Below are 55602 nucleotides of genomic sequence, written 5' to 3' on the forward strand. Positions count from 1 at the left end.
TGATGAGGATGTGCCCAGGGCCAGTGGGCGCCAAGAGCGGATGTACCGCCGCCATGTCGGGAGCATCGTCGAAGATCAACAGCCAGGGTTCGTTGCGGGCGGCGAGGATCGCATGAACCTGGTCGACAGGATTGGCCTTGTCACCCACGTCCCGTACGCCGAGCAGGGCGGCCAGCTCTGTCAGCGCCGCCGAGGCGACGGTGGGGTCTTCTGCGGGGATCTGCCACACCAGGTCGTACTCGTGCAGGTATCGGTGGGCGTACTCCAGGACCAGGCTGGTCTTACCCACCCCACCCAGGCCGTGCACGGTCACCACGCTCGGCAGGCGGTCGGATGTCACAAGCCGCTGACGGAGACCGGCCAGGATCTCGTCGCGTCCGGACAGCTGCGGCGGGCGCGGCGCCAGCCTTATCGGACGAGAGGCCACCTCAGCCCGCGGCGGCAGATGCACGCCTCCGAGAACACCGACCTGCCCGGTAACCGCGATCGCCCCATCACCGGTCATCACCGGGCCCCAGCTGTCGCCGCCGACCGCGAGCGCGCGAGCGCCTTCGGCCGTCGTGCTGCCGGGACCACTCACCCGCGCCGAACCCACGGCCTGCCCGACCACCATGCCCCCCGACAAGGTGCCCACCGCGGGCGAAGCCGGCCCCGAACTGGAGGCGCCACCGGGTGCGGACGCAGCCGACGAGCGCAGCTGCGCCAACAACGCCGCCCCTGCCACCAGCAGTCCGGCGACGCCGACGAACATACTCACCACGCTGGCCCGCTTGTCCAGCACGTCCTCCACTACGGTGGGACCCTGCTGTGGGTCGGCGAAGAAGACGGCCGCACCCGCCACCAGCAGCGCCAACGACACCACCGCGCCTGCCGTCCAGGCCAGCACGCGCGGCCGCCTGCGCCTCGCCGGCTTGGATGCCCGCTGTGCAGATCTCGTCACTCTCCCAGAGTGAAGCGCGGCCACGAAAAGGCCCGCGTCCGTCACAAATCCGTTATCTCCGTCGCCCTGCGTCCCGAGCCGGTGGGCCGGGCAGGTGGGAGCCGCCTCCGGGCGGGGGCGCGGTCGGTCCGTCGGCGTCGGTCCTGCTCTCTTCGCTGACGTCGTCCTCTGTCGGGTCGCCGAGGGCTCCACGAGCTTGTCGCTGCTGGGCCTGCACCCCTCGCGATACATCCCCACCGCGACCGAGAGCTGCAGGTCGTAACCGACGAACCAGGCTTCCTTGTTGCCGTTGTTGGTGCCGGTCTTCCTCAGTCAATGGGATTCCGTTCCAGGCCTTTCAGGAAGCGGGCCGCGATGGGCGCCGCCGTGGCTGAGTCCGCGCCGCCGCCCTCGACGACGACCGAGAAGGCGAGGTCGTCCCTGTAGCCGATGAACCAGGAAAGTCGCCTGCCCGAGCCGTGCTCCGCGGAGCCGGCCTTCCCAGCGGTCCCGGGAGGGAAGCGAACGGCGTGGGCAGGGTCCTCGGAGACCACCGCGGGCAGCAGGGATCGCAACGCCTTGGTCACCGAGGGCTCCAGCGGACGCCGGGCCTCGCCGTCGGTGGGCACGTTCTCTGCGGGCACCAGCCTGGGCGGCTGCCACATGCCGTGGGCGGTGGCGGCGGCGACCGCCGCCATGTTCAGCGGGCTCGCCCGCACCCGCCCCTGCCCGATCGAGGCGGACGCCAGGGCGGCGTCGTCCTTGGGGACGGGGAAGTCGGCGCGTACGGCGGGCACCCCCGGATCGAACGGCGCGCCGAACCCGACGTCGCCCGCCACCTTCGCCAGCCGTTCGGCCTCGAGCGAGCTCACCGCCAGCGCGCCGACGGTGGTGTCGCACGCGTGGGCGAAGGCGGCGCGGAACGGCAGGCCGCCGTACCCACGAGAGGACGGGTTGCGCAGCCGAACGCCGCCGACGTTCCGCCTGGCCGGGCAGCTCACCACCTGCTCGGCGGAGAGCCCGTTGGCGAGCAGGGCCGAGGCCGTCACCACCGTGAACGTGGAGCCTGGCGGGTACCTGCCCATGAGCGCCCGGTCGAAGCCGCCCCTGCTGTTGACCGAGGCCAGGATCTCACCCGTGGAGGCTTTCAACGCCACCAGCGCCGCCGGCTTCCCGGTCAGCGTGAGCGCGTCCGCACCGGCCCGCTGGACGCGCGGGTCGAGGGTGGTGGTGAGCGGCATGCGCTGGCGGGCGCTGTTCTCGGCGAGCGTCCTGACCGGCCTGCCGTCCTCGACCAGCTCGATCCGGGTGGGACGTCCCACGCTGAGCCAGTCGCGGAACCTCGTCTTGAGGCTGCCGGCCAGCTGCCGCACCGACCTGGGCGCGTCGGGGGTGTCGATGCGGCTGCCGTCCGCCGCCAGGATCGGCACCGTTTCGGGCCCTCCTGTGACCAGCCGCAGCGTGCGGCCAGGCTTGAGCTCGGGGTGGACGGTGGCCGGGCTCCAGGAGACCTTCCAGCGGTGCTCGTGCTCGACGAGGTTCAGCCGGCTCTCGTAGGCGAAGTCGGGTCCAGGGCCGGTGAGCGTGGCGGTGAAGGTCGCATGACCGAGCTCCTCTGTGGAGGCGGCGAAGACCCCGCTGGGGGTATGGATCCTGAAGGCCATCGCGTCGAGCTGGAGGGCGCTGAACACGCCCCGGTGCACCTGCTCGAAGTCGGCAGGCGGATCGAGCACGAGCTCGCGCATCACCGCATATTCCTGCGCCGACCACGCGTTCAGGTATCTCCTGGCCGTCTCGTCGGCCGTTCCCCGCGTGCGCGGCTGCGCCCAGATCACCCCAGCGACCGCGACCGTGAGCACCAGCCCCGCCGCGATCGCCCATGTCCGCCCGCGCCCAGGACGCCGTGGCGGAGTCTCCGGCCGCGGCTGCGCGCACACCTCCCCCTGTCCTGCCATGCCACTCACCCGCGCTCCGCACGCCGCGGGCGCCTCCCGTCACTCGCCACGGCGCATCGGGACATCTCCGGCAGGCGGCGCGGCGGATCCCGCACCGAAGCCGGGACCGCCGTTCCCGATGGCGCCCTCCTCGTCTTCGGGACGAGGCTCCCTGGCGTCATCGCCGTCGGTCGGCCGCGACGCGGGTCGGCAGTCCTGGGAGCACCCCTCGAACCTGTCCTTGTCGATGGGGGTGAACGACGTCGGCGGCACGCCCTTCAGCGCGCCGATCATCGTGTCCTTCCAGATCGGCCCGGGAAGGGTGGCCCCTGCCACCGCCCCGTAGTACCGCCCGCCGATCGTCACCCCTGTCAGCTTGTGGTCGCTGGAGCCGCGCGGGTCCCCGATGCTCACCGCCGCCGCCAGGTCCGGGGTGAAACCGGCGAACCACGCGGTCGCGTAGGCGTCGGTGGTGCCCGTCTTGCCCGCCGCGTCGCGCCCGATGCCGCCGACGCCTCGCATCGTGCCCTCGGTGAACACGCCGGACAGCACCTCCGCCGTGGCGTCCGCGATCCCCGGATCGAGCGCCTGGCGGCACTTCGGCCGGTACGTGGTGGCCCTGCCGTCGCGATCGGTGATCCGGGAGATCGCCATCGGCGCGCAGTACCTGCCGCGCGCCGCGATCGCCGCGTACGCATTGGCCACCGTCACCGGGTCCATCTCGTTGATGCCGAGGGCGAACGTCTCGTACTCCTGCAGCTTGCGCCCGTCCGAGCGGCGGATTCCCAGCGACTTGGCCGTGGTGACCGTCCCGCAGAGCCCCACCCGCTGCTCCAGCTCCATGAAGAAGGTGTTCACCGAGGTCCTGGTGCCGGTCCGGAGGGTCTTCCAGCCCGGGGAGCCCTCGTCGTTGGTGACCGTGTGCGTCGGGTCGCCGATGCTCTCGCCCTTGCAGTTCTTGAACGCCGAGTAGCCCGGCGCGCGGTACCCGGCGCCCGCGCTCAGGCCGTCGTCGAGCTTCATGCCCTTCTTCAGCGCGTTGATCAGGGTGAAGACCTTGAACGTGGAACCTGCCTGGAAGCCGACGCCTCCGCCGTGCTCGGCGTCCGCGACGACGTTGTAGGAGATCTCGTTCCTGGCCTTGCTCCGGCCGTACGGCCTGCTGGCCGCCATGGCCCTGATCGCTCCTGTGCCCGGCTGGACCAGGGCCTCGGAGGCGACGGCGCGGTCGGAGGCGTGCACGTACTTCCTGATCGCCCGATTCGCGGCCGCCTGCGTCGCCGGGTCGAGCGTGGTCCTGATCGTCAGGCCACCGCGGTTGAGCATCTCCAGGCGCGCGCGGGCCGTCCTGCCGAAGTCGGGATTGCTCAGGATCTCGTGCCGGACGTACAGGCAGAAGTACGGATGCGCACTGGACTCGCAGCCGCCGGGAATCTTCGTCCCCTTGTAACCGAGCTTGGCGGCCTTCGCCGCCGCGGCCTCCTGCGGGGTGATCCTGCCCAGCTCGGCCATCCGGTCCAGCACGACGTCACGACGCTTCAGCAGCCGCTCGCGGTGCTTCCTGCCGAGGTTCGGATCGGTGGCGTTCGGGTCCTGGACGGCGCCCGCCAGCGTCGCCGCCTGCGGCAACGTGAGCTTGCCGGCCCTGACGCCGAAGAAGCGCTTGGCCGCCGCCTCGACGCCGTAGGCTCCGGCGCCGAAGTAGGCGATGTTCAGGTACTTCTCGAGGATCTGCTCCTTGGTGTACTTCTTCTCGACCCCCATGGCGTACCGCAGCTCGTTCAGCTTGCGCGCGTAGCTGGCCTCCAGAGCGGCGTTGCGCTGCGCGTCGGTGGTGGCGGAGTTGAGCAGCACCTGCTTCACGTACTGCTGGGTGATGCTCGACCCGCCCTGGCTGACCCTGCCCGACTGCAGGTTCTTGGCCAGCGCCCGTATCGTGCCCTCGACGTCGATGGCGCCGTGCTCGTAGAAGCGGTCGTCCTCGATCGCGACGATCGCCGTCTTCATGACCTCGGCGATCGCGTCGAGGGAGACGACCTCCCTGTACTCCTCGTAGAAGCGAGCGATCTCGCGCCCCTTGGCGTCCTGCACGATCGTGACCTCGGCCGGCGGCGGCTCGACGAGGTCGACCGGCCCCAGGCCGACCGCTCCCTCCGCCGACACGAAGCCGAGACCCGCGCCCCCCACGGCCGGAAAGGCGATCCCCGCCACCAGCACGCCCGCCGCCGCGCCCGCGACGACGAGCCGTACGATCTTCGTCCCCCGACGTGACATCAGATTCTCCCGAGCCCACGAGCCAGGATGGTGGCGGTGTCCGCGATGACCTTCTCGTCGGCGGGGGCGTTCGCCGCCTTCCGATTGGTGTAGACGGACATGATGATCGGGGTGCCCGACTTGCCCGGCCAGACGACCGCGATGTCGTTGGCGGCGCCGTACGCCGAGCTGGTGCCGGTCTTGTCGCCGATGGCCCAGCTCTTCGGCAGGCCGGCGCGGATGCGGGCGTCGCCGGTCTTGTTGCCGATCAGCCAGGCGTTGAGCCGCTCCCTGTCCTTGACGTGGAGCGCGTTCCCGGTGGTGAGGGCGCGCAGGTCACGGACCATGACCGCAGGGGTGGTGGTGTCGCGCCGCTCCTTGGGGTTCCAGTCGTTGAGCTCGGTCTCCCAGCGGTCAAGGCGCGAGGTCGGGTCCTTCAGCGTCCTGAAGTACCTCGTCAGGCCCGCGGGACCGCCGATCTGCTTGAGCAACACGTTCGCCGCGGTGTTGTCGCTCAGGGTGATGGCCGCCTCGCAGAGCCGGGCGACGGTCAGGCCCTCCGCGACGTGCTTCGCGGTGACAGGTGAGTTGGGCTTCAGGTCGGCGGCCGTCCACTTGACGACCTTGTCCATGAGACCCGGCTCGGAGGTGCGCGCCTTGTGCAGGACGGCCGCGGCGAGGACCGCCTTGAAGGTGGACAGCAACGGGAAGCGCTCGCCTGACCGGTACGCGATCGTCCTGCCGGTGGCCGTGTCCACGGCATACGCGCCGATGCGGCCCTTGAAGGACACCTCCAGCGCGCGCAGCTCCTTCCGGGCGGCGGCCTCGGCCGCCCCGGCGGACGGCTGCGGCTGTACGGCGGTCGCGGGCGTCGCCGCAGCCGAGGCCGTGCCCGCGCCGAGGGAGCCACCCGCCAGGAGGGAGACTGTCAACGCGACGGCTTCCAGCGCTCCCGGTAGACGCCGGGCGCGGAGGTTTCGCATGGCATGTCCTTTAGCTGTCGTTCGCCAGAAGGCAGGAGCAAAGCAGATCCGACGAGACGATGTCTAATAGCGATATTGGGGCGTGCTTCATATCCGATCACGTATGAAGCCTGGTCAGAGGCTTGGCGGACCGCACGGTGGCACCGGCCACGTACGCGAGGATCTCGTACGGCCCGATCGCGTCGAGCTCCTCGACCACTTCGAGCCGCAGCCTGGCGGTGAACTCGGCGGGCCGGGGGAATGCGGCGCTCGCCGTCGACCATGCGGTGTCGCGTCAGCGGGCGTGTCAGGACGGCGACGGCCCGGTATCAGAGCGGTCGGCGAAAGTTGACGCCATGAACGGTTCAGCGACTGAGCCCTCAGGGCGACCGCGCGAGATCCACTCGGGCGCCGACAGGAACCCCATTCCGCGAGCCGTCCGTTCACCTGAATTCTCGGATCCGAAGGAGCACACCACCATGTCCGTCACCCTCACCGACCAGGACAAGCTCACCCTGCGGACCGCCGCGTGGGGCGCCATCTCCCTGATGGCCGCCGCCGGCGCCGCCGGCTCACCCCACAAGGCCGCCACCCACGGCTCCATCGCCCTGACCTCCGCGACCGGCCTGGCAGGGCACGTGCTTACCAAGGCGCCCAAGGGCGTGAAGTACGGCAAGTCCGTGGCCGAACTCGCCGACCAGGTGCTGCCGGCCCTGACGGAAGCCATGAGCCTGCTCAAGCAGCAGGCCCCGTCCGAGGCCGACAACTTCCGCCGCACCGTCATCGTCGCCATCGAAGCCGCCGCCCAGACCCACAAGGGCCAGCCCAGCCCCACCATGGCCGAGATGATCCGCAAGATCACCGAAGCCCTCGACGCCGCTTGATCATGCCGACCCGAGCTCCTCGACGACCCGGAGGTGCGGACGGTTCATCTCGCCGACGTCGCCTTCGACCTCGGCGAGATCGGATAGCGGCCTTCGGTGGGCGCCCAGCGGCGCGGACGCACGCTCCGGCGACCGGCCCGTGTTCGGGGATACCCGTTCGGCGGCGCCAGGCGATCCGCAGGGTGGCGGGGCCCTGCGTGGCGACACAGCCGGCCAGACCGGTCAGGAATCGAGAAGCGCCGGCTCTCGAGCCGCACCTAGCGTGACTGCCATGGACATCCCCCTTATCCGGGCTGGGCGCGGGTGAACGAGCCGCTCGACCTCTGCCCTCTCGGCGGGCACGCCGCGTGGGCGGACCCGGAGGCGCCGCGGACCGAAGCGGAGGAGCAGCAGACGTACTGCTCAAAGCTGGTTAGATCGAGCCAGGCGACGCCGACGGAGACCGCGAAAGCGGCCCCCGTGTAACAGATGTAACAGATGGAGACACGATGAGCATGGCCCCGAGGCCGGACCCGCATTCGCCTGCGCTGCACGCTGCCGACAGCCACGATCTGATCCGCGTGCACGGCGCGCGCGTGAACAACCTCAAGGACGTCAGCATCGAGCTCCCGAAGCGCCGGCTGACGGTGTTCACCGGCGTCTCCGGCTCGGGCAAGAGCTCGCTGGTGTTCAGCACGATCGCCGCGGAGTCACAGCGGCTGATCAACGAGACCTACAGCGCGTTCCTGCAGGGCTTCATGCCGACGCTCGCGCGGCCCGAGGTCGACGTGCTCGACGGGCTGACGACCGCGATCATCGTCGACCAGCAGCGGATGGGCGCCGACCCCCGCTCCACGGTCGGCACCGCCACCGACGCCAACGCGATGCTGCGTATTCTGTTCAGCCGGCTCGGCACGCCGCACATCGGCTCGCCCCAGGCCTTCTCCTTCAACGTCGCCTCGATCAGTGGCGCGGGCGCGGTCCGCCTGGAGCGTGCGGGAAAGACCGTGAAGGAGCGTCGCGACTTCAGCATCACCGGCGGTATGTGCCCGCGTTGCGAAGGCCGCGGCAAGGTCTCCGACATCGACCTCAGCCAGCTCTACGACGACTCCAAGTCGCTCTCCGAGGGCGCGTTCACGATCCCCGGCTGGAAGTCGGACAGCTTCTGGACGGTGCGGGTCTACGCCGAGTCGGGTTTCGTCGACCCGAACAAGCCGATCCGCCAGTTCACCAAGAAGGAGATGCAGGACTTCCTCTACAAGGAGCCGACCAAGGTCAAGGTCGAGGGCGTCAACCTCACCTATGAGGGTCTGATCCCCAAGATCCAGAAGTCGTTCCTGTCCAAGGACAGGGAGGCGATGCAGCCGCACATCCGGGAGTTCGTGGACCGGGCGGTCACCTTCGCCGTCTGTCCCGAGTGCGACGGCACCCGGCTCACCGAGGCGGCCCGCTCCTCGAAGATCGCGGGCATCAGCATCGCCGACGCCTGCGCGATGGAGATCCGCGACCTGGCCGAATGGGTCCGCGGCCTCGACGAGCCTTCGGTCGCGCCGCTGCTCGGCAAGCTGCTGCACACCCTCGACTCGTTCGTGGAGATCGGGCTGGGCTACCTCTCGCTCGAGCGGCCGGCCGGCACGCTGTCGGGCGGCGAGGCGCAGCGCACCAAGATGATCCGCCACCTCGGCTCGGCGCTCACCGACGTCACCTACGTCTTCGACGAGCCCACCATCGGGCTGCACCCCCACGACATCCAGCGGATGAACGACCTGCTGCTGCGGCTGCGGGACAAGGGCAACACGGTGCTCGTCGTCGAGCACAAGCCGGAGGCGATCGCGATCGCCGACCACGTCGTCGACCTCGGACCCGGCGCCGGTACGGCAGGCGGCACCATCTGCTACGAGGGGACGCTCGAGGGCCTGCGCGCCAGCGGCACCATCACCGGCCGCCACCTCGACGACCGGGCCGTCCTCAAGGAGACGGTGCGCACCCCCAAGGGCATGCTGGAGATCCGCGGCGCCACCCGCCACAACCTCAGGGACGTCGACGTCGACATCCCGCTCGGTGTCCTCTGCGTCGTCACCGGCGTCGCGGGCTCCGGCAAGAGCTCGCTGATCCACGGATCGATCCCGGCCGGCGCGGGTGTCGTCTCGGTCGACCAGGGAGCCATCAAGGGCTCGCGACGCAGCAACCCGGCCACCTACACCGGACTGCTCGACCCCATCCGCAAGGCGTTCGCGAAGGCCAACGGCGTCAAGCCGGCGCTGTTCAGCGCCAACTCCGAGGGCGCCTGCCCCACCTGCAACGGCGCCGGCGTCATCTACGTCGACCTCGGGATGATGGCCGGCGTGGAGACCCCCTGCGAGGAGTGCGAGGGCAAGCGGTTCCAGGCAGCGGTGCTGGAATACCACCTGGGCGGCCGCGACATCAGCGAGGTTCTGGCGATGTCGGTGACCGAGGCCCAGGAGTTCTTCGGCGCCGGTGAGGCGCGCACGCCGGCCGCGCACGCCATCCTCGAGCGGCTCGCCGACGTCGGGCTCGGCTACCTCAGCCTCGGCCAGCCGCTCACCACGCTGTCCGGCGGCGAGCGGCAGCGGCTTAAGCTGGCCACCCACATGGCCGACAAGGGCGGGGTCTACGTCCTCGACGAGCCGACCACCGGCCTGCACCTCGCCGACGTCGAGCACCTGCTCGGCCTGCTCGACCGGCTCGTCGACTCCGGCAAGTCGGTCATCGTCATCGAGCACCACCAGGCGGTCATGGCGCACGCCGACTGGATCATCGACCTCGGCCCGGGCGCCGGCCACGACGGCGGCCGGATCGTCTTCGAGGGCACACCCGCCGACCTCGTCGCCGCCCGCTCCACCCTCACCGGCGAGCACCTCGCGGCCTACGTCGGCACCTGACCGAGGCCCTCGCGGACGCCAGAGGACTCCTCTCCCCTGTTTCGACTCGTCCCCGGTGAACCGGGACCGGGGCGAGTTCGACAGGGGCGAGCGGCTCCACGCGAACCTGGCGTGCGCGGGTTGGCTCGGGATCGAGGGCCACAACCACATGGGTGTCCGGCTTGCGGTGATGGGCGACACGCTGCCCGATGTCGGCGTTACTTTCATCCTGAAGTTGCAGGTCACGGGGCTGGCGTGGGACGGGGCGGGGTGCTCAGGGAAGCACCGCAGCGCCGCCCCACGCCAGCCCTCACCGCCCGCGATGTTCAGGGTGAAATCGCTCAGTGGCGTCATCCGATCTTTATGATCTCGCGGTGAGGATCTGGACGGAGCGCCCTGCCAAGACCGACGTCGAAGCAGTCGTTCGCCGCTACTTCAGCCTGCTCCGAGCTGGGAAGATCCCTGAGGCCGAACAGCTCGTCGATCACTCATCGGTCCGGCATGTGCTCAAGTCGCTATGGTCCGGCTCGGTTGGAGCGAGCGCCGATGCGGACGAGGCGAGTTGCAGCCGTGCTGCCGATGAGTGGGAGCAGGACCTGTCCTGGCTCTGCGAACTTGACCTCGGAGACTTCCACTGGGGCCACACCGGCAGCCATTTCTACGTCGAGGTCACCTACCGCGCGCAGATAGTCGAGGTGTCATTGGGCTTTTGGGTCAAGCCTACCGACGCCGGCTGGGTCGTCGCGGGACCGTCCACCCTCTGGTAGGACACACGAAGGAGCAGCGCGATCCGGGTGTCGGCTGAACCTCCCGCTGACGGACGATCACCTGCCAGATCAAAGTCCCGACCAGCCCGAGCGCCCGGCCCCGCCCCACGCGGCTGCTTGTAGGGATTCTGTGTCACGTAGCCCAGCGACTCGAACTCCGGATACTCCTCCGTGCCGTCCAGACCTCGCGCGTGGCGATCGTCCAGAAGACGTCGATGTCCACGAGATGTAATCGTGGCAGTCCACAGCAGCGCCTGCACAGCTCCGGCAGCCCCACCGGCAGCCGAAGATCGCGATTCTGTCGGTCACCACTGTTAGGACTTACGCCATAACCCCGGTATTCACACGGAAGCAGGGTGTTCGATGGCGTTGGTGACGTTTCGCGATGAGACGGCGACAGGACGGGCGTTGGCGGAGTTCTCCCTGCCAGACCTGCCCGAGCGGATCTCGGCCCGGGAACTGGTACGGCTGCGCGTGCGCGAGGAGGTGGCCAGATACAACGCCGCCCCCTCCCCCCGTTTTCGCGGCCTGGTCAAGCCCAGCGACGCCGAGGCCGAGCTGAACGGCTACCGGATGCGCACCGCCCGCAAGCTCGACTGGGAGAAGCAGGCCGACGCCGCCGAGACCGCGTTCGCCCGCAACGGCTTCCTGTTACTGGTCGGCGACCGCCAGATCGAGGACCTGGACACCGAGATCGACCTGATCGCCGACCCCGTCGTCTCCTTCGTCAGGCTCATCCCGCTGGTCGGCGGCTGACGTGGGCGTTCTCGACGGCCTTCCGGCCGAGCTTCGGCCGGTGCTCGACGAGCTCGACCCTGCCGCCCTGGAGCGGTGCCGGCAGTTCGACGCGACCCTGCAGGGCGGTCATCCCCACCGCTATCCCGACGATACCCGGCTGAAGCCTCTGGCCGTCGACGACGCCGGGTGGCGGGCCATGGCGCTGTGGACCCAGCTCACCCTGCGCACCACCGACGGCAGCATGCCCTCGTTCGCGGTGCTCGAGTCACTGACCCGGCGAAAGCTCGGCTGGAGCGCCCGCGAACGGGAGCTGCTGTGGCGGACCACCCTCGCGGCGCCGAACTCCGGCCACCTGTACCAGCTCCCCGTCTCTGCGATCAAGGACCTGCCCGCTGCTGAGCTCGGGCCGCTCCTGCCCCACATCCGCCGGGCCAAGCGCGAGCTGGACCAGGTGCCCTATGCCGACCTCTGGCCGGCGACGCGCACTCTGGACCTCCTGCTGTCCGAACACCCGACCGGCGAACCGGGCGAAGCCAGCCGCTGCCTGGTGCCGGAGTGCGACGGCTTCGCCGCCCTGGTGCGAGGGGAGTACGGCGAGCGGCTCGAGAGCCCCGAAGTTCTGCCGATGTTGAGACACTGGGTCACCGCCACCTCGTCCGATCCCGCGCCGAAGTGGACCGCGAAAGCACGCGGGCTGCTCACGCCCGGGGCCGTCGCGCTGGCCGGGGAGATCCTCGGCCGCCTACCGGCCTACCGCGAGAGTCCCTGGAACACCGGCTACCGCGACGAGGTCACCTATCTCCAGCAGCGCACCGCGGAGCTTGCACGCGGGATGGTCTGGACGTGCGAGCTCACCGACGAGCCCTGGGTGACCGGACTGCTGGGCGACGTGGCCGTGGCCACCGGCACCGGAATGGGTGGGTCCGGTCCGAACTCACGCAGCGAGCGGGTGGCCAACGCCGCCCTCGGAGCCCTGTCCCGGCGCGGCGGGCTGGAAGTGGTGCCCCAGCTTGCCAGGGTCCAGGCCAAGGTGCGCAAGAAGAGCATTCTGGCCAAGGTCGCCAGGACGCTGGACGCGGTGGCCGTACGGACGGGACTGTCTCCTGAGCAACTGCTGGAACGCACTGTCCCCACCTTCGGCCTGAGCCCCGACGGCACCCGCGCCGAGCAGGGGCTCGCCCTCTCGCTCAACGGCACGGTCACCTTCGACGGCCGCAGGACCATTCCCAAGACCGTCGACCGGGACCTGCTGGCCGAGTTCAAGGCCACGGCCAAGGAGCTGGAGAAGGCGATCCCCGCCGAACGGTTCCGCGTCGAGCGCGCCCTGGCGTCCGAGCGGCTCTGGCGCTGGGACGAGGTGTGCGAGTTCTACCTCGACCACCCGGTCACCGGCTTCTTCTCCCGCGCTCTGATCTGGGAGGTCCTCCAGGGCCCTGCGGGGCTCCCGGTCCGCGTCGACGGCGGCTGGGAGCTGACCGATCCGGCAGGACGCCGCATCCAGCCCCGCCCCGACACCCCTGTCCTGCTGTGGCACCCCATCTCACACACGGCGGACGAGGTTCGGGCCTGGCGCGACCACCTGATGGCGATCGGCCTGCGCCAGCCGTACAAACAGGCCTTTCGCGAGATCTACCTGCTCACCCCCGCCGAGGAGCGGACCCGCGACCGCTCGCTCCGTTTCTCCCGCCACCTGCTCAGGTACGGCCAGGCCAAGGCGTTGCTGACCGGCCGCGGGCTGGACCGGCATGAGCCTGGGCCACTGGGACGCCGCGGGAGGATCCGGCTGGTGCACCGCCACCAAGGAGCTGCCCGGCGGCCTGACCGCCGCCTGGGACTTCCACCTTGACGAGAACTCCTACGAACGCGACGGCTACGGCACCACCGCCTCCATCTGCGTCAGCGGCGAGCTCCGCTTCACCTTCGAGGGCGAGACAGTCCCGCTGGCCGAGGTGGCGCCGCTCATCCTGTCGGAAGCGCTGCGCGACGCCGACCTGGCCGTCGGCGTCGCCTCCACCGGGCTGGACCCCCACGGCAGCGGCGACTACTGGCAGTCCTACGGTTTCGGCGACCTGACCGAGTCCGCGCAGGTCCGCCGTGACGCCCTGGCCCGGCTGCTGCCCCGCCTGGCCGTCGCCGACCGCTACGCCCTGGAAGAGCGGTTCCTTCGTGTCCGCGGCGACCTGCGCACCTACAGGATCCATCTCGGCTCGGGCAACATCCTCATGGAGCCCAACGACGCCTATCTGTGCATCGTCCCCCGCGGAACGGGAGACCAGGTCTTCCTCCCCTTCGAAGAAGACGGCGGCATGCTGTCGATCATCATCTCCAAGGCCTTCCTGCTGGCCGCCGACACGGCGATCAACGACCCGTCCATCACCCGCCAGATCCACCCGTGACAGGAAATATCGGCATGCACCTCTCCCCCCTCGCGGCACGCCTGCTCGCGCTGCTCGACGGTTCCGCACCCGACGCCACCTTCTGGCCGGTCACCTCCCAGCTGACCACCGCGATGGCCGGCAGGCCCGGTGACAGCGCGGTCGTCGACCAGACCTGGCGGAACATGGTCGCGCCAGCGCGCGAGCTCGCCGACTACCTGCTGCGTGACAACCGCCTGTCCTTCGCCGTGCTGGTGGCCGCGGGGCTGGCGGGCATGGATCCCGAGGTGAGAGCGCGGTTCGCCGAAGCGCTCGGTCCCGTCGCGATGGCGGAGGTGGACCTGCTGCTCGGCTGGGACGTGGAGTCGCGCGCCCTGTTCGCCGAGGCCGCCCGGGCACCGGTCCTCGACGAACCGCGGCCGACCGGCTTGGCCGAATGGCTCGACGGCCTGCCCGGCTACCCCGCCTTCGCCCGTGTCGCCCTGGAGCAGGCCGAGGCCCGCGTCGCGGCGATCCAGACAGGGGAGATCCCTTACCAGGCGGACAAGGCGTTCGACTATTGGGAGACGAGAACTCTCGGGCGTGCCGTACGGCTCGCGCTCTACCGCGACGAGCCCTGGCTGCCCGCCCTGCTGGACCGGCTGCTGCGCGGCGTCGCGGTCGCGCCCACCCAGGCCAAGACGCTGCCCTCCCAGGCCCTGCTGTTCGAGATCGCCCGCGCGGTGGAGGACCACCCGACCCCCGAGGCGATCTCCTCATTGCGTGCCGCCCGCCAGACCACCCGGCACGCCGGGGTGCCCAAGCAGCTCGACCGCATGTTCAAGCGCATCGAGCCCGCGCTGGCCGAGCGGCTGGAGGTGGCGTTCCGGCTACCCGACGGGCGGGTACGGCAGGCGTTCGGCGAGCACGCGGCGGTGATCTCGATCGACGGCGCGGCCGAGCTGTCATGGTGGCACGGCGACAGGAAGCTCAGATCTGTCCCGGCGGCCGTCAAGCGGGAGCATCCCGAGGAGGTGAAGCGGCTGCGCGAGCAGGTCAAGCTGGTCCAACAACAGCAGACGACCCTGGCCAGGGCGCTGGAGGCGAGCTACACCGCCGAGGAGGCTCCGCCGTACCGGCAGTTGGAGGGTCATCCGATCGCTGAGCGGCTGATCTGGGAGTTCGAGGTCTCCCCCGGTGTGTGGCGCAACGAGCTGGGGCTGAACGTGCCGGACGTGCCGGTGCGGCCGTGGCATCCGGCCCGCGCGTCGGTGGAGGAGGTTCGGGCCTGGCGCGAGGTCGTGCAGGACAAGGAGCTGCGCCAGCCGTACAAGCAGGCTTTCCGCGAGGTCTACCTGCTCACGCCCGCCGAGGAGGAGACGCGCGACCATTCGCGCCGGTTCGCCGGGCATGTGGTGGACTACCGCAGGCTCCGCGCGCTGTTCAAGGCCCGGGGCTGGAAATCGAACTACCTGGGGCCGTGGGACGGCGGCTTCGACGGCGGCGACGGGCGGCGGCTGCTGGCCGGCGGGCAGTGGCGGGCGACGCTGGACCACGACCTCTACGACGAGGGTTACGCGCTCACCGGGCAGGTCCTCTTCCACCGGCTGGTCGAGGGCAGGTGGCGCCTGGCGCCGCTGGCCGAGGTCCCCACGCTGGTGTTCAGCGAGGCGATGCGGGATGTGGACCTCTTCGTGGGGGTCTGTTCGATCACGGCCGATCCCCAGTGGGCCGACAGCGGGCCGGACCGGCTGCAGGAGTACTGGCGGACCGGCTCGTTCGCGGCGCTGCAGCCCTCCGCCGAGGTGCGACGGGACGTGCTGGCCCGGCTGATCGGGCGTACAGCCATCGCCGACCGGTGTGCCTTGACCGACCGCTTCCTGGTGGTCAGGGGCGACCTGCGCACCTACAAGATCCATCTGGGGTCGGCCAACATCCTGATGGAGCCCAACGACGCCTACCTGTGCATCGTCTCCGCCCGCGACCCCCACGCCGGGCTGTTTCTCCCGTTCGAGGAGGACGGCCGGTTGGCGCTCATCCTCAGCAAGGCCTTCCTTCTGGCGAACGACACCGCCATCACCGACCCCTCGATCACCCGTCAGATCCGAGCCTGAACCACGTACGGAAGTGGGTGCCCTTCACCCCTGAACCGCCGGACGCGTGGCCGCAGGCGGCCCTGTCTCGGCGGTGAGCAAAGCGTCTCCCAGGGTTCGCGTGGGGCCGCTGCAGGGAATCCCGCAGGAGGTCCGGCGGGCGACGAGAAGAGGCATGGTCATGGCGGAAAAGTTGTACGCCTCCTGGGCGTCGGGATACACGGCATTCCCCGAGACCGCCAATCTGCGGACGTTCCGCCAGGGCTTCGGGGTGACCTTCACAATTCCGCCAGGCCGGAGCGAATGGATCCATCTGCCGGTCCCCACGCCGGTGATCGTGGAGAACGACCGCGCCACCCTCGAGAAGCTGATGGTCCTGTTCCACGCGCGTCAGAACAGCGCGATCGCGGAGCTGCACGTCTTCGATGGTCCCCGCCGCATCAACACCTTCAAGGAGATGCGCAAGCAGGGCGATCATTCGCAGGGGGTGGACAGCGTGAACTCCTTCACCGTCCGCCAGGCCAACATCGCCTTCGGCATCGGCGCCACCCTGCTCGTCGTCAACCTTTCCGCCTCCAGCGACAGCGAGTTCTTCATCAGCGGCTTCGGTGGAGACTTCTTCCACAACGTCTGAACCCGCGCGACACGGCCGATCACGTCGTACGCGCCGTGCAGCTGCGGCGGCGGTGACGGCGTGCACCTGCACGAGACAGTCGAACCGCGCCAGCTCCAGCACTGCTTCGCCGGCCTCACCCTGGCAGGCGGCGTGACCATCGACGGCCCGGTCCGCGCCCGGATCTTCACCTGCAGCAGGAGTTCCAGCGCGACCTCGGCATCGCCCGCCTGTTCATCTCCCGCGGCCTCGGTGTCGTCCACCACCTGAGCGGCCGGGTGGCGGTGGTGTGCCTCGGCAAGGTCGCCGGGATCGGCCCGGCTGACGGCATCTACTCCAAGCCCGCCAGCCCTGCACTTCGTCGCTGCTGTCGGCCGTGTCCGGCGTCGGCGATCGGCGGGAGACCGGCCGCCAGGGGATCGTCCTGTCGGGAGAAGTTCTCTCCCCGTTGGCGCCGCCGACAGGCTGCCTTTCCCGCACTCGGTGCCGGCTGGCCCAGGATCGGTGCTGCGAAGTGGAACCCGCACTGATCGAAAGAGGCGCCGGTCATCCGGTGACCTGCCACTTCGCCGCTTCCTAAGGAGAGATCTCCGTGACCAAGACGGTCATGTCCGTGCTGGCCGCCGCAGCGCTGGCCGTACCCCTCGCCGTGTCCGCCCCCGCGTCGGCCGCGGCAGACACCGCCTGCGCCGACGCGCCCCACGTCCGGGTCGCGACGGGCGCGGTGTTCAACAACCCCGTCGCGGACGAGGGCGCCGTCATCGTCCAGCGGCTCTGCTCCATGATCAAGCAGGCCCCGGCGGGCGCCAGGATCAGGGTGGCGCACTTCGTCATGTCGGGTGCGGCGGGCGAGGGCTTCGCGAGCGAGCTGATCAAGGCTCGCGACCGCGGCGTGGACGTGCAGGTGGTCGTGGACGGCGACACCCGCGGCGGCAAGGTCGCCGCCCAGCTCGCCGCCGCGCTGGGCACCGACATCACGGCGAACTCCTGGCTGCACGTCTGCACCGGGCCGATGTCGGGCGGCACCGCCGCGTGCATCGGCGACAAGGGCCAGCACAACAAGTTCTACCTGTTCTCCCGTACCGGCGACGCCTCCCACGTGGTGGTGCAGTCCTCGGCCAACCTCACCGACCTGAACTCCACGACGTACTGGAACAACGCTGTCATCTTCGCCGGCGACAGGAAGCTGTCGCGCGCGTACAACGGCTACTTCGAGGACCTCGCGGCGGAGCGCAAGAACCTCGACTACGACCGCACCGTGCACGCCGGCCGCGTGGTGGCCACCTTCTTCCCGCAGGCCGAAGGCGACCTCGTCGTCGACAGCCTGCGCAGGGTGTCGTGCAGGCGCGGCGAGAAGATCCGCGTGGGCATGTCCGAGTGGGACACCTTTCGCATCGCGATCGCCGACCGGCTGCGCGAGCTGGCCAGGCGCGGGTGCGACGTGCAGATCGTCGCCGGGATCCTGAGCCAGGAGGTCAGTCAGAGCCTCCTCGCCGAGCCGGGCATCGACCTGCGGCTGCTCGCCAACGGCAGCGCGCTGCCCGGGCGCATCCACTCCAAGTACCTGCTGGTGGACGGCAAGGTGTACACGGGCAGCCACAACTTCAACCAGACGTCGCTGCGCCGCAACGACGAGACCCTGCTGCGTGTGGACGACCGGCACATCTACGGCCAGTACGTCGCCAACTTCGACACCCTCCGCGCCGCCGCCCTCCCCGCCAAGGCCTGACCTCCTTCCCCGGCCCGCCTGCTCCGTTAGGTCTCAAAGGAGCGGGCGGCCCGGCGGGGATGGTGGCGGCGCCCCCTGCCGGTAGGACCGGCTTGCCGGTTCGATGACCGTTTGGGGCCAGGAGTTTGGCAAGGGGTTCACGGACCCGCAACCACCCCTTCGTAGCCTCGTGAGATGGCACAACGGACATCGACCGCTTGGCCGCGTGTACTCGCTGCCCTCACCTTGGCCGCCTACGGAACCGGCCTGAGCGTGACGGCGATGTTGCCCCGCGATGACGTGTCCCGGAGTCTGCCGATCGCCGCGTCGATCTCCGGCTCGGGTTCGAGCGCGCAGAAGGGCGCGATGGACGCCTGGCGTGCGGAGTTCCACCAGATCCACCCGGAACTGCGGGTGGACTATCGGGCCAACGGGTCGGAGGCCGGCATTCGCGACTTCATCGCGGGCGCCACCGCGTTCGCCGGCTCCGACGTCGCGATGCGACCCGGCGAACAGGCGCTGGCCGACAGGCGCTGCGGCGGCCGCGTGGCGCACCTGCCCATGGTGGTCGGCCCGATCGCGTTGGCCTACAACCTGCCGTCCGTGCCGGATCTGAAGCTGTCGCCCATCACCGTGACCGGCATCTTCAGCGGACGGATCACCAGGTGGGATGCCCAGGAGATCGCCGTCGACAACCGCGGCAGGCGTCTGCCGCACACCCGTATCCGGCTCTTTCATCGCTCCGACGACTCGGGGACGACCCATAACCTCACTGCCTATCTCAAGGCGGCGGGCCGCTGGCCGTACGAGCCAGGCAGGAAGTGGACCGGCTCGGGGCAAGGCGTCGCGGGCTCCACGGGGATCACCGAGGCCGTCCAGGACACCACGGGTTCCATCGGGTACGTGGAGTACGGATTCGCCAGCAACGCCCGCCTGCGCACCGCAAGGGTGCGCAACGCCTCAGGCCACTTCGTCGCGCTCTCGCCCCGGAGTGCCACCCAGGCTCTGAGGGGCGCCCGGGTCGTCGCCGAGAATGCCGGTCCGGTGGTGAAGCTCGACTACCTGACCGAAGCCAAGGGCGCCTACCCCATCATCCTGGTCACCTACGCGATCACCTGCTCGAACGACTCCGACCCGCTGGTGCGGACCTTCCTGCGCTACACCGCGAGCGACGCCGGCCAGTCGTACCTCTCCCTGCACGGCTACGCGCCCCTCCCGGACGACCTCCTCACCAAGGTGCGGGCCCGGCTCGGCGCCACGCGCTGAAACTCGGGGCATCGCGCCGGCCGACTCCATGTCACACGCGTCGCGGGCTAACGGGCGGTGCTTTCCCCGCGGTGGTTCTTGCTCACACCGGCGACCCGACCGGGGAGGCATCAGCGTGCCTCCCCGGTTCAGGCCTCAGCTACACGTTCCCGCGTACGCCCTTGGCGAGCTCGGCCGTGAGCGTCCGGATCGCCGCGAGCCCTGCCGCCTCGTCGGGTGCGTCGAGCAGCGCCTTGACGAAGGCGGAGCCGACGATCACACCGTCGGCGAACCCCGCGACCTCGGCGGCCTGCTCCCCGTTGGACACGCCGATGCCGACGCAGACCGGGAGTTCGGTGGCCGCCCTGGTGCGCTGTACGAGGGCGGCCGCGGCCTCTCCGACGGAGGCGCGTGTGCCGGTGACCCCCATCAGCGAGGCGGCGTACACGAATCCCGAACCGGCCGCGGTGATCTCCTTCAGCCTCTCGTCCTTGTTGCTCGGCGCGACGACGAAGACGGTGGCCAGGCCCTGCTTCTCGGCGTGCTCGCGCCAGGTCGCCGACTCCTGGACGGGCAGGTCGGGCAGGATGCAGCCCGCGCCGCCCGCCTCGGCGAGCTCGACGGCGAAGCGTTCGACGCCGTAGCGGTCGACCGGGTTCCAGTACGTCATCACCAGGATGGGCTTGCCCGTGGCGGCGTGTGCCTCGCGGACGGTGCGCATCACGTCGGCGATCTTGAGCCCGCCGCGCAGGGCGATGTCGTCGGCCGTCTGGATGACCGGTCCGTCGAACACCGGGTCGCTGTGCGGCAGCCCTACCTCGACGACGTCCGCGCCGGATTCGAGGACCGCCTTGACCGCCTCGATGCCACCGTCGACGGTCGGGAAGCCGGCCGGGACGTAGGCGATGAGCGCGGAGCGGCCCTCGGCCCTGGCCTGGGCGAGGGTGTCGTTCAACAGCTGGATGTTGCCACTCACTTCGACTCCCCCTCGGCGGCGTCGTACAGCTCGAAGTAACGCGCGGCCGTGTCCATGTCCTTGTCGCCGCGCCCGGACAGGTTGACGACGAGCAGCGAGTCCTTGCCGAGCTCCCTGCCGACTTCCAGTGCTCCGGCGAGCGCATGCGCGCTCTCGATCGCGGGAATGATGCCCTCGGTCCGCGAGAGCAGCCGAAACGCCTGCATCGCCGCGTCGTCGGTGACCGCACGGTACTCGGCGCGGCCGATGTCCCTCAGATACGCATGCTCGGGCCCGATGCCCGGATAGTCCAGACCGGCCGAGATCGAGTAGGGCTCGGTGATCTGCCCCTCCTCGTCCTGCAGGAGGTACGACCGCGAGCCGTGCAGGATGCCCGGCTCGCCCGCGGACAGCGAGGCCGCGTGCTCGCCGCTCTCCACGCCGTGCCCTGCGGCCTCGCAGCCGATGAGACGTACACCGCTGTCGGGAAGGAAGCCGTGGAAGAGTCCGAGTGCGTTCGAGCCACCGCCGACGCAGGCGATGGCCGCGTCCGGCAGCCGCCCGGCCCGCTCCAGGATCTGGCGGCGAGCCTCCACGCCGATGACGCGGTGGAAGTCGCGGACCATGGCAGGGAAGGGATGCGGCCCCGCGGCCGTGCCGAAGATGTAGTGCGTCCGGTCGACGTTCGCGACCCAGTCCCTGAACGCCTCATTGATGGCGTCCTTGAGTGTGCGGGAGCCGGACTTGACCGGGATGACCTCGGCACCGAGCATCCGCATCCGGGCGACGTTGAGGGCCTGCCGCTCGGTGTCGATCTCGCCCATGTAGACGGTGCATTCGAGACCGAACAGCGCACAGGCCGTCGCGGTGGCGACACCGTGCTGGCCGGCGCCGGTCTCCGCGATGACCCTGGGCTTGCCCATCCGCTTGGTGAGCAGGGCCTGCCCGAGCACGTTGTTGATCTTGTGTGAGCCGGTGTGGTTCAGGTCCTCCCGCTTGAGGAAGATCCGCCCGCCGCCGGCGTGCTCGGCGAACCGCGGCACCTCGGTGAGCGCGCTCGGGCGCCCGGAGTAGTTGACGAGCCGATCCTCGAACTCCGCGACGAACGCGGGATCGGCCTTGGCCTTCTCGTACTCGACGGCGACCTCGTCCACGGCGGCGACCAGGGCCTCCGGGATGAACTTGCCGCCGAACGCACCGAAGTACCCTTCGGCGCTGGGGACCTGACCCTCCGGGTCCGGGATGAAGAATTCGCTGGACATGCGACATGCTCCTATGCCGGGGCACACGCCCCGGATGTCTGGCTGTGATGGTCACGGAACGCGTATCCGCGCGGCGGGGTGGAGGAGCCTTCCCCCTTGCCCCTCCCTGAAAGGCACGAGCCCTCAGCGGCCCGGCCTGCGGGCACGCTTGAGGAGCTGGGGGACAGCGCCCCGGTGTCGGGTGAAGAGTCAGGGCAGGGAAGAAGAGATCCCCTCAGACACCCCGCGCCATGCGCGGCGCGCAAAGCCATCGCATGCCGTTGACCTGACCAGGATCGGAGCCGATCACGTACCGCACCCGGCGGCCGTGCACACGCCGCGCAGGCGCCCGGCAGCCGCGCGGGCGGCAACCAGGGGCGAGACGGGCGGCAACCGGCATGACCGGAAGCTTAGTACCTCGGGGGCTTGGGCACCATCATGCCCCGAGGCCGGGGAGCGTGGAGCTCGCCGCGGGGGCGGGGAGGGAGGCCGGCGGGCAGGCGCGATCGTGTCAGTCGGTGCCGTCGTGGTGAACCAGGGGTCCAGCAGCGCCCAGTACGGCTTTCGACGCATCACTGAGCCACGGCTTGGTGCTGCGGCCGGTAGCGAGATTCTCGTACAGAGCCAAGCTCGCGATGACGTACCGATGGCTGTTCTGGGTCCATCCCGAGTTGTAGGCCGAGGACGTCTCCGCCTGTACAGGCCGCACGAGAAGGGGTGTTGAGGTAGAACCCTCGACACCCCTTCTCGCCGGCGACACCTACCTCGAGCCTCATCACCCTACTCGGCCCGCCCGCACTGCCCTCGGGCAGCCTATCTCAACCTGGTCAGCGTGGACTCCACCACGCCGCCGGGACGATCCTCGCCCCGGCTGATGGCGGCATCGGAGGAGGCGGCCGAACGGAGAAGGGCTGCGGTCATGGGGCAAGACCACCGGGACGGTGAACTTCAGGAAGGCGTTGACGAGAGCCGGGGCGGACGGCGGCGGTTACGACCGGCGCGGATCCAGCCTTGCAGGGGTTCCCTGACCAAGATCTATCGACTATCGTCGATTATCGATGAATGCAGAGGTGAAGCCGCTGGATCGGGCCGAGGCCGAGGAGTACGCGAGCTGGTTCAAGGCGCTGGCCGACGCCACGCGCATCCAGATCGTGTCGCTGCTGGCGCGGCGCCGTGAGCCGATGACCGTGGGCGAGATCGTGAGTGTCTCCGGCGTCGGCCAGTCGACCGTGTCGCACCACTTGAAGATCCTGGCCGAGGTGCGTTTCGTGCTGGTCGAGCGGCAGGGAACCTCCAGCCTGTACCGGATCAACGAGGCCTGCGTGAGCTGCTTCCCCACCGCCGCCGACGTGGTGATGGGCAAGCCCGTACCGGCCTCACCCGCCTGCGACCGAACAGGAGATCGCGATGGCACATGACGAGGTGGTGAAGCGCTACTCGGGCCTGGCACGTGCCGCCCTCACCGGCAAGGTCGTCGTCGACTGCGACGCGGAAGAGTTCGACCAAGGCTGCTTCGGGACGGCCGGATACGACGACACCACCGGCCTTCCCGAGGGGGCGCTGCGGGCCAGTCTGGGATGCGGCGACCCGGTGGCCGTCGCCGGGTTGCACGCCGGGGAGACCGTGCTCGACCTCGGCTCGGGCGGCGGCATCGACGTGCTGCTGTCCGCGCGCAGGGTCGGCCCGCACGGCAGGGCCTACGGCCTGGACGCCAGCCCCGACATGCTGGAACTCGCCTGCGAGAACGCCGCCAGGGCGGGCGTGAGCAACGTGGAGTTCCTGCACGGCAGGATCGAGGCCGTCCCGCTGCCCGGCCACTGCGTGGACGCCGTCATCTCGAACTGCGTGATCAACCTGTCCGACGACAAGCCCGCCGTCCTGGCCGAGGCCTTCCGGGTGCTACGGCCCGGCGGGCGGTTCGGGGTGAGCGACGTGGTCACCGACGGGCCCGTGGATCCGGTACGGCGGGCCGCCGCCGAGCAACGGGTAGGTTGCGTGGCCGGATCCCTGACAGTCGAGGAGTACCGTGCCCTGCTCGGCCAGGCGGGCTTCGTCGGCATCGTCATCACCTTCACCGCCGACCACGGTGACGGGGTCCGCTCGGCCATCGTCCAGGCGCACAAGCCCGCGATCGTGCCCGGCCTGGAGATCAGGCCGATGCGAGAGGCCGACGCCGGCCAGGTGCTGTCGATCTATCAGGCGGGTCTCGATACCGCCCAGGCCGGCTTCGAGACCGTCGCACCGAGCTGGGAGGGCTTCACCGCCGGCAGGCTGCCGCACCTGCGCTACGTCGCCGTCGACACAGAGACGGACGAGGTGGTCGGCTGGGTCGCCGCGTCAGCCGTCTCGGCCAGGCCGGTCTACGCGGGCGTGGTCGAGCACAGCGTCTACGTCCACCCGGGCTGCCAGGCCCACGGCATCGGCCGCGCCCTGCTCACCGCGTTCATCGCCGCCAGCGAGGACGCCGGGATCTGGACCATTCAGTCCGGCGTCTTCCCCGAGAACACCGCCAGCCTGACGCTGCACCAGGCGCTGGGCTTCCGCGTCGTGGGCGCGCGCGAGCGGGTCGGACGCCACTACGGAGCCTGGCGCGACGTCCTGCTGCTGGAACGGCGCAGCACGGTGATCGGCCCCTGACGCCGAGGCGGCACCCCACTGCGAATGGGGCGCCGCACGCCGCATCCGAACGCTGCTTGAGGAGCGGAAGGTGCCGGCTCAGGAGTCGGCGTGGGCCAGCCGCCACACCGTGGCGGTGACCAGCCGCGCTGCGGCCATGAGGGTGCCCGCCTCGACGCGGTCCGGCGTCTCGGCTGGCGTCTGGGTGCCCGGCATGCCCATCCCGATGCCGATCGCGGCCAGTCCGGCCGCGGCGTGGCGGCGGTTGTCCGAGGTCATGGCTCCGGCCGGCGGGGGCACGCCCGTCTCGGGCCCGGCCTGGTCCAGGACGGCGAGGAGCCGTGCGCGGGCCCGCCGGCCTCAACCGAGGCGGCTTCGTGGAGCTTGGCCGCGCCGTCGAGGTTGATCCTCGGCGCTGGGGTAGCCGCCGCCGGGCGGGGCGGGCGTCATCCGGCCAGGCAGGGAGCCGTACTGGGCGGGCGAGAACAGGCGCAGGGATGGCCAGGCGTGCTGCCACGCCCCGCCGGGCTGCTCCTGGGCGTCGAGGATGACGAAGTCGGCCTTGGCCCTGCGCAGGTGATACCCGGCGGCCAGGCCCGCCTGGCCGCCGCCGATCACCAGGACGTCGACCTCGCGCGGACCTTCGCTCATGCTGGGGTGAGCTCCAGCTCCACCGACCTTGGCGCGGGCTCTGTCAGTGGCGCGAACAGGGCGCCCAGCCTGTTCACCGCCTCGGGGATGATCCGGTAGTAGACCCAGGTGCCGCGCCGCTCGCCGTCGATCAGGCCTGCCGTGCGCAGGACCTTGAGGTGGTGGGAGATGGTGGGGGCGGTCAGGTCGAAGGCGTCGGTGAGGTCGCAGACGCAGGCCTCGCCGCCCGCGTGTGAGCCGATCATCGACAGCAGGCGCAGCCTGACGGGGTCGGCGACGGCCTTGAGCATGACCGCGAGGTCAGCCGCGTCGGTCTCCGACAGCGGCTCGCGCGCGATCGGCGCGCAGCACTGGATCGTGACAGCGGTCATGCGGCACTCCCTACTTCGACATCTATCGAAACTATAGGCGATGGTAGGCGACCAGAGCCAACGCGGCGATCACACAGGCGACGGCCACCGCGCCCATCACCCAGCCGTAGCCGGCCGCCTGGGCCAGCGCGACCGCCCCCAGTGGAGCCAGGGCCTTGCCGGTGACGGAGAAGGCGGCGATGCGGCCCGACAGCGAGGCGTACGCCGTCGAGTCGTACCGCTGCAGGAGCAGGTACGGCAGGGTGATGGAGGCGATGCCGAAGCCGAGCCCGAATCCCAGCACGCAGCCGATCGCCCCCGGGACCGCGTGCCCGACCAGCGGCAGCAGCAGGACGGAGACCCCCTGGAGGGCGAAGATCGAAGCGGCGATGAGCGCGGCGGGCAGACGGCGCTGCAGGCCGGTGGTGAGCAGGCGCCCGGTCACCGACAGCACGCCCAGCAGCCCGGCCAGCGTCGCGGCCAGAACGGGCGGATGCCCGAGGTGGACGAGGTAGGTGATGAGCAGGACTGCCATCACCGCCGCCGCGCCGCCGTTGGCGGTGAAGGCGATCACCAGCAGCCAGAACGGCCGCCGCCGGGTGGCTGCCTTGACCAAGTCGGCGCGCTCTTCTGCTGTGGCGGGCTTCTGCCTGGTGCGGGGACGGCGGCGCACGACGAGCGCGTGCAGGGGGATCGCCGCCACGCCGTAGATCAGCGCCAGGATGACGAGCGCCTGGCGCCAGCCGTGCCACTCCACCAGCAGGCCGGTGAGCGGCAGGAAGATCGAGGAGGCGAACCCGGCGACGACGGTGAGCGCGAGCAGCGCGTTGGCCCGGCCGCGCGCGCGAGCGGGGCCGTCGAACCAGCTGACGATGACGGCGAAGGCGCTCTCATAGAGCACCATCGAGCAAGCGACGCCGATGGCGGCGAAGACCGCGTAGAGCTGGAGCAGGCTGTCGACTCTGGACCAGGCCAGCACGGCGAGGGTGCCCAGGACGGATCCGGCGCTCATCAACCCCCGGCCGCCGTAGGTGTCGAGCAGGCGGCCGACCAGCGGGGCGCACAGCGCGGCGACGAGGATCGCGGTGGTGAGAGCGGCGGCGATCTGGGCGGTGCCGGCCTGCAGGTCGGCCGCCATGGGGGTGAGGAAGACGGAGAAGGCGTAGGACAGCACGCCGTACCCGATGGTCTGCGTGACGGCGAGCGCGGCGACGATCCGCCACCCACGGCCGGAGCGTGGCTGACCGCCGTCCTTGGTCTCGGGGACGGCGGTCTCGGCGGTGGGGCTCACCAGGCGGTCGGGTATCCGGCCGACATGTCGATGCCTGCTTTCAGCCGCAGCAGCCGCCGCCGTTGGAGGCGCCGACGGTGGCCAAGGGCAGCGGGGTGGCCAGCAGGCCGCCGCTGATACCGGTGGCCAGGCCGACGCGCTGTTCCTGGGCCTCGGCGAGGTTGGAGGAGCAGACGCCGGTCTCGGGCAGGTCGAGCTGCACGTCACGGGCAGCCTCCCAGTCACCGGCGACCGCCGCGACGACCGAGCGGACCTGCTCGTAGCCGGTGGCCATCAGGAACGTGGGGGCGCGGCCGTAGCTCTTGACGCCGACGGCGTAGTAGCCCGGCTCGGGGTGGGACAGCTCGTCGACGCCATGGGCGGGAACCGTGCCGCAGGAGTGCTGGTTCGGGTCGATCAGCGGGGCCAGCTGCCGAGTGGAGCCGAGGATGGGGTCCAGGTCCAGGCGCAGTTCGGTGGCGATGGAGTGGTCGGGGCGGTAGCCGGTCGCGGCCACGATGCGGTCCACGGTGACCGACTGCTCGACGCCGGACGGGTCACGGCTGACCACGATCGCCTGGCCGCCGCTACGGGTGACAGAGTGGGCGAAGAAGCCGGTGACCAGGGTGATGCGGCCCGAGTCGACGTGTGCTCGAAGCCGGGTGCCGATCGCGCCGCGAGCCGGAAGGGCGTCCGCACCGCCGCCGCCGTAGGTGCGGCTGGCATCGGTGGCCCTGATCGCCCAGGTGATCTGCGAGTCCTCCAGCTCGGCCAGGGCGAGCAGGGTGGTGGCGGCCGAGTGGCCGGCGCCGACGACGAGCGTGTGCCTGCCCTCGTAGCGCTCGCGATCGGCGCCGAGGACGTCGGGCAGGGCGTGGTCGACCTCCACGGAGTTCTCGCCGTGCGAGGGCAGGCCGCTGGCGCCCAGGACGTTCGGCGTGACGTAGGTGCCGGAGGCGTCGACGATCACGCGGGCGCGCAGTTCCTCGCCGCCGTCGAGCCGGATCAGGAACGGGACGTCTTCGCGGCCGTTGGTCCGGACCCGGTCGTAGCCGAGGCGGCTGATCGCCGTCACCTTGGTGTGCAGCCGTACCTTGTCGCCGAACAGCTTGGCCAGCGGGGCGAGGTAATCAGTGATCAGCTCGGCTCCGGTGGGCAGCCACTCGGGGTCGGGCTCGCTCCAGCCGTCGGCCTTCAGCAGGCGCTTGGCGGCGGCGTCGATGTTGAACTTCCACGGGCTGAACACGCGGACGTGGCCCCACCGGGCGACCGAGGCGGCGACCTGCTCGCCGGCCTCCAGGACCAGGAAGTCCTGGCCGCGCTCGGCCAGGTGGGCGGCGGCGGCCAGTCCGACGGGTCCGGCGCCGATCACCACGACCGGCAGCGCGCCGGTGGCGCCGGAGGTGGCGATCTGCTCAAGCTCAAGGGACGCGGTGGTGCCGCAGCAGCTGTCGCTCATGAGGGCTTCTCCTGGGTCTCTGAAGGGTTAGCGGAAGAGCAGGACGGAGGTGCGCGAACGGTCCACGGCGGCGGCCGCGCGGCACGCGGCGTCGCACACCACGCCGTGTGCCTCGTCGAGCGTGACGTCCTGCACCCGGCGGATCCGGCGGAACAGAGCGCGCATCGCGCACCTCCTGTTTAGAAGTTTGTCGAAGTAGTTGGCAGCTTGCCTCACTGATTAGAGAGATGTCAAATTAGAGGGGCGCCTAAGCTGCGAGGTGCATCCCTGTCGGCCCGGCCGCGTCTACCCGAGTGACTCGCCCGAACCACCATGGAGGCACCTGATGACCACCCAGTGCTGCACGCCCGCCGCCCAGGAGACCTGCTGCGCCCTCGAATCCAAGGCCGAGTGCTGCGGCACCGTCGAAGGCGAGGCCGCCACCGAAGCGCCGAGCAGCTGCGGCTGCCGGTAACCGCCAGACAGGAAGTTCGTCTCATGACCCAGGCCGATCCCGCCGAACTCTGGCGGCAGATGCGCGAGCGCCTCGTCACCTTCGTGGCCCGGCGCGTTGACCAGCCCGGCGACGCCGAGGACATCGTTCAGGAGGTCTTCCTGAAGATGAGCCAGTCCATCGACGGCGTCCGGGAGGAGGAACGGCTGGAGGCCTGGGTCTACCAGATCACCCGCAACGCCATCATCGACCACCACCGCCGATCAGCGACGATGGCTCGAACGCGTGCACAGGTCGCCGCCGACCGCAGCCTGCTGCTCGGTGAGAGCGACGCCGAGGAGTCGGCTTTGCTGGCGCAGTGCCTGAAACCGCTGGTCGCCGGGCTGCCCGACCCCTACCGTGAGGCGATCATGCTCACCGAGTACGAGGGTCTGACCCAGGCCGAGGCCGCTCGGCGGGCCGGCGTCTCCGTCCCCGGCATGAAGTCGCGGGTGCAACGCGCACGCAGGCGAGTGGGGGACCTGCTGGGCGCGTGCTGCCGGGTCGAGCTCGACGCGCGCAAGGCCGTCCGCTCCGTCGAGAAGCACGGCCCCTGCCCCTGCTGAGGCTCAGCCGCAACCACCGCCAGGAGCACAGTCAGTCGGCGGGCAGCACGCCTGCAAACTGGCCTGCAGATCGCTCAGCGCCCTGCCGATCCTGGCAGGGTCGGCGCGGTAGTAGACCGTCTTCCACTCCCGCCGCGAGCTCAGCACACCGCCGTCGCGCAGGATCGCCAGATGGGTGGAGGTGGCCGACTGCGCCAGCGACATGCGCTCGGCGACCTCGTTGACGGTCAGCTCGACTCCGCCGGAGAACAGCATGAGGATCCGCTGACGCGTGTCGCTGGCCATGGCCTTGAGGAAGCCGCGCGCCGCGTCGGTCAGCTCGATGTCGCTCGCCATCTCCATAGGATGACTCTACTCGCTTATATTGTCATTTCCTAATATGACGATATGATGCCGCCCATGGACACGATCGTCATCGGCGGCGGCCAGTCAGGCCTGTCCGCCGCCCGAGCTCTGCGCGACGCCGGACTCACGCCCGTCATCCTGGAGGCGGGCGAGCACCCCACTGGCTCCTGGGCCCACTACTACGACAGCCTCACCCTCTTCTCACCCGCCCGCTACAGCGCGATGCCCGGCCAGCCCTTCGACGGCGACGGCGACCACTACCCGCACCGCGACGAGGTCGTCGACTACCTGCGGCGTTACGCCGACCGTCTGGACGTGGAGATCCGCACCACCACCCGCGTCAGCGCGGTGGAGGCCGACGACTCCGGCGGCTTCCTGGTGCACCTCGAAGGAGGCGAGACCCTTCGCGCTGCCGGCGTGGTGGCGGCCAGCGGCTCCTTCGGAAATCCGCATGTCCCCGAGTTGCCCGGCCGGGAGAGCTTCACCGGCCGGCTTCTCCACGTGGCCGACTACCGCGATCCGAAGCACTACGCAGGGCAGCGGGTCATCGTGGTCGGCGCGGGCAACTCCGCCGTCCAGGTCGCCTACGAACTGGCCGGCAGCGCCACCGTCACCCTGGCCACCCGCCAACCGGTCCAGTTCATGCCCCAGCTGGTCGGCGGCAAGGACATCCACTACTGGCACATCACCACCGGCTTCGACTCCCTGCCTCCGCAGTGGCTGGCCCGGATCGCCACCGGCACGCTCGTCCTGGACACCGGCGACTATGCCGCCGCCCTGGAGGAGGGCCGGATGGACCGGCGCCCGATGTTCACCGGCTTCGTCGGCGAGCACGTCATCTGGTCCGACGGCACGGCCGAGCAGGTCGACACGGTCATCTTCGCCACCGGCTACCGACCTCACCTGGACTACCTTCGGCCGCTCGGGGCCCTGGACGCCCGCGGGCTGCCGCTGCAGGCCGGCGGTCTGTCGGCCACCCACCTGGGGCTGGGTTACGTGGGCCTGGAGTTCCAGCGCTCGTTCGCCTCCAACACCCTGCGCGGCGTGCATCTCGACGCCGCCCACATCGCCACCCCGATGGCCGCCTACGCCGGTGGCGCTCTGGCCGCGTACGGCCTGTGACAGGGACCTTTCGCCTACGGGATCGCGCTCACCGCAGCCACGCTCGGTGGAGGCAGGGACGCCGCTGGCCAACCACGCTCAATGTAGGCCGTCGCCGCGCTCGCCCTCATCCCCTTGCGGAACAGCGCCCTACCGGGCACCTGGAAGACGCCCAGCGTCCTGGGCGCCAACGGGCTGCCCGCCCAGCGGGGAACCGGCGTGCGCTCGGCGACGCCGAGGGTGCGCGCGATCGCCGAACTGACGGAACGACACCGGCAGACGGGGCACACCACGATCAATGCCGCTGAGTCTTCCTCAACGGATCTGCAGGCCGGTGACCGCGCGGCCGATGATCAGGCGCTGAATCTCCGACGTGCCCTCGAAGACTGTGTAGATCTTCGGCATACAAAATCCCAACCTGCGGGTTCTCCCCGGGAAGCAGCCTCTAGCTGGGAAAACGCTGTCGTCGCTTGTAGTCCTTTGCCATCGCTAGCCGCCCTCAGGCAGAACTGAGGCAGAACCGAGCGAGGAAAATCGACCGCCGGTAACGCCCGCCCAACACCAAGGCCCCGGATCACAGAGAGTGATCCGGGGCCCGTCGCTCGGCCGTGGTCGGCCAGCAGTCTGCTCCACATACAGCGACTCTTCCCAGGCTTCCACCTCTGCGATCTTGTAGTCAATGTGGTCTTGGCCGTGTAGTCCCAGTGCTGTGCGGCTCTTGGGCGATGAGCTGCATGAGGTCGTCGAGGGACGGCGCTATGGCGGTGCTGGTCGGGACATGGCCGCGCTGCGCAAGCTACGGCCTCTGTGGGATGGACTCACCGGCCAGTACCCGGATGTGGCGCTCCCGATGGAGGCCACGCTGAAGGAACGGCTGTTGTGGCGGGTGCTGGAGATCCGTGACGGCATGTTGAACCTGACCTCGGTCGTCGCACCACCCGAAAGCGACGATCCCGACGAGGTGGCCCAGTGGGTCGCCGACGCGCTGGGAACTGCTCGCGCTGGGCGCGGGCCGGCGTCGGCGCCGACGATGATGTCGATGAACGCCTGGACGCCGCGCTTCGCGGCCGCCATGGACGGGGCGCGGGTTCGCGTGCCCCACGCCTCAGCCAGCTCTGCCTTGTTCATGCCCTACTCACCCGATGTCACGGTTTCGCTGGTATCGAGCCGTAGAGCACGCAGCAGACGCGAATGACACGCCGAGTGCGTCAGAAGCTCGCCTGCAGCCCTTCGCCTTCGAGCAGGGTGTGATGTCGGCCTTGCGCCGCCGCTCGGTGTGGGTGCTGGCGATTCGGCTCGGCTGTTCGCAAGTGCGAAACATAAGTGCCTATGGCACCGAATGGCCGGATATGACCTAATTACTATCTGGCGACAATATTTGCATTGACATCAACCGAGTAATGCGTTTCTGGTTCATCTTCCGGGTATCTGCTGTATGGCGCCGTCACGATCACTGCAGACTCAGCACAGGGAAGCTAGATGATTCCTCGCAACAAAAAAATTCAATTCAAGCGGGTATACTCCTTCGCCCTAGCAGTTATCACGGCGATGGTTGGGGTTGCCCTGACTTCGTCAACTCAGGTGTCCGCGCACGCTGTCACCGGGCAGGTGCGCGCGGTTCTCTCAAGCGACAAGGCGCTCTTGCATGCTGGCTGCTCGCGCTGTCATCGTCATCGCGGCCACTGCAAGAAGTGTCCTCCAGGCGCGCGAGGCCCTAAGGGCGACAGGGGCGACCGAGGCCCTAAGGGCGACAGGGGCGAGCAGGGTCCGCCCGGGCTCGCCGGATACGAAGTCAATGGCGTCGGGTACGTAGTTCCGCCTAACAGGATTACCTACCAGGCCATTACCAGATGCTCTCCGGGCAAGGTGGTATTGGGCGGAGGGTACTCGTCGGGAAATCCAGCAGTAGACACGTCGCAAGACACCGCCACATTGGAGAACGACGGATGGGCGGTCACATTTAACAATCCCACCGACCAATCTGTGTCGGTTAGTGTCGTCGCGATCTGTGCTAACGCTTCATGATCTTCTGAGCGCCACATCAGAAACAGGCGATTAGACCCTGGCCGACGGTAAGCCAGACCCAGCAGATGAGGGCAGGAGCCGGTTGTGGCTCCTGCCCTTTCGTATTTGTGAATGGTCTCTGCGATGACTCGGTGACCTCGACGTGCCCGCAAGGGCACCGCAGCCACCAGCTGTGCCGCTCACGGACCCGCAGGTGGGCGCCGTTCGACGACCAGGCCTCGTACCGTTCGGTGGTCTTCCGGATACTCACCCGGTGCACCGGCTGAACGCCGTCCCCCCGGTGCGGGATCATGTCCGGCCGCAGCTTGGCCAACGCCTTGTACACCTCGGTCCACTCCATACGGAGTTGGGCCAGCCGCGCGTCATCGAGCAGCGCGACGTGCTCCCACCCGAGAAGGTCCTCCTGCCAGCGGCGGGACTCCTCCAGCAGCGGCCGCGGCGGCTCGACGACATCGGTACCGGCCAGCTCGACCGGCTTGCCGTTCAGATTGACGAGGTAGCCGAAGAACGCAGGCTTGCTGCGGCGGATCACCTCCACGACGCTGCCGACCACGCCGTACGCACCGCGCAGCTGCACGCGGTCGCCTACTCCGTACGTCTTCGGCCTCGGCTTCCGGGCCGGCTTGCGGCTAGACACCGGCGGCCTCCTCGCTCGGCGCGAAGCCACGCACTCATGACCTGCTGTTCCGTTGGGCAACCGACGACTTACACGTCCGGCACCGCAACTACGACGAGACCGTTTGGAAGCCCGCGCTCGTCGCGGCCGGGGTCATCTCCGAGCCGGTCAAGAACAAACGAGGCAGGCGAAGGTACGTCACGACCCGGCAGCAGAGCGCACACCAGCTTCGCACTACTTCGCCAACGTCACCTTGGCCGGCGGCGTGACCATCAAGGACTTGTCCGAATACTCGGGGCACGTTGCCCCCGCGCTCACTCTCCGTGTCTACGCTCACATACTGCCTTCGTCACACGCCCGGGCACGCTAGGCCATCGATCGACAGCTCCGGCGGCCCGAAGGTTCTTGAGGCAGAACTGAGGCAGAACTGGACTTTGACTCCCGATGCTTTGTCGACCAGGGGAGGCGTGGTGCGAAACTGTCCGGCACTCACGCCACCCCTCTGACATGGGGAGTTCTCACCGCACCGGTAGCCCGGTGACGGCGCGGCCGATGATCAGGCGCTGGATCTCCGACGTCCCCTCGAAGATGGTGTAGATCTTGGCGTCGCGGTGGAAGCGCTCCACCGGGTGTTCTCTGGTGTATCCCGCCCCGCCCAGGATCTGGATCGCCTGTTCCGTCACCCACACCGCCGTCTCCCCCGCCACCAGCTTGCACATCGACCCCTCCGCCTGGTCGAACGCCCTTCCGTTGCGCGCCATCCACGCCGCCCTCCACGTCAGGAGCCTGGCCATGTCCACCCGCGTGGCCATGTCGGCCAGCAGGAACGCGATCGCCTGGTTCTCGCCGATCTTCCTGCCGAACTGCTCGCGCTCGCGGGCGTAGTCGCGGGCGTACTCGAAGCCGGCGCGGGCGATCCCCACCGCCATGGCGGCCACCGAAGGGCGGGTGGTCTCGAAGGTCCGCATGGCGGCCTGCTCCCCCGCCCTCTCCCCCTTCCGTACGCGTGCCAGGCGGGCGTCGAGCTTGTCCTGGCCGCCGAGCAGGCAGGAGGCGGGCAGCCGTACGTCGTCGAGGACGACCTCGGCGGTGTGCGAGGCGCGGATGCCGTGCTTGCGGAACTTCTGTCCCATGGACAGCCCTGGGGTGCCGGGTGGGACGACGAACGAGGCCTGCCCGCGGGTGCCGAGCTCCGGATCGACCGAGGCGACCACGACGTGCACGTTGGCGATGCCGCCGTTGGTGGCCCAGGTCTTCACGCCGTTGAGGATCCAGTCTCCTGAGGGGTCCCGTACGGCACGCGTGCGGATGGCGCCCACGTCCGATCCCGCGTCGGGCTCGGAGGCGCAGAAGGCGCCGAGCTTGACGTCGTCGGGGCTGCCGAACATCTGGGGCAGCCACTCCCCCATCTGCTCGGGTGTACCGCCGGAGGACAGGGCGGCGGCGGCGAGGCCGGTGCCGACGATGGACAGTCCGATGCCGGCGTCGCCCCAGAAGATCTCCTCGAACGCCACGGGCAGGGCCAGCCCGCTCTCCTCGAACCACTGGGTGGCGAAGAAGTCGAGAGAGTAGAGGCCGATCTTGGCGGCTTCCTGGATGACCGGCCAGGGGGTCGCTTCGCGTTCGTCCCATTCGGCGCCTGCTGGACGGATGACGTCGCGCGCGAACTCGTGGACCCATTTCCGCACGTCGATGACGTCGTCGCTGAGTTCTGGACAGAAGCCGGTCATCCCGCCACTCCCGCTTACGTGGTCTTTTATGCCGGTATGCCCAAAACCATGGCGTTACCGGTGGTAACAGGGCTGACTCTACCCGCCGCCGTCCCGAACCCGCCACCCGCGGCCACCCCGAGGGGGAACCTGACTCGACACCTCCGGACCCCAGCTCACACCCGGCGGCCTCCTGCCGCCAGCCGGGTCGACACGAGGACGGCCAGCGCGCCCACGATCATGACGCCCGCCAGGCCGTACATGAGCAGGTCGAAGCGGGAGAACGCGGCCGCCGCGAGCGGGCCGAGGCTGCTGCCCACGGCCAGGAAGAAGGAGAACAGCGCCAGCGCGGTGCCGCGCGAGCTCTCGGCGAGCGAGGCGATCGACTCGTTGAGCGCGGGAAGGCCCGCGGTGATCGCGGCGACGTAGAGGGCGAGCAGCAGCGCCAGGCCGACCGCGCCGGGACCCGTCGCGCCGGTGACGGCTAGGGTGAAGGCGGCAAGGAGCAGGAAGACGGTCGCGCGGACCGGCGCCGACAGGCGGGCCAGCCAGGGCGTGAGCAGCGGGATCAGCAGGATCGACGGCAGTCCGCCGGCCCTGAGGCCGAGCAGCTCGCCGGAGGAGGTCACGACGCCGGACAGCTGGAGTCCGGTGTAGACGGCGACGAAGCCGCCGAGCAGGACGAGCACGGCCAGGTAGCGCAGCGCCAGAGCGGGGTTGGCCAGCAGCGAGGGCACGACCCTGTAGGTCGCCATGAGCGAGCCGCGCTGCTCGCGCGGCCGGTCGGGCGACATGACGGCCCGCAGGCCGAGCCAGGCCAGCGCGAGCCCGATCGCGGACAGGACGAACAGCCCGCGCCAGCCGACGGAGCCGACCAGGAGCTGACCCGCGACCTGCAGCAGGACGGCCGAGGCCAGGAAGGCGCCGGTGATCGCGCTGATGGCGACGACCCTGCGGCGGGGTTCGACGGACTCTCCCAGGTAGGCCATGCCGGCGGGCGGGAAGGTCGCCACCGCCACCCCCTGGACCAGTCGCAGCGCGATGGCCACGCCAGGATCGGAGCTGATCGCCACGAGCGCGGTGGCCACGGCGGCGAGGGGCATGCCGATCATGAGGAGCCTGCGCCTGCCGAGGCGGTCGGACAGCGGGCCGAACAGCAGGAATCCGATGGCGTAGCCGATGGCGAAGGCGGTGACCAGCCAGGTGAGTGCGCCCGGATCGGTGTGCCAGCCGACCGCCATGTCGGGCAGGAGCGGGATCACGACGTACAGCTGGCCGCTGACGAGCAACGCGGTCAGGATGAAGACGGTCAAGGTGGGCGCGAATGCGGGCGCCGCGGGGGCGGGACGGCTCAAGGTCGCTGTACTCATGGATCGGACAGTAGCCAACCAACTAGTTGGACGTCAACCAACTAGTTGGTCCCGATAGAATGCCGACCATGGCTACGAAGGACTCGACCGCCGCCACCCGGGCCGCTCTACTGAAGGCCGCAGGGGAGGAGTTCGCCGCCTACGGCCTGGCCGGAGCGCGGGTGGACCGCATCGCCGAACGAGCGGGCGTCAACAAGGAGCGCATCTACGGTCACTTCGGCACCAAGGAGATGCTCTTCGACGCGGTGGTCACCGACGCGATCAACGACCTCACCGAGCAGATCGCGATGCCGAGCGACCCTGTCGAGTACGTCGCCAAGCTGACCGACTACTACCGCGAGCACCCCCAGCTGGTACGGCTGCTGATGTGGGAGGCGCTGAACTTTCGCGGCCCCGACCTGCCCGGCTTCGAGGCCCGGGCGGAGCGGTGCGGGAAGAAGGCGGAGTCACTGGCGCGAGGGCTCGGCAGAGAGGTCTCCCCCGAGATCGCCAGGCTGCTCTACACGCTCACCGGGCTCGCGCTGTGGCCGTCGATGATGCCGCAGCTCGGGCGCATCATGCTGGGCGACGACTTCGCCGACGCCGAGGCGGGACGCGACCAGGTGGCGGCCTTCGTCGCCGCGGCGATCGAGGCCGGCGCGCCGGCCGCACCCGCCGACCGCTAGAGCAGAGGAGAGCCGACCGCTAGAGCGGGGAAGAAGGGCGGCGGTGGATGCTGACCGCGTAGTCCCCGTCGTCGTACGGCCTGCCGTCCCAGGTGGCCAGGCGACGCTCCAGCACCAGCCCCGCGGTCTCGCACCAGGCGTCGTAGTCGGCGAGGGTGACGCTCGGCGGCACCGGCAGGTGCGCGGCGTCCAGCCCGAACCCGGCGACCAGCAGGCCGCCAGGCCTCAGCGTGCGCGCCAGGCGTGAGACGGTGTGCGGCTCGGCGCCCTCGGCCAGCAGCGGGATCACGTTGCCCGCCGCGACGACGAGGTCGAAGGCGTCGTCGAGGTCGAGGTCGGCCAGGTCGGACTCGATCCAGGTGAGGCCGGGGGCCTTGGCGCGGGCGACGTCGAGCATGGAAGGGTCGAGGTCGGCGCCCGTGACGTCGTAGCCCTGCTCGGCCAGCCAGATCGCGACCCTGCCTGTGCCACATCCCGCGTCCAGGACGCGCGAGCCCGGCGGGACGAGCGCGGCGCACAGGCGGGCCTCGCCGTGGACGTCCTTGCCGGTGGCGGCCAGCGCCTCGAACCTGCCGGCGTACTCCTTGCCCGAGGTGCCACCGGTGAGGTCGTTCCATCTGCTCATCTACCGGAGATTACCCGCCATGGTGATCATCGGAGGACGCTCGGCGATCGAGACGTCCCTGGTCGTCACCTTGTGGCCGCTCCCCGCGCGGCTGAACTGCGAGAGCCTGGCGGACGGCTCGTGCAGCGGGATCATCTTGCCCTGCCGTTCGAGGCGGGACCAGACGGCCAGCATGATCTGCCCCGCCATCGCGCCGAGCGCCTCTGTCGACTGCGGTGAGTGCTCGCGCGAGCCGAGGTCGACCTGGGCCAGCGCGTCGAGGCCGGCCATCTCGAGCAGGTCGATCAGCAGCCCGATCTCGACGCCGTAGCCGGTGATGAAGGGGACGCGCTCCAGGGCGGAGCGGCGGCCCGCGTACTCTCCCGCCAGCGGCTGGACGAAGCCGGCCAGCTGTGGCCAGTGCAGGTTGATCAGGGGTCTGGCCACGAGCTCGGTCACCCTGCCGCCGCCGGTGGGGGCGCCGAGGAGCGGCCGGTCGTAGCAGCCCTTCACGTACACGACGGAGGGGTCGTCGAGGAGCGGGCCGAGCAGGCCCGTCACCATGGAGGCGCGGAAGTCCCTGAGGTCGGAGTCGACGAAGACGACCAGCTCGCCCGAGGTCACGGCCAGCGACTTCCACAGCGCCTCGCCCTTGCCGTCGAGCGGCTTGAGCTCCGGCAGGATCTCGTCCTGGGCGTGGACCGCGGCCCCCGCGCGCGCGGCCACCGCGGCCGTGTCGTCGGAGGAGCGGGAGTCGATCACCACGACCTCGTCGACCAGGCCGCGCAGCTCCCGCCTGATCACGCGGATGATCGTGCCGATGGTCGCCCGCTCGTCGCGGGCCGGCAGGACGACGCTGACGGTGGTGGCGCCCTTGCGCTCGAGCAGCGCGTGAAGGGGCCAGTCGTCGGCCGAGGACGTACGGCCGCGCAACCACGCCTCCACCTCAGGCAGCACGAGCCCCTCCCCCGTCGATCTCACCATTCATCAGCTTAGAGTCGCCCGTACGGCCAGCCACCGGAGGGGTGGGGCCCGGAGGGGAAGGCCCGCTACGCCTGGGCGGCGTGACGTTCGAGAAAGGTGTAGACGTCGGCCTCGTCCACGCCGGGGAACGAGCCAGGCGGCAGCGCGGCGAGCACGTGGGAGTTGGCCCGCGCCGACGGCCAGGCGTATCCCTCCCACCGCTGGGCCAGCTCGGTCGGAGGGCGGCGGCAGCAGTCGCCCGTGGGGCAGTTGGAGCGCGTCCTGTTCGTCGTCTCCCTCCCCCTGAACCACCGCGACTCCCTGTACGGCACGCCCAGCGTGATCGCGAAGTCCCGCTCGCGCGAGGGGTCGACGTGCGCGACGCAGAAGTAGGTGCCGGTCGGCGAGTCGGAGTACTGGTAGAAGACCGAGAAGCGGTCGGGCGAGAGGAAGACCTGGCGTCCCGACCACTGCAGGCACATCCGCTGCCCCTCGATGGCGCCCTGCTCGTCGGCGGGGAAGACGATGCCGTCGTTCTCGTAGGCCTTGTAGATGGTGCCGCCGGCGTCGTTGCGGACGAAGTGGCAGACCAGGTCGAGGTGGTGGGTGGCCAGGTTGGTGAAGCGGTGGGCGGCCATCTCGTAGGAGACGGCGTAGACGTCGCGCAGGTCCTCCACCGACAGGGCGCGGTCCTGCTTGGCCTCCTGGAGGAACTGCGCGGCGGTGCGCTCGGGCACCAGGACGGCGGCGGCGAAGTAGTTGGCCTCGGTGCGCTGCTGGAGGAAGTCGGCGAAGTCGCGCGGCTTGTCGTGGCCGAGCGCGAGGTGGCCGAGGGTCTGCAGCAGGATCGTGCGGGGGGAGTGCATGCCGAGCTGTTCGTGCTTGACGTAGATGCGGCGGTTGCGCAGGTCGGTGATGGAGCGGACCGAGCGCGGCAGGTCCTGCACGGTGTGCACGGTGTAGCCGAAGTGGGTGACGAGGGCCTGGACGGTGCTCTGGGACAGCGCGCCCGCCCGGTAGCCGACGGCGGCCAGGGCCTCGGCGGCGGCCTTCTCGATGTCGGGGAAGTAGTTGCCCCGCTCGCGCTGCCTGCGGCGCAGTTCGGCGTTGGCCGCCCTCGCCTCCTCAGGGGTGGCGGTGCCGCGGGCCTGCCTCGCGCGCAGCTCGCCGTACAGGCCGAGGATGTGTTCGAGAACGTCGTTGGGCACGCGGGCGGAGACCTTCAGCCGCGGCAGGCCCAGGCTCGTGTAGATGGGGTCGCGCTGGGCCTCCTCGAGCGCGATCTCCAGCTGGGCGCGTCGGTTGGGGGGCTGGCGGCGCAGCAGCTCCTCGACCGGCACGTTGAGCGCGGTGGCCAGCGACTTCAGCAGCGACAGCTTGGGCTCGCGCTTGCCGTTCTCGAGCAGGGAGAGCTGGCTGGGCGCCCTGCTGACCCGTCCTCCCAGGTCGGAGAGGGTCAGGCCGCGCTGCTTGCGCAGGTGGCGCAGCCTCTGACCGAAGGCGATGAGATCGAGCTCCTGCGTCAAAGACAGCGGTTCTTCGCCGAGCAAGGGGGCCATGTCGGGATCCTAAACGAAAAATCCCCGCATCTTCCAGAGCGCCGCTCGATTGGTCTAGTCCATAGTGAAAACTCGCAATTTCTTCTGCATTGAATACCGGTGAGTATCATCCTGAGGAGAAATTTCACGATTCTTCTGCAAGATCAAGCCTGTTGACTCCTCGATCCCGGGCACAGACTCGGAACAAGCACCCAGGGGACGACAAAGGAGTGAAAAATGAACGATCGCCTCAAGGGAGCCGCTGAGCAGCTGCAGCGCGAGTGGGAGAGCGACGCTCGCTGGCAGGGCACCGAGCGCACCTACACCGCCGAGGACGTCATCCGCCTGCGCGGCAGCGTCCAGGAGGAGCACACCCTTGCCCGCCTCGGCGCCGAGCGCCTGTGGAAGCTGCTGCACACCGAGGACTACGTCCACGCACTCGGCGCGCTGACCGGCAACCAGGCCGTGCAACAGGTGAAGGCGGGGCTGAAGGCGATCTACCTGTCCGGCTGGCAGGTGGCCGCCGACGCCAACCTCGGCGGGCAGACCTACCCCGACCAGTCGCTGTACCCGGCCAACTCGGTTCCCGCCGTCGTGCGCCGCATCAACAACGCGCTGCTGCGCGCCGACCAGATCACCTGGTCGGAGGGGTCCGACGACACCCACTGGCTGGCCCCGATCGTGGCCGACGCCGAAGCCGGCTTCGGCGGCGTGCTGAACGCCTTCGAGCTGATGAAGGGCATGATCGCGGCCGGCGCCGCGGGCGTGCACTGGGAGGACCAGCTCGCCTCGGAGAAGAAGTGCGGCCACCTCGGCGGCAAGGTGCTGATCCCGACAGGCCAGCACATCAAGACCCTCAACGCGGCCCGCCTGGCGGCCGACGTGGCAGGCGTCCCCTCACTGATCATCGCGCGGACCGACGCCCAGGCCGCGACGCTTCTGACCAGCGACGTCGACCCCCGCGACCAGCGCTTCACCACCGGTGACCGTACCGCCGAGGGCTTCTACAGGGTGCGCAACGGCGTCGAGGCCTGCATCGACCGCGGCCTGTCCTACGCCCCCTACTCCGACCTGCTGTGGATGGAGACCTCCACGCCCGACCTGGACGTGGCCCGCGAGTTCGCCGAGGCCGTCAAGGCGAAGTACCCCGACCAGATGCTGGCCTACAACTGCTCGCCCTCCTTCAACTGGAAGCAGCACCTGGACGACTCCACGATCGCCAAGTTCCAGCGCGAGCTCGGGCACATGGGTTACAAGTTCCAGTTCATCACGCTGGCCGGCTTCCACTCGCTGAACTACTCGATGTTCAACCTCGCCCAGGGCTACGCCTCCGACGGCATGACGGCCTACGTGGAGCTGCAGGAGGCCGAGTTCGCCGCCGAGCAGCGCGGCTACACCGCCACCAGGCACCAGCGCGAGGTCGGCACCGGCTACTTCGACCTGGTCAGCACCGCGATCGCGCCCGACTCCTCGACCACCGCGCTCAAGGGCTCCACCGAGGAGGAGCAGTTCGCCCACTGAGACTCGCCGATTCCTCCTAGGGCATGGGAGGGTTCCCCGGCGACAGCCCCGGTTCCGCGCGCCCGCGGAACCGGGGCTTTTCCGCTCTGGGTGATTTCTGGCAGTATCCGCCCTTCAGCGGCCTAGGCTCCCACGAGTGCTCGAACTGCTGAGGGATCGCGTCTATCTCCGGTACTGGCTGGCCGTCGTCGTGTCGTTCCTGGGCGACGCGATCACCAGGGTCACCCTCATCTACGTCGCCGCGACGCTGACCGACGCCCCCGTCGTGCTGATCGCGCTGGTGATCGTCGCCCAGCTGCTGCCTTCGGGCGTGCTCGGCGCCTTCGTGGGACCGGTGACCGACCGGCTGCCCAAGCGGGTGCTGCTGATCGGCTCCGACCTGGCCAGGGTGCTCATCGTGCTGGCGATGATCCCCGCGCTGGGCTCGGCGTGGCTGCTGCTCGTCCTGATCTTCCTCGAGGGCGTCGGCAAGGCCTTCTTCGAGACCGCCCGCATCGCCGCCATCCCCAAGATCGTCGGACGGCACAGCATCCCGTCGGCGGTCGCGCTGTTCCAGAGCACCAGCCACACGATCAACCTGCTCGGACCCGCGCTCGGCGGTCTGCTGGTCGCGGTCGGCAGCGTGCCGGTGGTGCTGATGATCGACGCGGCGACCTTCCTGCTCTCCGCCGCGCTGCTGGGCAGCATGGCCGTGCTGCGCGAGCTGCCGGCAGGGGCGCGCGAGCCGTACTGGGGGGCGCTTCGGGCGGGGGTGCGCGGCGTGCTCGGGGTGGCGTCGCTGCGCAGGCTGGCGGTCTTCCTGGTTCCCGCCATGCTCGTGCTCGGGCTGTTCACCACGAACTTCAACGCCCAGCTGCTGACCGTCTTCGAGCTGCCCGCGCTCTCCTACGGCCTGGCCCAGGCGCTGTTCGGCGGCGGCTCCATCGTCGGCGCCCTGATCGGCCCCGCGCTGCTGCGGCGCTATCCCGACCGCCTGCTGACGGCCTCGATCGTGGTGTTCGGGCTGTCGCTGCTCGCGCTCGCCCCCGTCCAGTGGAGCGGCCACCTGGCGGTGATCGGGCTGTGGTGCCTGCTGACCGGGCTCGGCTCGGGACTGTTCCAGGTGCCCGTCGCCAACACGCTGCTGCGCGACCTGCCCGAGGAGCTGCGCGGGCGCGGCGTGGCCCTGCTCAACGCCGTCATGGTGAACTTCACGATCGCGGGGGTCGTCGCGGGCAGCCTGGTCGCCGAGGTGACCGGCGTCGCCGCCTCCATCGTCTGGTCGGGGGCGCTGCTGGTCTGCGCGGCGGGCGCGCTGTCCCTCCGGTACGGCAAGCACCCCGAAGCCCACCCCGGTCACCGCTGACCGTCCGTCCATCACGCCGCTCCGGCGGCGACGCCCGCCCTCTCAGACGCCGTACAGGTGCGCGCTCACCGTCGGGTCGTTCTCGAGGATGTGGTCGACGGTGTCCCAGTAGGCCACCAGCCAGGGGTGGTCGAGAGCCTCGCCCCTGGAGAGCTTGCGCCCGTACAGCGGGATGTCGGCGGCGAGCCGCGCGGCGCCGACCAGGGAGCAGGCGACGCCGTCATGCCCCTCCACCGGCCCCACCCTGCAGCCGAACGTGACGCGCCCCGCCCCCGGACGGGTGGCGGGCGCGTCCGCGTCCCAGTGGTCGTCCATGATGACGTCGATCCACGCGTCGTGGACGCCGTCATGGTGGTAGCAGGAGGCGAAGTAGATCGCGTAGGCGCCGTTCTCGTTGTTGATGAACCCCGTCACCCGGTCGAACGGGGTCTCGCAGCAGTCGCAGGCGAGAGACTTCACCTGACGATCCGGGTCGATGGCAAGTTCCACGAGCGGCATTATGCCGCCGATCGCGGCGTTCGCCCCATGCTGATCGCGTTCAGGAGGAGCCGGCAGCGACGGCGCCTCCGACCGTGACCGTGGCGCTGTCCTTACCGGACAGGCCGCTGGAGTCGGTCACCGTGACGGTCACGGTGAAGGTGCCCTCGCCGCCGTAGGTGTGGGATGGCGTGGCGCCCGTGCCGACCGCGCCGTCACCGAAGTCCCACGCGAAGGTGAGTTCGGACGAGTCGGGGTCCCTGGCCGAGCCCTGGAAGGTGACGGCCGCCCTCCCCTGCGTGACGTAGGGTCCCCCGGCCTCCGCCCTGGGCGCGAGCGCGGCCGCGATCTGCTCCTCGATCCTGCTGGCGCTCTCCCCCGTCAGCTCGGAGAGGGCCGGCGCGTGCGGGCCCCTGCCGGAGTCGGCGTCGTCGCGGAAGTTGAGGTCGAGGCGCTGCCAGTCGTCGTAGCCCGTGAGCGTCTGGCCCGCGCTGGGGCCACAGCCGGAGATGCCCAGGTTGTTGACGTCCACGGACACCGGATCGGGATCCTGCGCGCCGTCCTCGTCCCAGTCGAGCCCAGCGTTGGCCTGGCCACTGCTCCAGCCACCCGCCCCGCCGTCGGAGCTCCAGTAGGTGATGTTCCGCCCCGCGTCGCCGACGCCGTCCCTCTCCAGCAGGCGCGGCTCCTCGAGCGGCCTGAGCTCCTGGGTGGAGTAGTCGAGCTTGCGTCCTCCGCCGGCCTGCGGGATGTAGCCCGTCTGGAAGGCGTAGCTCATGACGCTGATGTAGTTCGGCTTGCAGTTGACGTCGTTGTCGCCGCCGTGCAGGAGGCCGAGGTTGTGGCCGAGTTCGTGCATGAGCGTGCCCGCCTGCTGCCTCGTGCTGCCCACGTGGTGGGTTCCCTCGTCGTTCAACCCCCACGTGTCCGCGCCCAGCGTCACCAGGATGTCGTCGCCGTGGATCTCGGCCCGCCCTGACGAGGTGCTGCTGTCATGCCGGTGGGCGAAGAGCGCGTAGTGGTAGGCCAGCCGCTTGGCGGCCAGCGCCTTGGGGTTCTGGCGCTGGGCGGCCGTGCCGAACGAGGCGGACTTGACGGCGTCGAAGCCGGCCCAGGTGGTCAGGTCGTCCTGATGGGCGATCTCCTCGTCCTCGTCGATGTGCAGGGTGATGCCGTTGCTGCCGTCCGGGTTGGCCAGCGGGGCGTTCGCGAAGGCGGCGACGACGTCCTGACGGGCCTCGGGCCGCAGCGCGTGCGCGGTCATGTGGTCGAGCTCGAGGTAGATGTCCCTGCGCCGGGGGTCGGCACCCGTGAGCACGAGGTCGGCGACGCCGTCGCCGTCGCCGTCGATCCCCTGGGTCTCCCACGCGTCGAGCAGGCCGTCGCCGTCGGTGTCGGGGCTGATCGTGAGCCTGGTCGTGCAGGAGCCCAGCACGGTGGCGCCCGTGGCCGACGAGGTGATGTCCACGGTGACCTCGGCGGTGCCGAAGGAGGCCGCGGTGGTGGCCAGGTGGGCGTTCGGCTCGGCGCCCTGTCCCGCGCCGACCGTGCGGGTGAGGACGGTGTGCGCGGCGCCGAACAGGTCGTTGGCGCGCATCGCCGCGGTGAAGGTGGCGTCGGCCGCGCCGGTGTTGGCGACACTCACCTCCAGCGCCAGGACCGCGCCCCGGTCGAGCGTCAGGTGTCTGGCGGGAAAGGCGCAGGTCGCCGTGGGCGCCGCGACCGCTGCGGCGGCTTGCGGGAGCTGGGCGCAGGCGAGGGCGAGAGAGAACACCATGGCCAGCCGTACGGCACGGCTGCGATCTGCACGTTTCACACAAAGAGGCTGACCAGCGAAGAAACCCCGGAAACCCACCTGCATCTATGGACACAGAAAACTCGACAGTCCACCTGCGTCACATCAACCGCCTTTGCTGCGGTTCGTTCACTTTCCTGAGCTCGACGGCTGCTCCGTGGCGGACGGTGTGCCCTGGTCGGTCGGTGTGACGCTCACCGAGGGCGACGGTCCCGGCTCCTCGCCGGGCCCCTCCTGCGGAATCGTGGTGATGCCGGAGGAGGGCTGAGGGCAGTCGCGGTTGCCGCGCTTCTTGCCCGCCGGGTTCACGCAGTCGCCTGGGTCGCCGTCGCCGGGCACGTCCGGCGGCCTGCCGTGGTGCTCGGGCCAGGTGACCCTCCGCGTCTCGGTCCTGGCGGGCAGCAACGTGGAAGGGCCGACCGTCCTGGTGTGGGTGACGACGACGGTCGGGGTGACCGAGGGCCCGGCGGGCGGCGGCTGCGCCGTGTCCTCCGTGGGCGTGCCCTGATTGATCGTCGACCTGGCCGTGCCGTTCGGCATGACGTAGGGAGCGCTCTCAGGCGGCTGGGTGGCGCCGTCGAGCCGTACGCCTCCGCCGCCGGCCGCGGCCACCGTCAGCGCCGCGATCGAGACGGTCGCCAGCGCCGCGAAGCTGGCGTGCGACAGGTGGGCGCCTGCCTTGGCGCGGCGGCGGCGCGGCTCGGTCCGCTCGGCCTCGGGCGCCGCCTGCGCCAGGCGCACCCTGCCCGCTCCCGGCGGGTACGGCACCGGCGACCAGATCTCGCCCAGCACCCTGCCGACCGCCGCCCTCAGGTCCCAAGGATCGCCGACCCCGCCCGCGGCCAGCAGCGCGCGCAGCAGGTCGGCCGCCTTGGGCCGCTCGGCCGGATCCTTGGCCAGCGCGGCCTCCACGGCCGGACGCAGCAGCGCGGGCACCCCTTCCACCCGCGGCGCCTCCAGCATGATGCGGCGGGTCAGCACGTCGGGCTCGCCGGTGCCGAACGGGTGGTGGCCGGTGGCGGCGAAGGCGATCAGGCAGCCCCAGGCGAAGACGTCCGAGCCGGGCACCGCGGGCCCGCCGGTCAGCCGTTCGGGCGCCACCCAGCCGGGACTGCCCATGACCTGCCCGGCCTGGGTGTGCACGGCGACGGTGTCGACGTCGCGGGCGATGCCGAAGTCGATGACGCGCGGCCCTTCGGGCGACAGCAGCACGTTGCCCGGTTTGAGGTCACGGTGGACCAGGCCCGCGTCGTGCACCGCGACCAGCGCGGCGGCCACCCCGAGCGCGACGCCGTAGGCGAGGTCGGGGGTGAGAGGGCCGCGAGCCACCACGACCTGGGACAGCGCGGGGCCCTGGATGTACTCGCAGACCAGGTAGGGGCGGTCGCGGTCGGTGCCGTCCTCGATCACCGCGGCGGTGCAGAAGGGCACCACGCGGCGGGAGAACCTCACCTCCTCGGCGAACCTGGCACGGAGCGTGGGGTCGTTGAGGTGGACGGCGTGCGGCGTCTTCAGCGCCACCAGCCCGCCTCGGGGGTGCTCGGCCAGATAGACCACGCCCATGCCACCGGTCCCCAGACGGCCGAGCAACAGGTACCTGCCGATGATCACCGGGTCGCCCACCGTCAGCGGCCGCACGCCTGCCGGCATACCGCTCGATCCACGTGCCATCCGGGACCTCGCCTCTCCTGCTTAGGGGCACAGTCACTGCACACTGTGTCCGGGCAGGGTGAGGCTTTTCTCCGGGAGTGTCACAAGGGGTATCGCAGGTAAGGCGAATCTTCCCCCGAAGTTAGTAAACGCTGTGATATGAGGGATGTGGCGGGTCTGGTGTGACCGCTGGGGCGTCAGGCCGTCAGAGCCGCCGACTCCTCCGCCTCGACCTGGCGGTTCCAGTCCTTCTTGACCGAGCGCCAGCCCTCGTCGTCGACGCCCAGGCGCCAGTAGCCCGAGATCGACAGCTGGTCGAGCGGGATCTCCTTCTCCACCCGCAGGAAGCGGCGCAGCTCCTTGACGCACGCGGCCTCGCCGTGGACGAAGGCGTGCACCCTGCCCGAGGGGAAGTCCAGCCCGCGCACCGCCTCGACGAGCCTGTCGCCCCTAGGCCCGCCCTGCCTGTGCACGTAGACGACGGGCACGTCCAGCTTCTGCTCCTCCTCGGGGCCCTCGACCTCGATGAAGACCCGCGCGGTCGCGCCGCTCGGCAGCGCCTCCAGCGAGGCGGCGATCGCCGGTAGCGCGCTCTCGTCGCCGGCGAGCAGGTGCCAGTCAGCGTCGGGGCTCGGCGCGTAGCCGCCGCCGGGGCCCAGCAGGTACAGCTCGTCACCGGGACGCGCCGCCTCGGCCCACGGCCCGGCCAGGCCCTCGTCGCCGTGCACCACGAAGTCGATCGTCAACTCCCGAGCGGCCGGATCCCACACGCGCACGGTGTAGGTGCGCAGCCTGGGCCAGTGCTCGCGCGGCATGCTCTCCCTGCAGCCCGCCATGGTGAAGGGCGTCGGGAGGTCCACGCCCTCGCAGGGGAAGACCAGCTTCACGTAGTGGTCGGTCAGCCCCTCGGTGGCGAACCGCGCCAGCCCCTCGCCGCCGAACACCACGCGGACCATGTGCGGCGTGAGCCGCTCCGTGCGCAGCACGACACCACGATGTTCCGTCATCGAACCCCTCCAGCGTAGTTAGGTCTGCCTAACCTACAACTGGAACGTCACGCGGCGAGCGAAGATTCCGCCCCTGGGTTCTCGACCGCGGCCAGAAAGCGGGCCATGTGCCGGTAGACCAGGCGCGCCTCCGGCAGGAGATCGGCCAGGATCGCGAAGACGTGCGGCATCCTCGGCCACTCCTCGTAGGTCACGGGCACACCCGCCTCACGGGCGCGCAGGGCGACCCTGCGGTCCTCGTCGCGCAGCACCTCGGTGGAGCCTGTGACGATCATCAGCGGCGGCAGCCCCGTGTAGTCGCCGTAGACGGGCGAGACGAGCGGATCTCGCGGGTCCAGGCCGGAGGTCCACCGCTTGGCCAGCCACTCCACCCTGCCCGCGGGCAGCATCGGATCCATCCAGCGGTTGGCCCTGCGCGGGGTGTCGCTCAGATCGGCCCACGGTGACAGGCAGATGGCGGCGGCCGGCAGCGGAAGGTTCCTGTCACGCAGCGCGAGCAGGGTCGCCAGCGTGAGGTGGCCGCCCGCCGAGTCGCCCGCGAACAGGATGTCGCCCGGCTCGTGACCGCGCTCGATCAGCTCCCCGTAGGCGTCGAGGGCGTCCTGCAGCGACTCGGCGAGCGAGTGGATCGGGCCCTGCCGGTAGTCGAGGGCGAAGACGGGCCGCCGCGCGACCACCGACAGCCGCCAGGTGATCGGCCGGTGGGTGGCGGGAGAGCCGCTGAAGTACCCGCCGCCGTGGAAGTAGAGCAGCACCTTGCGCTCGTCGAGCCCATGGCCGGCGCGGACCCACTCGCCCGAGCGATGAGGAACGATGCTCACGTGCCCCGGCTGGCGCATCGGGACCAGCCTGATGATTTCGCCGAGCCTGGAGCAGGCCGTGATGGCCAGGGGGTGACGCAGAAGCAGGCTGGAGGCCGGCTTCAGCGTGCCGCGGAGCAGGCCGTTGAGCGCCCTGCACTGCCAGCTGAACGGATAGTCGGGACAGACGTCCAGGTCGATCTCAGACCGCACAACTGAAGAATTCCCTCTAGAGGATCGTTCTACCGGCAAGTAAGCAACTCCTATATTTTCGGTATATGTCGGTGGTGCTGTGAGATCCTTTCCGCCAGGCGCCCCCTGCCGGGAAAGCCGGGGATCGAACCGCACCATCGCGTCGCCGGCCGCCGGCGCGCCCGGCGATCTCGCCGTCGAGGGCCACCACCGTCGCGCGGGGCGGCGACCCTACGACGCCGTCCCGATCCTCTGCCCTGGCATCGCCGCTCTTCACGCCCGCTTCGGCAGGGCGCTCCTGCGGCCGGCGACGAACGGCGGGCCCCGGGCGTGCCGGCCCGCGCCCGCCGTCGGCGTGGCGGGCGGCCCCAGCGACGACTGAGCCCGGCAGGACGGCGAAGGCGATCGACGGCACCCGGTCAGGTCCGCGCCCGGTTTATCGCCTTGCCGACCGCTGATCCTTGAGCCGATAATTACCGCTCCACCACCCGTGCCCCGACCCGGCCACGGGCTGTCGCCATGCCATCACTCACCGGAGGTGACGCACCATTTCCCTCTACGCCCGGCTCGTCCGGTACGGCTTCCGCAAACACGCCACCTACGTGTGGGCCGCGGTGGCCGGAGCGTTCACCAACAGCGTCTTCGGCATCCTGCGCGCCTACGTCCTGATCGCCCTCTGGCAGGCCAGACCCGGCCTGGCCGGCTACGACGTGATCGACGCCGTCACGTTCTGCTTCATCACCCAGGCCTTCATCGGCCCGATGCAGCTGTTCGGCGGCGGCCTGACCATCCCCGAACGCATCCGCAGCGGCGACATCGCCCTCGACCTCGTCCGCCCCGCCTCCCTCCAGGCCTGCTCCCTCGCCGAGGACCTGGGCAGGGCCGCCTACCTGCTCCTCGTGCGCGGCATCCCGCCGACGATGCTCGGCGCACTGATGTTCGGCATCGTCTTCCCCACAGGCGCGGGGCAGTGGGCCGCCTTCCTGGCCAGCTTCCTGCTCGCCGTCCTGGTCAGCTTCGCCTGGCGCTACCTCGTGGCGCTGTCGGTGTGCTGGCTGACCGACGACAGGGGCATCGCCACCGTGTCGCTGGTGCTGACGACCTTCTTCAGCGGCATGATGGTGCCACTGTCGATCTTCCCCGGCTGGCTCGGCGACCTCGCCTCCGCGCTCCCCTGGGCCGCGATGGTGCAGGTGCCGGCCGACGTCTACCTCGGCAAGGCCGACCTCGCCGACGCGCTCGCCTTCCAGGCGCTGTGGGCGGCCGTCCTGCTCGGGCTCGGCGCGCTCGCCACCCACGCGATCAGGCACAAGGTGGTGATCCAGGGTGGTTAGGACCTACGCCCTGCTCGCCTGGACCTGGACCCGCGCGGCGGCGGCCTATCCCGTCTCCTTCGCGCTCATGGTCGTCTTCGGCTTCGCGCTGGCGGCCGTGGACGTCGGGGTGATCCTCGTCGTCTTCGCCAACACCACCTCCCTGGCCGGGTTCACCCGCCCCGAGGTCCTCTTCCTGTACGGCGCGGCCAACATCGCCTTCTCCTCCGTGGACATGTGCGTCGGCAACATCGACAGGATCAGCCAGCACATCAAGGCCGGCACCTTCGACGCCTTCCTCATCAGGCCCGCCTCCACCTGGGTGCAGACCACCGTCGACAGGTTCACCCCCACCAGGATCGGGCGGGTGCTCCAGGCCGTGATCGTGCTGGGCGTGGCGATGGCCGAACTCGACGTGCCGTGGCAGCGCGTCTGGATGGTCCCCGTCATGATCGCTACCGCCATGGTCATCTTCGCCTCGCTCTGGACCCTGGCGGGGGCGCTGCAGTTCGTGGTCACCGACGCGCCCGAGGTGTGCAACGCCTTCACCTACGGCGGCGGCCAGCTCAGCCAGTACCCGTTCAGCGTCTACGGCCGCGACCTGGTGCGAGGGGTCACCTACGTGGTGCCGCTCGCCTTCATCAACTGGCAGCCGGGCCTGTACGTCCTGGGCAGGGACGACCCGTTCGGCACGCCCGGGTTCCTGCGCTTCGCCGGGCCTCTCGCCGCCCTCCTTCTCGCGCTGCTGGCCGCCCTCGCCTGGCGCCAGGGCGTTCGCCGCTACCGATCGACGGGGAGTTAGCATGATCGAACTGGACCGGGCTGGACGCTCGTTCAAGGTCAAGCGCGCGCTCGTGCACGCCGTACGGGATCTGTCGTTCAGGGTCGAGCCTGGAGAGTTCGTCGGCTACCTCGGCCCCAACGGGGCGGGCAAGTCGACCACGATCAAGATGCTCTGCGGCATCCTCACCCCCACCTCGGGGCGGGTGCGTGTGGCGGGGCTCGACCCCTCGAGGAGGCGCACGACGCTGGCCAGGAGGATCGGCGTGGTGTTCGGGCAGCGCACGACGCTGTGGTGGGATCTGCCGCTCAAGGACAGCTTCGAACTGATCCGGCTCCTTTACAAAGTAGATCGCAAGGTGTTCCGTGAACGGCTCGACGAGCTGGTGGAGACCCTCGACCTGGCGGAGTTCCTGCGCACGCCGGTGCGCCAGCTCAGCCTGGGCCAGCGCATGCGCGGCGATCTGACGGCCGCGCTGCTGCACGCGCCCGACGTGCTCGTGCTCGACGAGCCGACGATCGGGCTGGACGTGATCAGCAAGAACAGCATCCGCGCGTTCCTCCTGCGAGTGAACGCCGAGCGCGGCACCACCGTCCTGCTCACGACACACGACCTGGGTGACATCGAGCGGCTGTGCAGGCGGGTGATGGTCATCGACCACGGGCGGCTGGCCTTCGACGGCTCGCTCGAGCAGCTGATGGCCACCTCGCCTGAGGAGACGATCGAGGAGGTGGTGACCAGGCTCTACACCCGCGCGGGTCAGTAGTAACTGCCCTCCTGGGCCTCCTCGTAGTCGTCGTCCAGGTCGTCGTGCCTGCGCGACCAGCGGGAGGGCATCAGGACGGGCAGGAACATCAGCACGCCGAGCAGGGCGTAGACGCCGGTGGTCAGCAGCGTCACGTTGCCCGCGCCCGCCTCCAGCACCACCTGGTGCATCGAGGGCTCGTCGGGAATGAACGACAGCGCCCTGTTCACGTCGAGCGCGTAGACGACCGTCCAGGCCAGCAGGACCATCGACGGCACGAACGTGGCCAGCGGCGAGACCCTGCCCACGACCACCAGCCCGAGCACCAGGCCGACCACCGCCATGGCGGCGAGGGCGATCCACAGGCGCGTGCCCGTGACGGGCGCGGCCGTGCCCGGCGCGACCGTCAGTGCCTGCTGGGCTGCCCAGCCGCCCCCGACCAGCAGGGCGCCGGTCACGATCACGCCGAGAAGCAATCCAGCGAAATGCCGCAAATTCCTCACCTCAGCCCTGACCCTAGCCACAAAGCAGACACTTCTTCCAGGCATTGAACACAGCTGTATGGGCCCCGTGAGAACATACGGGCACCCATGCGCGCCAACCTTCCACTCCGGCTCACGCGAGCGGCCGCCTTCTCGGCCGTCTGCGTGCTGCTGGCAGCGCTCGGTCACCTGGTGGCCGGCGGTGACGGGCCCCCGCTGTGGGCGCTCGGGCTGGGCGGCGGCACGGTCATGGCGCTCGCGCTGGCGCTGTCGGGCAGGGAGCGCTCGACCTCGACGATCAACCTCATGCTCCTGGGGCTGCAGGCGGGGCTGCACGAGCTGTTCGCCCCCGAAGGCGGCGGCGCGGTCCTCACCCTCGCCCACGGGCACGGCACCGGCCTGGGCTCGGCGCTCGGCGCCGGCCTCGGCTCCAGGCTCGGTGAAGACCTGGGCATGCTGCTCGCCCACCTGACGGCGACACTGATCACCGGCTGGTGGCTGGCGCGCGGCGAGGCCGCGCTCTGGTCGCTGCTGCGCCGCCTCGGCCACCGGCTGGTCGGCCTGCTCCCCGCGCCCGCCACGATCTCGATCCGGCAGGCGCCGGTCCGCGCGATCCCCCGCGTCGCAGGCCGCCGCGCCGTCCTTCGCCACATCGTCAGCAGACGCGGTCCTCCACTTCCCGCTGTCTGACGCCTCTTCCCTTCCTTCGTCCTTCAAGTGGAGTTTCCGCATGTCCACCTTCCGTCGTACGGCCGGCGTGCTCGCCGCCGCCACCGCCCTCTCCCTCGGCCTGGCCATCCCCGCTCTCGCCCACGTCACCATCAACCCGGGCAGCGCCGAGCAGGGCGGGTTCACCAAGGTCGCCTTCCGCGTGCCGAACGAGCGCGACAACGCCTCGACCACCAAGATCGAGGTCTCCTTCCCCGTCGACCATCCGCTGGCCTTCGTCTCGGTGAAGCCGGTGCCGGGCTGGGAGGTCAAGGTCACCGAGGGCAAGCTGCCCAAGCCGGTGAAGACCGAGTACGGCGACCTGACCGAGGCGGTCACCAAGGTCGTCTGGTCGGGCGGGGAGATCAAGCCGGGCCAGTTCCAGGAGTTCGAGGTGTCGATGGGCCAGCTGCCGACCGACACCACGCAGCTGCTCTTCCCCACCACCCAGACCTACTCGGGCGGCGAGGTCGTGCAGTGGGACGACGAGCCCAAGGCCGACGGCAGCGAGGCGGAGAAGCCCGCTCCGCTGCTCAAGCTCACACCCGCCTCGGGCGACGGTGCGCACGGCACGGCCTCCGCGTCGCCGTCCGCCGCGAGTGGCGAGGCCACCCCGGCCGGCACCGGAGGCGTTCCCTCGGTGGCGCCGGTGGCGGCGTCGGGCTCGTCCTCCGACGGCACCGCCAGGCTGCTGGGCGGGGCCGGGCTGGTCGTCGGCGTCATCGGCGTGGTGATCGGCTTCATGGGCCTGCGCCGCCGCTCGGCCTGACGTCCTGCGGGGGCCCGTGAACGCATGGGCCCCCGAGGCGCGCGACGACGGCTCACGAAGACGGCGCGCGAAGACGGCGCGCGAAGACGGCTCACGAGGACGGCTCATGAACCAGGAAACCCCGGCCCACGGCCGCGTGAGGCCGTGAAGCCGGGGATCCCCGTGGGCGGTCGCGGCGCGGCGGCCTCAGGAGGTGATGTCCTTGCTGGTGAAGCGGGCCCAGGCGAGGGAGCCGAACAGCAGGATGTAGGCGCCGAAGGCCAGCAGTCCCGAGCTCAGGTCGTCGAAGGCGATGGGGTCGCGCAGCACGGCGTCGAAGTCGCCCCACCAGTTGGGCAGCAGATACGGCTGCACCACGTCGAGCTGGGGGATCACCCTGAGCACCTGGGTGGAGATGACCAGCACCACGGTGGCGGCGATCGCGCCGATCGGCGCCTCGGTCAGCGTCGACAGCGCCAGCGCGACGGCGGCCAGCGCGGCCATGCCCGCCGTCACGTAGCCGATGACGATCAGCATCCGCAGCAGGGCGTCGCCGAGCGGGATCGCCACGCCCGACAGCAGCGTCACAGGCCCTGCGGGGAACAGGATCAGGCCGGTGACCAGCGCGGCCAGCGACACGGCCGAGGCGACGGCCAGGCAGAACAGCACGGCGTTGACGTACTTCACCGCCAGCAGCCTCGTCCGGCCGGCCGGAGCGGCCAGCAGGTAGCGCAGCGTGCCCGCGCTCGCCTCGCCCGCCACCGAGTCGGCGGCCACGACGGCGACGGCGACCGGCATGAGCAGCGGTACCAGCGCCGACAGCGAGATGAAACTCAGGAAGAAGCCGTTGCCCGTCACCTGCTGGATCAGGCCGCCGGGTCCGTCGGCCAGGTCGTCGCCCATGAGGCGCAGCACCACGCCGAGAATGACGGGAACGACCGCGAGGACGGCGAGCATGGCCAGGTTGCGCGGCCTGCGGAAGGTCAGGCTCAGCTCCGAGCCGAGCATGCGCAGGAAGGCGCTAACCGGTCCGGTCCCGCCGTCCTGCGTGGGGACCGGTAGGGCCGGCGGTCCCTGCAGGGCGATCCGGCCCGGCAGGTCGGCGCGCGGCCCGACCTCGGCGGTGAGCCTTGACTCGGCCACCGGCACCAGCCCCGGAATCCGCCGCGGCCCGCCGCCGCGCGGCGGCTCACCGGCCTCCACGTCGCGAACCTCAGGCTCAACCTTCGACATCGAAACCCTCCCCGGTCAGCCCGACGAACACCTCTTCCAGGCTCGGCCGTACGACCGACAGGCCTCGGACCGCCACGCCCGCCTCGACCAGCGAGGCGTTGAGCCGTTCGGTGGCGTGCCCGCCGAGGTCGGCGCTCACCTCATGGCCGTCGTGCGCGACGGCCGACAGGCCGAGCCCGCGCAGGACCCTGGCCGCGTCGGCCCCGTCGGGCGTCTCGACCCTGACGCGCGGGGCGCGACCGCCGTTCAGCGAGGCGATGGTCCCCTGCGCGACCAGCCTGCCGGCTCGCATGATGGCCGCGTGCGTGCACATGTGCTCGACCTCGCCCAGCAGGTGCGAGGAGACGAACACGGTGGTGCCGTCGGCGGCGATCTCCTTCACCAGCGAGCGCACCTCCCTGGTGCCCTGCGGGTCGAGCCCGTTGGTCGGCTCGTCGAGGATGAGCAGCTCGCGCGGGCCGAGCAGGGCGGCGGCGATGGCCAGGCGCTGGCGCATGCCGAGCGAGTAGTGCCGGTAGCGCTTGGCCGCGGCGGCCGACAGCCCGACCCTGTCGAGCGCCGCCGCGACCCTTGTCCTGGCCGTACGGCGCGGCGCGGTGGGATCGGCCGCGTCGTAGCGCATCAGGTTGGCCTCACCCGACAGGTAGGGGTAGAAGGCGGGCCCCTCGACCAGCGCTCCGACCCTGGGCAGCGGCACCACCGAGTAGCTGCCCGAGGTGGGCGTGACCAGGCCGAGCAGCATGCGGATGGTGGTGGTCTTGCCCGACCCGTTGGGGCCGAGGAAGCCGTAGACCGAGCCTCGCGGCACGGCCAGGTCGAGGGCGTCGACGGCGACCTGGCCCCCCTTGAAGCGTTTGGTGAGCCCCTCGGTGACGATCGCGTCGTCCCCCGCGGGCGGGGACGCCCCTGAGGGCGCCCCTGCTTCCAGCGTCACACTCACTTGGCGCCTGCCGCCTTC

At 70.2% G+C, this 55602-nt stretch carries 54 protein-coding genes and 2 pseudogenes (2 of these 56 running past the window's edge); 27 read left to right on the plus strand and 29 right to left on the minus strand.

The features are described from left to right. From fxsT to bla, 4 genes are all read right to left on the minus strand, one after another. A protein-coding gene (gene fxsT, locus FHR33_RS09240; RefSeq protein ID WP_183645544.1) for an FxSxx-COOH system tetratricopeptide repeat protein crosses the window boundary here: on the minus strand, nucleotides 1-940 show its 5' portion. It extends 1817 nt beyond the left edge of the window; 940 of the gene's 2757 nt are visible here — the first part of the coding sequence; it begins with the start codon at nucleotides 938-940; the stop codon falls past the left edge of the window. Between the two features lie 308 nt (nucleotides 941-1248). Then, entirely contained in the window at nucleotides 1249-2874 is a 1626-nt protein-coding gene (locus tag FHR33_RS09245; protein WP_183645545.1) for a penicillin-binding transpeptidase domain-containing protein, read from the minus strand. A 39-nt stretch (nucleotides 2875-2913) separates the two neighbouring features. Next, the gene (locus FHR33_RS09250; protein WP_183645546.1) at nucleotides 2914-5127 is read right to left on the minus strand and encodes a transglycosylase domain-containing protein; all 2214 of its coding nucleotides are present in this window, start codon (nucleotides 5125-5127) and stop codon (nucleotides 2914-2916) included. Then, a complete protein-coding gene (gene bla, locus FHR33_RS09255) occupies nucleotides 5127-6089 on the minus strand; it encodes a class A beta-lactamase (protein ID WP_183645547.1) in 963 nt (320 codons plus the stop codon). The genes FHR33_RS09250 and bla overlap by 1 nt, the downstream gene beginning before the upstream one ends. Before the next feature lie 458 nt (nucleotides 6090-6547). Between bla and FHR33_RS09260 the strand changes: the two genes are divergently transcribed. The 13 genes and pseudogenes from FHR33_RS09260 to pstS all read left to right on the plus strand — a co-directional run bounded on the left by FHR33_RS09260 (nucleotide 6548) and on the right by pstS (nucleotide 19352). Beyond that, a complete protein-coding gene (locus tag FHR33_RS09260) occupies nucleotides 6548-6952 on the plus strand; it encodes a hypothetical protein (protein ID WP_183645548.1) in 405 nt (134 codons plus the stop codon). A gap of 488 nt (nucleotides 6953-7440) precedes the next feature. Beyond that, nucleotides 7441-9834 (plus strand): ATP-binding cassette domain-containing protein, encoded by a 2394-nt coding sequence (locus FHR33_RS09265; RefSeq protein WP_376773117.1) that lies wholly within the window; start codon nucleotides 7441-7443, stop codon nucleotides 9832-9834. Between the two features lie 55 nt (nucleotides 9835-9889). After that, complete coding sequence (locus tag FHR33_RS09270) at nucleotides 9890-10180, plus strand: hypothetical protein (protein ID WP_183645549.1); 291 nt, start codon at nucleotides 9890-9892, stop codon at nucleotides 10178-10180. 7 nt (nucleotides 10181-10187) lie between these two features. Next, on the plus strand, nucleotides 10188-10580 hold the full coding sequence (locus FHR33_RS09275) for a hypothetical protein (RefSeq protein WP_183645550.1): 393 nt from the start codon (nucleotides 10188-10190) through the stop codon (nucleotides 10578-10580). 363 nt (nucleotides 10581-10943) lie between these two features. After that, nucleotides 10944-11336 (plus strand): hypothetical protein, encoded by a 393-nt coding sequence (locus FHR33_RS09280; protein WP_183645551.1) that lies wholly within the window; start codon nucleotides 10944-10946, stop codon nucleotides 11334-11336. A 1-nt stretch (nucleotide 11337) separates the two neighbouring features. Beyond that, nucleotides 11338-13164 carry a DUF4132 domain-containing protein gene (locus FHR33_RS52505; protein WP_183645552.1) on the plus strand — a complete coding sequence of 609 codons (1827 nt, stop codon included), beginning with the start codon at nucleotides 11338-11340 and terminating at the stop codon, nucleotides 13162-13164. Next, complete coding sequence (locus FHR33_RS09290) at nucleotides 13064-13714, plus strand: DUF7737 domain-containing protein (protein ID WP_183645553.1); 651 nt, start codon at nucleotides 13064-13066, stop codon at nucleotides 13712-13714. The genes FHR33_RS52505 and FHR33_RS09290 overlap by 101 nt, the downstream gene beginning before the upstream one ends. A 14-nt stretch (nucleotides 13715-13728) precedes the next feature. Then, nucleotides 13729-15786 (plus strand): DUF4132 domain-containing protein, encoded by a 2058-nt coding sequence (locus FHR33_RS09295; protein WP_183645554.1) that lies wholly within the window; start codon nucleotides 13729-13731, stop codon nucleotides 15784-15786. Nucleotides 15787-15946: 160 nt separating this feature from the next. Further along, nucleotides 15947-16399 (plus strand): DUF6623 family protein, encoded by a 453-nt coding sequence (locus FHR33_RS09300; RefSeq protein WP_183645555.1) that lies wholly within the window; start codon nucleotides 15947-15949, stop codon nucleotides 16397-16399. Nucleotides 16400-16459: 60 nt separating this feature from the next. Continuing rightward, nucleotides 16460-16648, plus strand: a complete 189-nt coding sequence (locus FHR33_RS09305) for a hypothetical protein (RefSeq protein ID WP_183645556.1) — start codon at nucleotides 16460-16462, stop codon at nucleotides 16646-16648. 82 nt (nucleotides 16649-16730) lie between these two features. Then, nucleotides 16731-16958: pseudogene (locus FHR33_RS53215) on the plus strand (oligopeptide/dipeptide ABC transporter ATP-binding protein); the annotation flags it as partial. A gap of 12 nt (nucleotides 16959-16970) precedes the next feature. Continuing rightward, a complete protein-coding gene (locus FHR33_RS09315; protein WP_221241028.1) occupies nucleotides 16971-18107 on the plus strand; it encodes a phospholipase D-like domain-containing protein in 1137 nt (378 codons plus the stop codon). Between the two features lie 261 nt (nucleotides 18108-18368). Continuing rightward, nucleotides 18369-19352 (plus strand): phosphate ABC transporter substrate-binding protein PstS, encoded by a 984-nt coding sequence (gene pstS / locus FHR33_RS09320; RefSeq protein ID WP_183645558.1) that lies wholly within the window; start codon nucleotides 18369-18371, stop codon nucleotides 19350-19352. 139 nt (nucleotides 19353-19491) lie between these two features. Here the strand turns inward: pstS and trpA are convergent, their stop codons facing one another. The 3 genes from trpA to trpM all read right to left on the minus strand — a co-directional run bounded on the left by trpA (nucleotide 19492) and on the right by trpM (nucleotide 21927). Further along, complete coding sequence (gene trpA / locus FHR33_RS09325; protein WP_183645559.1) at nucleotides 19492-20307, minus strand: tryptophan synthase subunit alpha; 816 nt, start codon at nucleotides 20305-20307, stop codon at nucleotides 19492-19494. After that, the gene (gene trpB / locus FHR33_RS09330) at nucleotides 20304-21548 is read right to left on the minus strand and encodes a tryptophan synthase subunit beta (RefSeq protein ID WP_183645560.1); all 1245 of its coding nucleotides are present in this window, start codon (nucleotides 21546-21548) and stop codon (nucleotides 20304-20306) included. The genes trpA and trpB overlap by 4 nt, the downstream gene beginning before the upstream one ends. Before the next feature lie 214 nt (nucleotides 21549-21762). After that, nucleotides 21763-21927 (minus strand): tryptophan biosynthesis modulator TrpM, encoded by a 165-nt coding sequence (gene trpM / locus FHR33_RS53220; RefSeq protein WP_376773118.1) that lies wholly within the window; start codon nucleotides 21925-21927, stop codon nucleotides 21763-21765. Nucleotides 21928-22585: 658 nt separating this feature from the next. Between trpM and FHR33_RS09335 the strand changes: the two genes are divergently transcribed. Continuing rightward, nucleotides 22586-22945, plus strand: coding sequence for an ArsR/SmtB family transcription factor (locus FHR33_RS09335; RefSeq protein ID WP_183645561.1), 360 nt, complete (start codon nucleotides 22586-22588; stop codon nucleotides 22943-22945). Next, nucleotides 22935-24164 carry a GNAT family N-acetyltransferase gene (locus tag FHR33_RS09340; RefSeq protein WP_183645562.1) on the plus strand — a complete coding sequence of 410 codons (1230 nt, stop codon included), beginning with the start codon at nucleotides 22935-22937 and terminating at the stop codon, nucleotides 24162-24164. Before FHR33_RS09335 ends, FHR33_RS09340 begins: the two co-directional genes overlap by 11 nt. Nucleotides 24165-24242: 78 nt before the next feature. On the opposite strand, the gene FHR33_RS50005 is transcribed toward FHR33_RS09340, so the two are convergent. The 6 genes and pseudogenes from FHR33_RS50005 to FHR33_RS09370 form a co-directional block, all read right to left on the minus strand. After that, nucleotides 24243-24422 (minus strand): hypothetical protein, encoded by a 180-nt coding sequence (locus FHR33_RS50005; RefSeq protein WP_246451718.1) that lies wholly within the window; start codon nucleotides 24420-24422, stop codon nucleotides 24243-24245. A 126-nt stretch (nucleotides 24423-24548) separates the two neighbouring features. Then, a pseudogene (locus FHR33_RS09350) lies at nucleotides 24549-24794 on the minus strand (FAD-dependent oxidoreductase); the annotation flags it as partial. After that, nucleotides 24791-25165 carry an ArsR/SmtB family transcription factor gene (locus FHR33_RS09355; protein WP_183645563.1) on the minus strand — a complete coding sequence of 125 codons (375 nt, stop codon included), beginning with the start codon at nucleotides 25163-25165 and terminating at the stop codon, nucleotides 24791-24793. The gene FHR33_RS09355 and the pseudogene FHR33_RS09350, both read right to left, overlap by 4 nt. A gap of 31 nt (nucleotides 25166-25196) precedes the next feature. Beyond that, entirely contained in the window at nucleotides 25197-26435 is a 1239-nt protein-coding gene (locus tag FHR33_RS09360) for an MFS transporter (protein WP_183645564.1), read from the minus strand. Nucleotides 26436-26475: 40 nt separating this feature from the next. Further along, complete coding sequence (locus FHR33_RS09365; protein ID WP_183645565.1) at nucleotides 26476-27873, minus strand: FAD-dependent oxidoreductase; 1398 nt, start codon at nucleotides 27871-27873, stop codon at nucleotides 26476-26478. Nucleotides 27874-27900: 27 nt separating this feature from the next. Further along, nucleotides 27901-28038 carry a hypothetical protein gene (locus tag FHR33_RS09370; RefSeq protein WP_183645566.1) on the minus strand — a complete coding sequence of 46 codons (138 nt, stop codon included), beginning with the start codon at nucleotides 28036-28038 and terminating at the stop codon, nucleotides 27901-27903. A 160-nt stretch (nucleotides 28039-28198) separates the two neighbouring features. Here FHR33_RS09370 and FHR33_RS51670 point away from each other — a divergent pair, with 160 nt between their 5' ends. Then, nucleotides 28199-28327 (plus strand): hypothetical protein, encoded by a 129-nt coding sequence (locus FHR33_RS51670; protein ID WP_281388151.1) that lies wholly within the window; start codon nucleotides 28199-28201, stop codon nucleotides 28325-28327. A 23-nt stretch (nucleotides 28328-28350) separates the two neighbouring features. Further along, nucleotides 28351-28911, plus strand: a complete 561-nt coding sequence (locus FHR33_RS09375) for a sigma-70 family RNA polymerase sigma factor (RefSeq protein WP_183645567.1) — start codon at nucleotides 28351-28353, stop codon at nucleotides 28909-28911. A gap of 3 nt (nucleotides 28912-28914) precedes the next feature. Here the strand turns inward: FHR33_RS09375 and FHR33_RS09380 are convergent, their stop codons facing one another. Continuing rightward, a complete protein-coding gene (locus FHR33_RS09380) occupies nucleotides 28915-29253 on the minus strand; it encodes an ArsR/SmtB family transcription factor (RefSeq protein ID WP_183645568.1) in 339 nt (112 codons plus the stop codon). Between the two features lie 57 nt (nucleotides 29254-29310). On the opposite strand from FHR33_RS09380, the gene FHR33_RS09385 reads away from it, so the two are divergent. Both FHR33_RS09385 and FHR33_RS09390 read left to right on the plus strand, forming a co-directional pair. Beyond that, the gene (locus FHR33_RS09385; RefSeq protein WP_221241029.1) at nucleotides 29311-30378 is read left to right on the plus strand and encodes a flavin-containing monooxygenase; all 1068 of its coding nucleotides are present in this window, start codon (nucleotides 29311-29313) and stop codon (nucleotides 30376-30378) included. Between the two features lie 697 nt (nucleotides 30379-31075). Continuing rightward, entirely contained in the window at nucleotides 31076-31552 is a 477-nt protein-coding gene (locus tag FHR33_RS09390) for a DUF6545 domain-containing protein (protein WP_183645569.1), read from the plus strand. An 846-nt stretch (nucleotides 31553-32398) separates the two neighbouring features. Here FHR33_RS09390 and FHR33_RS09395 read toward each other — a convergent pair. From FHR33_RS09395 to FHR33_RS09405, 3 genes are all read right to left on the minus strand, one after another. Then, nucleotides 32399-32959, minus strand: a complete 561-nt coding sequence (locus FHR33_RS09395) for a hypothetical protein (protein ID WP_183645570.1) — start codon at nucleotides 32957-32959, stop codon at nucleotides 32399-32401. Nucleotides 32960-33516: 557 nt separating this feature from the next. Further along, the gene (locus tag FHR33_RS09400) at nucleotides 33517-34728 is read right to left on the minus strand and encodes an acyl-CoA dehydrogenase family protein (protein ID WP_183645571.1); all 1212 of its coding nucleotides are present in this window, start codon (nucleotides 34726-34728) and stop codon (nucleotides 33517-33519) included. A gap of 155 nt (nucleotides 34729-34883) precedes the next feature. After that, entirely contained in the window at nucleotides 34884-36077 is a 1194-nt protein-coding gene (locus FHR33_RS09405) for an MFS transporter (RefSeq protein ID WP_183645572.1), read from the minus strand. Nucleotides 36078-36145: 68 nt separating this feature from the next. On the opposite strand from FHR33_RS09405, the gene FHR33_RS09410 reads away from it, so the two are divergent. Next, nucleotides 36146-36742, plus strand: a complete 597-nt coding sequence (locus FHR33_RS09410) for a TetR/AcrR family transcriptional regulator (protein ID WP_183645573.1) — start codon at nucleotides 36146-36148, stop codon at nucleotides 36740-36742. Nucleotides 36743-36761: 19 nt separating this feature from the next. On the opposite strand, the gene FHR33_RS09415 is transcribed toward FHR33_RS09410, so the two are convergent. The 3 genes from FHR33_RS09415 to FHR33_RS09425 all read right to left on the minus strand — a co-directional run bounded on the left by FHR33_RS09415 (nucleotide 36762) and on the right by FHR33_RS09425 (nucleotide 39868). Further along, on the minus strand, nucleotides 36762-37367 hold the full coding sequence (locus FHR33_RS09415) for a class I SAM-dependent methyltransferase (RefSeq protein WP_183645574.1): 606 nt from the start codon (nucleotides 37365-37367) through the stop codon (nucleotides 36762-36764). After that, nucleotides 37368-38303 carry a glucosyl-3-phosphoglycerate synthase gene (locus FHR33_RS09420; RefSeq protein WP_312895434.1) on the minus strand — a complete coding sequence of 312 codons (936 nt, stop codon included), beginning with the start codon at nucleotides 38301-38303 and terminating at the stop codon, nucleotides 37368-37370. It abuts the gene before it with no gap. A 92-nt stretch (nucleotides 38304-38395) separates the two neighbouring features. After that, nucleotides 38396-39868 (minus strand): helix-turn-helix domain-containing protein, encoded by a 1473-nt coding sequence (locus FHR33_RS09425; RefSeq protein WP_376773120.1) that lies wholly within the window; start codon nucleotides 39866-39868, stop codon nucleotides 38396-38398. A gap of 216 nt (nucleotides 39869-40084) precedes the next feature. On the opposite strand from FHR33_RS09425, the gene aceA reads away from it, so the two are divergent. Continuing rightward, entirely contained in the window at nucleotides 40085-41368 is a 1284-nt protein-coding gene (gene aceA / locus FHR33_RS09430; protein ID WP_183645576.1) for an isocitrate lyase, read from the plus strand. 136 nt (nucleotides 41369-41504) lie between these two features. Next, nucleotides 41505-42713, plus strand: a complete 1209-nt coding sequence (locus FHR33_RS09435; RefSeq protein ID WP_183645577.1) for an MFS transporter — start codon at nucleotides 41505-41507, stop codon at nucleotides 42711-42713. Nucleotides 42714-42755: 42 nt separating this feature from the next. Here FHR33_RS09435 and FHR33_RS09440 read toward each other — a convergent pair whose 3' ends face one another. The 5 genes from FHR33_RS09440 to FHR33_RS09460 form a co-directional block, all read right to left on the minus strand. Next, nucleotides 42756-43211, minus strand: coding sequence for a hypothetical protein (locus FHR33_RS09440; protein WP_221241030.1), 456 nt, complete (start codon nucleotides 43209-43211; stop codon nucleotides 42756-42758). A 40-nt stretch (nucleotides 43212-43251) separates the two neighbouring features. Continuing rightward, nucleotides 43252-45006: a PKD domain-containing protein gene (locus FHR33_RS09445; protein ID WP_183645579.1), complete on the minus strand. Its 1755-nt coding sequence runs from the start codon at nucleotides 45004-45006 to the stop codon at nucleotides 43252-43254. A 108-nt stretch (nucleotides 45007-45114) separates the two neighbouring features. Further along, nucleotides 45115-46635 carry a serine/threonine-protein kinase gene (locus FHR33_RS09450; protein ID WP_183645580.1) on the minus strand — a complete coding sequence of 507 codons (1521 nt, stop codon included), beginning with the start codon at nucleotides 46633-46635 and terminating at the stop codon, nucleotides 45115-45117. A gap of 197 nt (nucleotides 46636-46832) precedes the next feature. Next, nucleotides 46833-47642, minus strand: a complete 810-nt coding sequence (locus tag FHR33_RS09455) for a siderophore-interacting protein (RefSeq protein ID WP_183645581.1) — start codon at nucleotides 47640-47642, stop codon at nucleotides 46833-46835. A gap of 47 nt (nucleotides 47643-47689) precedes the next feature. Beyond that, complete coding sequence (locus FHR33_RS09460) at nucleotides 47690-48655, minus strand: alpha/beta hydrolase (RefSeq protein WP_183645582.1); 966 nt, start codon at nucleotides 48653-48655, stop codon at nucleotides 47690-47692. Between the two features lie 581 nt (nucleotides 48656-49236). Here FHR33_RS09460 and FHR33_RS09465 point away from each other — a divergent pair. The 3 genes from FHR33_RS09465 to FHR33_RS09475 are packed head-to-tail and all read left to right on the plus strand — an operon-like array spanning nucleotide 49237 to nucleotide 51494. After that, entirely contained in the window at nucleotides 49237-49968 is a 732-nt protein-coding gene (locus FHR33_RS09465; RefSeq protein ID WP_312895435.1) for an ABC transporter permease, read from the plus strand. Next, on the plus strand, nucleotides 49961-50749 hold the full coding sequence (locus FHR33_RS09470) for an ABC transporter permease (RefSeq protein WP_183645583.1): 789 nt from the start codon (nucleotides 49961-49963) through the stop codon (nucleotides 50747-50749). Before FHR33_RS09465 ends, FHR33_RS09470 begins: the two co-directional genes overlap by 8 nt. 1 nt (nucleotide 50750) lies before the next feature. Beyond that, nucleotides 50751-51494 (plus strand): ABC transporter ATP-binding protein, encoded by a 744-nt coding sequence (locus FHR33_RS09475; protein ID WP_183645584.1) that lies wholly within the window; start codon nucleotides 50751-50753, stop codon nucleotides 51492-51494. On the opposite strand, the gene FHR33_RS09480 is transcribed toward FHR33_RS09475, so the two are convergent. Next, on the minus strand, nucleotides 51488-51967 hold the full coding sequence (locus tag FHR33_RS09480) for a hypothetical protein (protein ID WP_183645585.1): 480 nt from the start codon (nucleotides 51965-51967) through the stop codon (nucleotides 51488-51490). The genes FHR33_RS09475 and FHR33_RS09480 overlap by 7 nt on opposite strands. A 96-nt stretch (nucleotides 51968-52063) precedes the next feature. Here FHR33_RS09480 and FHR33_RS09485 point away from each other — a divergent pair, with 96 nt between their 5' ends. Further along, on the plus strand, nucleotides 52064-52645 hold the full coding sequence (locus FHR33_RS09485; RefSeq protein ID WP_183645586.1) for an MFS transporter: 582 nt from the start codon (nucleotides 52064-52066) through the stop codon (nucleotides 52643-52645). Between the two features lie 40 nt (nucleotides 52646-52685). Beyond that, the gene (locus FHR33_RS09490; RefSeq protein WP_183645587.1) at nucleotides 52686-53432 is read left to right on the plus strand and encodes a YcnI family copper-binding membrane protein; all 747 of its coding nucleotides are present in this window, start codon (nucleotides 52686-52688) and stop codon (nucleotides 53430-53432) included. A gap of 186 nt (nucleotides 53433-53618) precedes the next feature. Here FHR33_RS09490 and FHR33_RS09495 read toward each other — a convergent pair whose 3' ends face one another. The 3 genes in view from FHR33_RS09495 to FHR33_RS09505 are tightly spaced (each overlapping or abutting the next) and all read right to left on the minus strand, a layout consistent with a single transcriptional unit that may run on beyond the window. Continuing rightward, nucleotides 53619-54644, minus strand: coding sequence for a DUF2705 family protein (locus FHR33_RS09495; RefSeq protein WP_183645588.1), 1026 nt, complete (start codon nucleotides 54642-54644; stop codon nucleotides 53619-53621). After that, the gene (locus FHR33_RS09500; protein ID WP_183645589.1) at nucleotides 54631-55584 is read right to left on the minus strand and encodes an ABC transporter ATP-binding protein; all 954 of its coding nucleotides are present in this window, start codon (nucleotides 55582-55584) and stop codon (nucleotides 54631-54633) included. The genes FHR33_RS09495 and FHR33_RS09500 overlap by 14 nt, the downstream gene beginning before the upstream one ends. Continuing rightward, on the minus strand, nucleotides 55581-55602 hold the end of the coding sequence (locus FHR33_RS09505) for a LolA family protein (RefSeq protein WP_183645590.1). It continues 1100 nt past the right edge of the window; 22 of the gene's 1122 nt are visible here — the last part of the coding sequence; its start codon lies off the right edge, out of view; the stop codon is at nucleotides 55581-55583. The genes FHR33_RS09500 and FHR33_RS09505 overlap by 4 nt, the downstream gene beginning before the upstream one ends.

This window comes from Nonomuraea dietziae (assembly GCF_014195505.1).
In the GTDB taxonomy this organism is placed as follows: Bacteria; Actinomycetota; Actinomycetes; order Streptosporangiales; family Streptosporangiaceae; genus Nonomuraea; species Nonomuraea roseola.

What these genes read in the sequence shown, in the direction of transcription:
- FHR33_RS09250 (WP_183645546.1), bottom strand. Translation starts at nt 5,127, where the DNA reads ATGTCACGTCGGGGGACGAAGATCGTACGGCTCGTCGTCGCGGGCGCG.
- FHR33_RS09295 (WP_183645554.1), top strand. Translation starts at nt 13,729, where the DNA reads ATGCACCTCTCCCCCCTCGCGGCACGCCTGCTCGCGCTGCTCGACGGT.
- FHR33_RS09495 (WP_183645588.1), bottom strand. Translation starts at nt 54,644, where the DNA reads ATGTCGAAGGTTGAGCCTGAGGTTCGCGACGTGGAGGCCGGTGAGCCG.
- FHR33_RS09380 (WP_183645568.1), bottom strand. Translation starts at nt 29,253, where the DNA reads ATGGAGATGGCGAGCGACATCGAGCTGACCGACGCGGCGCGCGGCTTC.
- FHR33_RS09370 (WP_183645566.1), bottom strand. Translation starts at nt 28,038, where the DNA reads ATGCGCGCTCTGTTCCGCCGGATCCGCCGGGTGCAGGACGTCACGCTC.
- FHR33_RS09425 (WP_376773120.1), bottom strand. Translation starts at nt 39,868, where the DNA reads ATGGCCCCCTTGCTCGGCGAAGAACCGCTGTCTTTGACGCAGGAGCTC.
- bla (WP_183645547.1), bottom strand. Translation starts at nt 6,089, where the DNA reads ATGCGAAACCTCCGCGCCCGGCGTCTACCGGGAGCGCTGGAAGCCGTC.
- FHR33_RS09375 (WP_183645567.1), top strand. Translation starts at nt 28,351, where the DNA reads ATGACCCAGGCCGATCCCGCCGAACTCTGGCGGCAGATGCGCGAGCGC.
- FHR33_RS09450 (WP_183645580.1), bottom strand. Translation starts at nt 46,635, where the DNA reads ATGCCGGCAGGCGTGCGGCCGCTGACGGTGGGCGACCCGGTGATCATC.
- FHR33_RS50005 (WP_246451718.1), bottom strand. Translation starts at nt 24,422, where the DNA reads ATGACCTCGGACAACCGCCGCCACGCCGCGGCCGGACTGGCCGCGATC.
- FHR33_RS09490 (WP_183645587.1), top strand. Translation starts at nt 52,686, where the DNA reads ATGTCCACCTTCCGTCGTACGGCCGGCGTGCTCGCCGCCGCCACCGCC.
- FHR33_RS09335 (WP_183645561.1), top strand. Translation starts at nt 22,586, where the DNA reads ATGAATGCAGAGGTGAAGCCGCTGGATCGGGCCGAGGCCGAGGAGTAC.
- FHR33_RS09280 (WP_183645551.1), top strand. Translation starts at nt 10,944, where the DNA reads ATGGCGTTGGTGACGTTTCGCGATGAGACGGCGACAGGACGGGCGTTG.
- trpM (WP_376773118.1), bottom strand. Translation starts at nt 21,927, where the DNA reads ATGCCGGTTGCCGCCCGTCTCGCCCCTGGTTGCCGCCCGCGCGGCTGC.
- FHR33_RS09440 (WP_221241030.1), bottom strand. Translation starts at nt 43,211, where the DNA reads ATGCCGCTCGTGGAACTTGCCATCGACCCGGATCGTCAGGTGAAGTCT.
- FHR33_RS09410 (WP_183645573.1), top strand. Translation starts at nt 36,146, where the DNA reads ATGGCTACGAAGGACTCGACCGCCGCCACCCGGGCCGCTCTACTGAAG.
- FHR33_RS09365 (WP_183645565.1), bottom strand. Translation starts at nt 27,873, where the DNA reads ATGAGCGACAGCTGCTGCGGCACCACCGCGTCCCTTGAGCTTGAGCAG.
- FHR33_RS09245 (WP_183645545.1), bottom strand. Translation starts at nt 2,874, where the DNA reads ATGGCAGGACAGGGGGAGGTGTGCGCGCAGCCGCGGCCGGAGACTCCG.
- FHR33_RS09475 (WP_183645584.1), top strand. Translation starts at nt 50,751, where the DNA reads ATGATCGAACTGGACCGGGCTGGACGCTCGTTCAAGGTCAAGCGCGCG.
- aceA (WP_183645576.1), top strand. Translation starts at nt 40,085, where the DNA reads ATGAACGATCGCCTCAAGGGAGCCGCTGAGCAGCTGCAGCGCGAGTGG.
- trpB (WP_183645560.1), bottom strand. Translation starts at nt 21,548, where the DNA reads ATGTCCAGCGAATTCTTCATCCCGGACCCGGAGGGTCAGGTCCCCAGC.
- FHR33_RS09455 (WP_183645581.1), bottom strand. Translation starts at nt 47,642, where the DNA reads ATGACGGAACATCGTGGTGTCGTGCTGCGCACGGAGCGGCTCACGCCG.
- FHR33_RS51670 (WP_281388151.1), top strand. Translation starts at nt 28,199, where the DNA reads ATGACCACCCAGTGCTGCACGCCCGCCGCCCAGGAGACCTGCTGCGCC.
- FHR33_RS09300 (WP_183645555.1), top strand. Translation starts at nt 15,947, where the DNA reads ATGGCGGAAAAGTTGTACGCCTCCTGGGCGTCGGGATACACGGCATTC.
- pstS (WP_183645558.1), top strand. Translation starts at nt 18,369, where the DNA reads ATGTTGCCCCGCGATGACGTGTCCCGGAGTCTGCCGATCGCCGCGTCG.
- FHR33_RS09340 (WP_183645562.1), top strand. Translation starts at nt 22,935, where the DNA reads ATGGCACATGACGAGGTGGTGAAGCGCTACTCGGGCCTGGCACGTGCC.
- FHR33_RS09400 (WP_183645571.1), bottom strand. Translation starts at nt 34,728, where the DNA reads ATGACCGGCTTCTGTCCAGAACTCAGCGACGACGTCATCGACGTGCGG.
- FHR33_RS09415 (WP_183645574.1), bottom strand. Translation starts at nt 37,367, where the DNA reads ATGAGCAGATGGAACGACCTCACCGGTGGCACCTCGGGCAAGGAGTAC.
- FHR33_RS09290 (WP_183645553.1), top strand. Translation starts at nt 13,064, where the DNA reads ATGAGCCTGGGCCACTGGGACGCCGCGGGAGGATCCGGCTGGTGCACC.
- FHR33_RS09385 (WP_221241029.1), top strand. Translation starts at nt 29,311, where the DNA reads ATGGACACGATCGTCATCGGCGGCGGCCAGTCAGGCCTGTCCGCCGCC.
- FHR33_RS09260 (WP_183645548.1), top strand. Translation starts at nt 6,548, where the DNA reads ATGTCCGTCACCCTCACCGACCAGGACAAGCTCACCCTGCGGACCGCC.
- FHR33_RS09355 (WP_183645563.1), bottom strand. Translation starts at nt 25,165, where the DNA reads ATGACCGCTGTCACGATCCAGTGCTGCGCGCCGATCGCGCGCGAGCCG.
- FHR33_RS09485 (WP_183645586.1), top strand. Translation starts at nt 52,064, where the DNA reads ATGCGCGCCAACCTTCCACTCCGGCTCACGCGAGCGGCCGCCTTCTCG.
- FHR33_RS09405 (WP_183645572.1), bottom strand. Translation starts at nt 36,077, where the DNA reads ATGAGTACAGCGACCTTGAGCCGTCCCGCCCCCGCGGCGCCCGCATTC.
- FHR33_RS09265 (WP_376773117.1), top strand. Translation starts at nt 7,441, where the DNA reads ATGAGCATGGCCCCGAGGCCGGACCCGCATTCGCCTGCGCTGCACGCT.